Raw genomic sequence first — 55985 nt, forward strand, 5'->3', positions numbered from 1 at the left:
GGGGGGCGGCCCTCCCCGGACTCCCGGACCCCGGATTCCCGGATCGGGACCCCCGGCTCCCTCCCCGCCCCTTCCCGAAAGACCTGCGGTCGGCTTCGGGGGCTCCGCCCCCGGGCCCCGGCCGTTGTCCGGCTGAAGCGCCGTCGTGGCTGGTCGCGCAGTTCCCCGCGCCCCTGACGGCGCCGGAAACCCCATCGGAGGGGACCTGGCCTCAGTATTCCGGACAAAGGCGCGCATGGTCCCATCCACAGGAGTACGGGCCGACTACGCGCAGGGTCCCGCCAGTTCGAGCGACCCGGCGGGACCCTGTCCCTGGTTGGCCCTGTACGCACAGGGCACGTCTCGTCAGCGCGTCGTGTAGCCGCCGTTGAGGAAGATCGTCTGGCCGTTGGCCCACCAGCCGTCGGTGAGCAGGTGGCGGACCCAGGGAACGATGTCCTCGATCTTCGTCAGATCCCCGTTCATCGCCGAGGACCGGTGGTACGCGATGGAACCCTCGTCCTCGGCCGGGTAGAAGAACGGCGTGTCCATCGGTCCGGGCGCGATGTTGTTGACCGACACGTTCCGGCCGAACAGCTCCTTCGAAAGGGCCCGCGTGAAGTGCTCGACCGGTGCCTTGCTGCCCGCGTACGAGGAGTACAGGCCGGTGTAGGCGGCGAGCAGCGAGGTCAGCACGGTGATGATCTTGCCGCCGTCCTCGATGCGCCGGGCGGCCTCGCGCATCACGAAGAACGCGGCCTTGGAGTTGACCGCGAACATCCGGTCGTACTCCTCCTCCGTGATCTCCGTGAACGGCTTCTTCAGGACCATCCCTGCGGTGTTGACGCTGAAGTCGAGCTTCCCGTACCTCCGTACGACCTCGTCGAAGACCCGCTCCACCTCGGGGACGCGGGTGAGGTCGGCCTGGACGGTGAAGGCCTGGCCGGGGCCCGCGTTGATCTGGTCGGCGACGTCCTCGGCCTTGGCGCGCGAGGAGTCGCTGTTGTAGTGGACCGCGACGAGTGCGCCCTCCGCGCCGAGCGTGGTGCTGATGAGCCCGCCGAGATTGCGGGACGCGCCGCCGACGAAGGCGACCTTGCCGTCGAGTGTCCTGTCCGGGGTGCTGACCATGACGGGCCCTCCTGAGCGATTCCTGACGTGTCACGTCACGGCTGCTCCGGGACGCCGGGCATCCGCGACGCCCCCAGCCTCGCCCCGCGGACCCGCCCCGATCTTGAACGTTCCGCTCAGCTCTGGAACGAACCACTCGTTCGTACGCGGTGGTCGAAATGGTCGAGTTGTTCGAGCTGGTCGAGTCGTTCGAGCTGGTCCGCCAGGTCGGCGAGGTCGGCGGCGTGCAGGTCGAAGCCGTCCGAGGAGGTGGGCGGGTCGCCGACGGGGCGGGCGACGTATGCGGTGCGCAGGCCGAGCTTCTGCGCCCCGCGCAGATCCCAGGCGTGGGCGGCGACCATGAGCAGCCGCTCGGGCGGCAGTCCGGCGACGGTGACGGCCAGTCGGTAGACCGCAGGGTCCGGCTTGTACGTGCGGGCTTCCTCGGCGGACAGCGCCTGGTGCCAGCGCAGTCCCGCGTGGGCGTTGAGTCCGAGGAGCGCCGTCCGGCTCGCGTTGGAGAGTCCGATCAGCGGGAACCGTTCGGCGAGCCGGGCGAGCCCTGCCGCGGTGTCGGGCCACGGCGGCAACCGGCGAGCTGACAGGGCGAGGGCCGCCACCGCGGCCGGGTCGTCGACTCCGGTGGCCTCGGCGACCAGCCGGGCGGCTTCCAGGTCGAGGGCGTCGCTCGGGGCGTAGGGCCGGACGCCGTCGGCCATGCGGCGTTGCTCGTGGTCGATGTGCTGCTGCCACAGCGCCAACAGCTCCTCGACCCTGGACTCGTCGAGCGCGGGGTCGAGTTCACGCACGCCGGCCCGGATGCCGGCGGGTTCGTCGACGAGCGTGCCGAGCACGTCGAACACCACGGCGTCGATCTCTGGCTTTGACATGGGAGAGGTCTCCTGGACGAAGCAGGGGCGTAGGAGCGGCACCTGTCCGAACGCACCTGGACGGGCTCAGGATTCCCGAACCGCGTTGCCTGATCCGGGTAGTTGGGGAAGCCAGGGCCTGTTCGGGAACCCGGGACCCGGAGGAGACGCCCTAGGCGGAACCGTCGCGCAGCATGCGCGGCGTGGCCCCCTCGTACCGGCGCATCGTGCGCGTCAGATGGCTCTGGTCGGCGAAGCCGGACTCGGTCGCGATGTCCGCGATCGGCCGGTCCGTACGCGTCAGTTGGCGGCGCGCGTGGTCGAGGCGGCGCAGCGTCACGTACCGGTGCGGGGACTCGCCCGTCGACTCGCGGAACGCCCGCGTGAAGTGGGACTCGCTGACCCCGGCCACCGCGGCGAGCTCCGCGAGCGTGACCTTCCCGGCGAGGTTGGCGTGGACGAAGTCGACGACCTCGGCGAGCCGCCGCGGCGAAAGCCCGCCCGCCCGCGCCCCGGGCGCACGCCCCTGCCCGGCCAGGCGCAGCACCACCGCGGCCGCCGCCTGCACGAGCGACTGCGCGTACAGGGTGTCGGCCGGTCCGGGGCTGCCGTACTCGTCGACCAGGCGCTCCAGGAGCAGCCGCAGCAGCGGATCCGTGAAGTGGAAGTGCGGCGCCAGCTCCACGGGGCCGCTCGCCCCGCCCTCGACGGCCAGCTTCTCCAGCCACACCGGGTCGATGCCGAGCAGCATCAGCTCCACGTCGTCCCGCCAGCGCGGGCGCGCGGCCCAGCCCGCCGGGTTGATCAGCGCCTCCCCGGCGTGGAACCGCTCCCGCCGCGCGGTGCCGTCCGCCGACCAGCGCAGATCCGCCGGGCGTCCGGTGTGCACGACCAGTACGTGTACGGGCGGGCCCACGGGCGCGGGCGTCACGTCGGACGTTCCGGCCGCCCGCTCCACCGCGCGCTCGGCCACCGCGTGCCCGAGGTCGCCGCCGCTGCTGTGCAGACACCGCAGATGGGGCTTGATGTGCGAAACGCTCACCGGTCCAGTATCCGCCCGCCCCCTGCCGCCCCGAAACCGGAACGGAGAACCGCGCCTCATCAGCAGGGAACCGTGAACCTGAAGACGGCTTCAGGTGCCTTCAGGAGGGCTTCAGCTTCATTGCGCGACATTGGTGCCCGTCAACAGGGAACGACAGGGGAGGAACCTCATGAAGCGCAAGATCGTCATCGCCACCGTCGTAGCAGCGGCCCTCGTGGGCGGCGGCTCCGCGCTCGCCTTCGCCGGCGGCGACGACGAGGCCGGGCGTTCCGAGGCCCGTGCGGAGCAGAGCAGCTCCCAGGTCACGCTGCAGGACGACGACCGGGACGACGACCGTGACGACCGCCGCGACGACGACCGCCGCGACGACGACCGCGACGAAGCCCGCCCCGCCGACGCGAAGCTCACCGCCGCCCAGGCCGTCGAGGCCGCGCTCAAGCACCAGGCGGGCACCGCGGTCTCCGCCGAACTCGACGAAGAGGACGGAGACGACAGCGACGGCAACGGAAGCGACGGCAAGAACGAGCGCCTCGCCTGGGAGGTCGACATCCTCGGCCAGGGCGACGCCTGGCACACCGTCCACCTCGACGCCGTCACCGGCAAGATCCTCGGCACGGAGACCGAGAACGAGCGCGACGACGCCCGCGAGGCCCGTACGGCCCTGAAGGGCGCGACCGCCGACGCCGCGCAGGCCGCGAAGAACGCCGCGGCGAAGGGATTCGTCACCTCGATCGACCTGGACGACGACGGCCGCCCCGGCCACACCTCCGAGGGCTGGGAGATCGAGACCGCCGACGCCGCGGGCAAGGACAGCGACTGGAACGTCGACGTACGCACCGGCAAGCTCACCGCCGACCACGACGACCGCCACGACCACGACGACAACGACGGTGACGACAACGGCCGCGACGACAACGGCCGCGACGACGACTGACCGTTCAGCCCCCAGTACCAGAAGAGGAGTTGTGCGGGAACAAAGCGGAAGAGTTCCGTGAGAATGACGGCACATCCGGTACGGGGCTCACTCGACTGGGCCTATAGTCGGTCGCATGGCCCAGAAGGTAATTACGACATACGTGGACGACCTGACCGGCGAAGAGTCGGAGCAAATCGCCACGCACAGCATTCTCGTCGACGGTGCGGGTGTGGAAATCGACCTCACCGACGAGAACTACGAGAAGCTGCTCGAACTGCTCAACCCCTATCTGCACGCGGACGGCGCCCGCAGAATCCGCGGCGGCTCCAAGCCGAAGGGGAAGCGCAAGCCGGCCGGCGGAAAGTCCGACGACTCGTCGGCGATCAGGGCCTGGGCAAGGGAGAACGGGTACGAGGTGAGCGAGCGCGGCCGCGTCCCCGCCGCGGTCCGCGAAGCCTACGAATCCGCCCGCTGAACCAACCGATTTCAAGGGAGTGCCGCCACCAGTGGCGGCACTCCTTTTCGTATGCGCGGACGAGCCGCGCACCCGTTCGCATACCCGTGGGAAAGCCGGAGTTCACCAACTCCAGGACCCCCGAAGCCATTCGGGAATCACCCAAGGCCGCACACCCGGTAATGAACCGGTCGAGTCGCCCGCGCTTCAGTCGAGTTCGATACGCGAAGGGCTCTGCGCCGCATCCCGCACCCGCGCCTCGGCCACGGCCCGTACGACGCATTCGTACTCGTGATACGGAAGCGTCATCGTGAGTCCGAAGAGGATGCCCCACGCCACGTCGGATTCCTCCAACGTGCCGGGAATGTCGGTGCGGTAGAGCTCGCGGCCGAGATGCGCGGTGGGGAGTTCCCGGGGTGCGGGCGACTCGGCGTACCGGTCAAGGGCGCGGCCCGCGCAGTCGAGGAACGTCCCGTAGCGGGCCTCGCCCAAGATCTCTTCCAGCTGGCGCAGTTGTGCGTGGGCCGCGCGGATCCGCAGGGGCCAGCGGCGGCTGGGGCCGAAGCGCTCTTCGAGCACGGTGGTGAGCGTGATCTGCTGAAAGAGCGTGTCGAGAAGGTCGTTGCTCATGATCCGCATGTTCCGGGGCGTGATCGGGAACGCGGCGAGGCGCACCGCTCCGAGCGTCCGACGACACCCGATTGGCATGACACGCCTGCTGCCGGCATGTCACGCCCGCCGCCGGCGTGACACGGCCGCCGCGACCGACAGGCAGCGGCGGCGGCGCAGTTGTGCGGCGCGAGGCGGCTCAGGCGGGCAGCGCGCCCTCGACGGCGACGATCAACTCCTGGGCGTCCGGCTCCGTCTGGGGCGAGAAGCGCGCAACGACCCGGCCCTCCGGGGCGATCAGGAACTTCTCGAAGTTCCAGCGGATGTCCCCGCTGTGCCCCTCGGCGTCGGCCGTGCCCACGAGGTCCGCGTAGAGCGGGTGCCGGCCGGGGCCGTTGACGTCGGTCTTCTCGGTCAGCGGGAACGTCACGCCGTACGTCGCCGAGCAGAACGTGGCGATCTCCTCGGCGCTGCCCGGCTCCTGGCCCATGAACTGGTTGCAGGGCACGCCGAGGACGGTGAACCCGCGCGGCCCGTACTGCTCCTGGAGCTTCTCCAGGCCCGCGTACTGCGGCGTGAGGCCGCACTTGGAGGCGACGTTGACGACCAGGACGGCCTTGCCGCGGTACTGCGCGAGGTTCGCGGGGCCGCCCTGCAGGGCGTCGATCTCCACGTCGTGGATGGACATGCTGCTCCTTGTGTCCTGTGCGGTATCGGATCAGTGGCTGTGCTCGCCGATTGTCCCTCGCGCGGTGGCGGCCGCGACGACCGCCGCCGGGACTGAGAGATCTCCGACGGCGGCCGCGGGACGCCGGGCGCGCGGCGCTCCCCGCCGCGGCCCCCGGCGCGCGCCGTCCTCGCCGGCGGCGGGGTGCGCGGGAGTTCACCCCATGCGGAACGTGCCGGCGGGACGGGCCGGAGCCGCGGCCGATGTCGGCATGGCACGGATCCGGCAGCCGGGCCCAGTTCTGGGCTGCTGCGGATCGTAGGCCCGAGGCGGCGGCCGTGCCCAGCACCCGCACGTCCTGCCTGGCCGGGCGGCGTGGGCGCGGCGGCGGGCGGCGCAGGGCGGGGCGGTGCAGGGCGGTGCACGGGCCCCGTACCGCAGGGGGACGGGCGGTGGAGACGAGTCGAACGAAGTTCGTTACCGGGGGTAGGCCGAGCGGATCGCTTGTTATACGGTCTGTCTAACAAGCGGGTGGCGCGATCCTGTCGCCCGTGGCACCGAGGCGTCCGCGCGCGCCGGCGGACCGCGCCAGGGACGGCGCGCGGCCCCGCACCGGCACGCCGGAGCGCCGCCCGTGCGCCCCGTACCCCCACGTACCGAGCACACGTACCGCGCAACCGGAAGCAGCACTCGGCAAGCACCCCAGCACCCCCTCAGCACCCTGCAAAGCACCACACCCGACACGCTCGACGCGAGGAGCCGCAGCATGGCTGGCAGCATCATCGGTTCACCGGCACACACCGGATCGCCGTCGCAAGGAACGTCGCAAGGACCGTCGTCCCCCGACTCCGACGTCGCGCAGCGCCTCCTCGACTCCTCGGCGACGCTGTCGTACGACCCGGCCACCGAGGTCGACTGGGAGACGCCGCTCGACAAGGACTTCCACGGCGCGAGCCCGGAGTGGAGCACCCTCTACGGCACCGCGTACTGGCGGGAGTTGAGCGAGGAGCTGCGCAAGGAGCTGACCCGGCAGGAGGCCGCGTCCGTCGCGAGCACCGGCATCTGGTTCGAGATGATCCTGCAGCAGATGATGCTGCGCGACATGTACGCCAAGGACCCCACCGACGCACGCTTCCAGTGGGCCCTGACCGAGATCGCCGACGAGTGCCGGCACTCCATCATGTTCGCCCGCGGCGCGAAGAAGCTCGGCGCGCCCGCGTACCGGCCGAAGCGGGCCGTCGTCGAACTGGGCCGCGCCTTCAAGACGATCGCGTTCGGCGAGGCCGCGTACGCCGCGATCCTCGTCGCCGAAGAGGTCCTCGACGTGATGCAGCGCGACTGGATGCGCGACGAACGCGTCGTGCCGTTCGTGCGCACCATCAACAACATCCATGTCGTCGAGGAGTCCCGGCACATGAAGTTCGCCCGCGACGAGACGCGCAGGCGCCTCGCCGAGGCCGGACCCGTGCGCCGCCAGATCAACGCCCTGGTCATCGCCATCGCCTCGTACATCATCGTCAGCAGCATGGTGAACGACGACGTCTACCGGCACGCCGGGCTCGACCGGGAGCGGGCCGTCAAGGAGGCCAGGGCCAACGAGCACCACAAGTCGATGATGCGGGCGAGCTGTTCGGGCCTCATGGAGTTCCTCGCCTCCTGCCGCCTGCTCACCAAGCCGGCCCTGGCCTTCTACAAGCGCGCCAACCTCGTCTGAGCCGACCGGCCGCCCTCCCGAGATGAACGACGCGTACCACCGAGCAGACCTGAGCGGATTCGAGCTGACCAGATGACCTACGCCATCACCCAGACCTGCTGCAGCGACGCCACCTGCGTCGCCGTGTGCCCGGTCAACTGCATCCACCCCACCCCGGAGGAGCGGGCCTTCGGCAGCACCGAGATGCTGCACATCGACCCGAAGGCCTGCATCGACTGCGGCGCCTGCGCCGACGCCTGCCCGGTGGACGCGATCTTCCCGGTGGACAGCCTGTTCCCGTCCCAGCGGGAGTACGCGCGGATCAACGCCGCGTACTACGAGGAGCGCGAGCCCGAACCGGCCGTCGACGGGCCGAACTTCCACGCCTGGGGCGAGCCGACGTTCGAGCGCAGCCTGCCCTCCGACTTCGGGCCGATCCGCGTCGCCGTCGTCGGCACCGGGCCCGCCGGGATGTACGCGGCCGAGGATCTGCTCCTGCACACCAACGCCGAGGTCACCCTGATCGACCGGCTGCCCGTCGCGGGCGGGCTCGTGCGGTACGGGGTGGCGCCTGACCACCCGCGCACCAAGAAGGTCTCGGAGACGTTCGCCCGGTTCCACGACCACCCGCGGGTCCGGATGGCGCTCGGCATCGAGGTGGGCCGCGAGGTCACCACCGAGGAGATCGCCGCCCACCACGACGCCGTGATCTACGCGGTGGGCGCCTCCGCAGACCGTCAACTCGGCATCCCCGGCGAGGAGTTGACCGGAAGTATCGCCGCGGCCGCGTTCGTCGCCTGGTACAACGGCCACCCCGACACCGCCCCGGACGCCGTCGACCTGAACGCCGAGCGTGTGGTCGTCGTCGGCAACGGCAACGTCGCCCTCGACGTCGCCCGTATCCTCGTCGCCGACCCGGACGAGCTCGCCCGCACCGACATCGCCGACCACGCACTCGCCGCGCTGCGCACGAGCAAGGTCCGCGAGGTCGTGCTCCTCGGGCGGCGCGGCCCCGAGCACGCCGCGTACACCAAGTCGGAACTGCTCGCCCTCAAGCACCTGCCCGGCGTGGAGTTGGTCGTCGACGACGAGGACCCGCGCACCGCGGCGGCTGTCGACGCGGCCGTCGACGCGGCCGGGTCGCAGGGCAAGGCCGCTCTGCTCGCCGACGTCCGCCGCCGCACCACCGACTGGTCGGCCGCACCCGCCGCCGGACGCCGGATCGTCCTCCGCTTCCACTCGGAGCCGGTCGAGGCGACGGGCGAGACCGAGGTGCGGGGCGTACGCGTCTCCCAACAGGCCGACGGGGAACGGGAGATCGCGGCAGGGATGCTGCTGCGCGCCGTCGGCTACCGGGGCGTCGCCGTACCGGGGCTGCCCTTCGACGAGACCACCGGCGCCGTTCCGCACGAGCGCGGACGCGTGCGGGGGATGCCGGGGGCGTACGTCGTCGGCTGGATCAAGCGCGGCCCGTCCGGCGGGATCGGCGCCAACCGGACCTGCGCGGCCGAGACCGTCGGCACGCTGCTCGCCGACGCCGTGGCCGCCGCGCTGCCCGCGCCGAGCGGCACGCCCAAGGCGTTCCAGCGCCTCGCGCGCAGCCGCAACCGCCGCCTCGTGGACGCGCGCGGGCAGGCGGCGATCGACCGCGCGGAGATCGCCCGCGGCCGCCCCGACGGGCGCCCACGGGCGAAGCTGACGACGGTCGCGGAGCTGGTGTCGGCGGCGCGTGGCAGTCGGTGGTCGCTGACCCGATGAGGCGAGCCCGCCTCGCGTAGGGGCAGCCCGGGGGCAATGTGACGGCGCACCGTGACATCACATCTGCAGCCCCATCCCCACCGGCCGCCGGCGGTCTCCCGACTCGACGGACGTCCAGAAGGACACGAGGGCGGCGGCCGTCTCCGCGGGGAACTCCACCTGGGGCGAATGGCTGCCGCCGGCGATCACGGTGCGGCGCGCGCCGAGCCGCGTCGCCATCGCGTCCTGCCACGTCACCGGCCAGGCGTAGTCCTCACTCCCGGAGACCACGTGCACGGGCAGACCTGCGGCGGCCAGCGCGTCCACGCGATCGGGTTCGACGAGAAGCTGGCGGCCTGCGGCCAGGAGTTGCCGCGGGTCCGTCCCGAACCAGCGCCGCCGCAGGAACTCCTCGACGTCCTGCGGGAGTTCGCCGTACCGCTCGATGCGGTGCAGCTCCTGCCACACCGTTTCCATGCCGACCGCGGGCAGTGCGCCGAGCAGGTGCTGAAGGCGGACCTGCTGCTCGGGGCAGACCGCTGCCGGGCCGGATGCGAGCAACGTCAACGAGGCCCAGGGGCAGGGCGCGGGCGCGACGTCCAGTACGGCGGCCCGGCCGATGAGGCCGCCGAGGGAGTGGCCGAGCAGATGGACGGCCGGGTGCGGTGCGCCGGCCGTGAGCGCAAGGGTCTGAGCCATCACATCGGCGGCCAACTCCCGCTGGGCGTACGCCGATTCGCTGCCGGGCCCGTCGCTCTCGTACTGCCCTCTCCCGTCCACCGCGACGGCCCGGAACCCGGCGGAGGCCAGCGGGGCGAGCAGCGGCAGGAAGTCCTCCTTGCTGCCGATGAAACCGGGCATCAGCAGCACGGTTCCCTGTTCCGAAGTGCCGGGCAGGGGGCGCGCGTCCAGGACCGCGAACGTGCCGCGAGCTGTGTTCAGGCTGTGCGCACGGCAGTTGGGCGCAAGGGCCAGGCTTGGGGGGCGACTCATGCGCGGAGCGTACGACGCGCGGGCCACCGCCCCCAACCGGCGTCAACACCGCCCTGGCCCGCCCCTCGAACGCGCTACCCGATCAGGCCGCGGTCGTCAGGGTGCGACCGAGCTTGCGCACGTCGCCGAGGTACGCGACGACGGCCGGCTCCCGCTGCCAGCGTTGCAGCGAACGGGAGTACAGGCGGAGGTAGTCGACGCCGCGCGCGGACTGCAGGCGGGTGAACAGGCCCAGGGACTCGCGTCCGAGGCGCAGGCTCTGGTCGAGGTCGCCGCGCTGGGCGTGCGCGGAGGCGAGCATCGAAAGCCGGATCCCGCGGGAGCGGGCGAACGCGTCGCCGGGCATGGCACCTTGGGCCTGCCAGGCGAAGACCGCCCTGGGGTTGCCGAGGTCCCGGAAGAGCTCGACCGCGTCGGTGACGATGCGCTGCCGGTTGAAGAACTCGATCCACGCCAGGTCGGAGCCGCGGCCCCCACCGTCCTCGGCCTGCTCCTGCAAGTGCTCGGACCGGGCGAGGCAGCCGGACGCGGACCGGGCGTCACCGGAGCGGGCGTGCGCCCGAGCTTCGATGAGCTTGGCGAAGCCGCGCACCCGCGGGTCGGCGTCGGGGACCCGCTCGTACGCCCCCTGCGCCATGTCGATCGCCTGGGAGGCGAAGCCGCGCATCAGGGCCTGCATCGCCATGGTGGTGAGGATGTACGCCCCCAGGCCCTCGTCGCCGGCGGCGCGGGCGAGCCGGAGGGCCTGGATGTAGTGGCGCTGGGCGGCCTGGTGCTCTCCCGCGTCGAACGCGGTCCAGCCCGCCAGCCGCGCCATCTGAGAGGTCACCGAGAAGAGTTCACGCCCGATGGCGTCGGTGTAGCGGCCGCGCAGCAACGGCGAGACACGCTCGTCGAGATACGCGGTGATCGAACGCGACTTGGTGGCCGCACCGCCGAAACGGGAGTCCCAGCGGCGGGCCGAATCGGCGACCTCCCGCAACTCCTCGATGTGCGCCCTCCCGACGGGGAGGCGGCCGCCCGGCGCGAGCACGGGCTCGGCGGCCATCGCCCCGGCCGCCGGGAGGCCGCCTGACGCCGGCTCGGCCGGGCTGACCAGCCAGCGGGTGACGGGTTCGGAGAACGCCGAGGCCGCGAAGGGCGTGGCGGCCAGAAAGTTCCGTCGGTTCAAGGTGCTCCAATACGTAGTCATCTCGCTGAGCGCCTGCGGCTGTTCACGGGGGAAGCGCAGTCCGGCGTCCAGGTCCTCTCCGCCGGCGTTTCCCGACCGTCGGAGCCGGCCACAACCTTCCATGCCGATGTCCGCGAGCCCGACCGGCCTGCCGAGGCGTTCGGCGAGAACCACACAAATGAGGTCGGGCACCGGCCAGCGTGGACGCATGCCCCGGCGGCACCAGTTGGCGACCGACGTGTGCGTGTAGTCGCTGTGGACGCCACGCTCGGTGCACAACTGGTTGAGGCGATGGGCGAAGCCCTTGCGGCTGATGCCGCATTCCCCGATGAGGGCCTCCAGCCGGAGGTTCTCCGGCCGGGCGCCCCTCTTGGCTTCGGCCCCCGTGAGCGGTGTGGACATGCGGGCCACCTCCTCCGCGGTTCCCGCGGGCGCTGCGGCCCTCGGCTCCAACTCAAGTGTAGGGCCGGGGAGTTGACGTGAGCCCGCCCCGCAATTCGTGAGCCTCCCTGTGAGCCCTGTGCCTGGTTCGGCCGGCTTGCTCTTCTGATGACAGAGCAGAACCGGAAGGAGGAACGGATCATGGCTGAACCGGAATTCGAGTGCGGAGGCCGCCCTCGCGAGGGCCGTGCCACGGTCGGGCGGGCCAGGAGGGGAGCCTCGTCGCGGCCACGCTGCTTCCCTCGCCGGACCGTGGCGCTGGTGGCGGCGTTCACACCCGTGGTGGAGCAACTCCCGGTGCCCTGGTACGTGATCGTCGGAATCCTGGCGGGCCTCGGCGCCCTCTGCGGACGCTGCGGGTGCGGGTCAACAGGCCAGGAGGCCGACTGCTTCACGGAACCCGCCCGGCCCCGCAGTTCAACCACGTTGCCGCGCACGGAAAGCCCCCGATAAAGTCATCGACGTGACTGCCGGGTCGGCCATGTGCCACAGACGAGTCGGGTTCCCGGCCCCGGCTTGAGCGCGAGGCGGGCACGAGCCCCGCCCCCATCCTCCGCGTCCCTCGTTTCCCGTACGTAATTCCCGTATGTACGGGAATCCCCCGTCCAGTCCCAGCACTACGCCTTCCTCGTCCCCGAGGAGCAGTTCGACGGCATGATCGCCCGCCTCGAAACCGTCGGCGTCACCTACTACGCCGATCCGGGCCACACCCAACCCGCCCAGATCAACCGCCTGTTCGGCGGCCGCGGCGCCTACTTCGACGACCCCGACGGCCACAACATGGAGATCATGACGCGGCCTTGCGTGCGGCCGTAGGGGGCGGTTCGGCGGGGGCGAATGAGCGGCGGGCCTGGTTTCAGCCCGCCAAGATCCCCGCGACAACCTCCCGCACAGCCCCCGGCTGCGGCCGCGCGCCTGTCCGGTCCGCAAAGAGCAAATGCCCCGTACCGACGACGGCCGGCGCCAGCATCCGCACATCGGCGCCGGCCGTCAGCCGGCCGAGGTCGCGTTCGGCGGCGAGGTAGGCCGCGAACATCGTCGTGGCCTCGGTGAGGAGGGGGACGCCCGTCGGCGTGGTCCGGCGCAGCCGTGCCCGCAGGGCGTCGCGTGACGTGACGAGCCCGACCATCGCCACGGCCACCGAGCCGAACAGCTCCGCCAGTTCCTCGGCGACGTTGTCGACCACCGTGCCCGTCCCTGCCGCCGCGCACAGCGCCTCGGACCGCGCCTCCAGGCGGCGGACGCGGTCGAGGACGAGGTCGGCGAGGAACGCGTCGAAGTCCTCGAAGTGGCGGTGCAGGACGCCCTTCGCGCACCCCGCCTCCGTGGTGACGGCCCGGCTGGTCAGAGCGTTGGGCCCGTCCCGCAGCAGTACCCGCTCCGCCGCGTCGAAGAGCTGCTCGCGTACGTCGCGGATGGCGACCCCTGTCGGCACCGTGGAGACCTCTTTCGCTGCTCGGTCTGAGTGAACCCTGGGCGAGCCCTTGGTGAGTGGGCATGTGCCCACTACAGTGGGCGCATGCCCACTGTACCCTCGGGTCCCTCTGCTCGCCCGGCCTGCGAATCCGCCCAACTCCGGCAGGCCGCCCGCTCGTTCGGCATGGACGCCGCCCGCTACGACCGCAGCAGACCCCGCTATCCGCAGGCTCTCGTCGACCGCCTCGCGGGTACGACGGCGCGTGACGCTCCCGGCGGTGACGGCCCGCGCGTGCTCGACGTCGGCTGCGGCACCGGCATCGTCGCCCGCCAGCTCACCGACGCCGGCTGCCGCGTCCTCGGCGTCGATGTGGACGCGCGTATGGCCGAGCTCGCGCGCGCGGCGGGTGTCGAGGTCGAGGTGGCCGCCTTCGAGTCCTGGGACCCGGCGGGCCGCCGCTTCGACGCCGTGGTCTCCGGGCAGACCTGGCACTGGCTGGACCCCGCCGCGGCCGCGGCCGTCGCCGCCCGCGCGCTCCTGCCGGGCGGTCGGCTCGCCGTGTTCTGGAACGTCCCCGAGCTGCCGCCTGAGGTGACCCGCGCCCTGGGCGCCGCCTATCGGCGCGTGGCCCCCGACGCCCCGTTCCGCCTCGGCGACGCCACGGCCCGCGCGGTGGACGGGTACCAGCACCTCCTCGACGCCGCCGCCGAAGGCATCCGCGCCGGCGGCGACTTCACCGCCCCCGAGGAGTGGCGGCACGACTGGGAGCACACGTACACCCGCGACGCCTGGCTGGACCAGATGCCCACCCACGGCACCCTCACCCGGCTCGCGCCCGAGCAGGTGCGGGAGGTCCTCGACGAGGTCGGCGCCGCCGTCGACGCGCTCGGCGGCTCGTTCACGGTGCCGTACGCGACCCTCACCGTGACCGCAACTCGCCGCGCCTGACGGCCAGTTGGGGGTGACGGGCTAGAGCTGGCGCAAGTAGTCCCGCAGGGTGCGCGCGACCTGGGCCATCAGCGCCTCCGCGCCCGGCTGGGCCTGCGCGGGCACCCGGGACTCCGTGAGCACCGCGACCGCGAAGGCCTGACCGTCGGAGTGCTCCACCACGCCGATCTCGTGCCGCAGATTGAGCAGCGTTGCCGTCTTCGACGACCAGGTCGTCGCATCGGAGGCGAAGTCCGGGGAGAGCCGCTGCCGCAGCACGTTGTGCGCGAGCAGCTCCCGCAGCCGCGCCGCCGACTCGGCCGGGATCCGCGACGGCCGCCACAGGGCCTGCAGCAGGTCCACGTACGCGCGTGCGCTGCCGTTGCTGGCGTGCGTGATGTCGAGCTGCGGCACTCGATGGCTGCTCCCGCCCGTGCCCGAGTCGATCGCGAGGGCGTGCGCGAGATGCGCCTGCGCGGCGTCGAACCGCTCGGCCGGAGTGTCGGCGAGCTCGCGCATGCTGTGCCGTACGGTGATGCCGCTGATCCCGAACTCGCCCAGGAGTCCGGCCACTTGGTCCGGCGGTGTGAGGTCGAAAAGTGCCTCGGCGGCCGCGCTGTCGCTGAGACACGTACTGAGGTACAGGAGGTCGTCGACCGCGATCCGCACGGGATGCCGGAAGCGGCTGATGCCCGTGGGGCCCGGCGTCGTGACGCGCCCCGGCCGGACGCCGAGGGGCGTCGAGCCGTCGAGTTCGCCGCGCCGGATGCGTTCCACCGTGGCCAACGCGAGCGCCACCTTGACGAGGGACGACGACGGCAGCGGCGTGTCCGGCTCGATCCCCAGCTCCGCGCCCGTATCCAGATCGCGTACGAGCATGCGGGCGCGCAGACCGCCCTCGTCGAGCAACTCCCGCATCTCGCGCAGGAGTTTCTCGGGGCTGTTCATGAGGTGACCTCGTACGTCGGTGCCGATTCGGGGCGTCCGCCGACAGGAGTGAGGGAGGGCGTGGCGGCGGTGAGGCAGCGGGCTATCGCGTCGCCCAACTGCTCCTGCATCTGCTGCGGCCGCTCATCCGCGGCGGCCGTGAGGGCGAAGCCGCGTACCAGGCTCGCCTCGCCCAACGGCCGCCAGCGCAGGCCGAGTTCGGCGGCCTGGGCGGGTGAACAGACCAACAGGTCGCGCGAGCACAGGACTTCAGCGGCGGCCGTCGGCAGGTCCGCGCCCACGGCGAGCTGCGCGGGCCGCAGGCCGACCGCGTCGCGCAGCCGGGTCAGCGGATCGCGGATGTGCGGCACGTCGTCCTCCGGCTGCACCCACACCCGGCGGGCCGGACCGGCACCCGTACGCCCCACACGCAGCGTCTCCAGATACACGCGCCGCACCCCGGGGTCCGCGGCCGCGGCCACGCCGAGCGGCACCGACCAGGTGGCGTCCCGCTCCGGCACGGCGAGCAGCGCGGCCCGCACCTGCTGGGCGTGGAGCAGGTCGCTGCGCTCGGCGGGACCGGCGACGCGCAGGTCGAGCGTGACGCCGTGCCCGCGCGCCTCGGCCACCAGACGGGCCAGATTGGCGGCGGGGCAGATTCCGGGCACCGCGAGCCGCCACGGTTTGCGGCGCGCCGCCTCCGCCTCGTGCAGCAGCACATCGGCCGCCTGCACGAGGCGGCGCGCGGCGGGCAGCATGTCCCGGCCGAACGGCGTGAGCAGCGCGCGCCGCGCCGTCCGCTCGAACAGCCGCTCCCCGAAGTGCTCTTCGAGCGCCGCCACCCGTCGGCTGGCCACCGGCTGCGAAAGGCGCGCGGCCGCCGCGCCCACGGTGAAACTTCCGCACTCGCTCACGGCGATGAACGCCCGGCACGCCCCCACGAGATCCACGGACCGGACCCTATGCGAGATCGGCATGGAATCGCACGGGAACGTATTGGACCGCATGGCAGGGCGCCGGTGAGAGTCACCCCATGACCCCTTCACCTTCACCGCACACTCGTTTACGGCACACCATGCACCGCGCGGCCCTCGCACTCGCCGCGCTCGTCCTCGTACCCCTCACGGCCTGCGGCGGCCAGGACGAGACGCCGAAGAAGGGCGGAGCGACACCGGCCTCGGCGGCCGGGAAGGCCACCCCTAAGGCGACCGACAAGACCGGCAACCCTCAACAGGCCGCCGCAGCAAAGAAGTTCAAGCAGCTGGAGCGCAGGTACGACGCCCGCGTCGGTGTCTACGCGATCGACACCGGAACCGGCCGCGAGGTCGCGTACAACGACCGCGAACGCTTCTCGTACGCCTCCACGTTCAAGGCCCTCGCCGCGGGCGCGGTGCTGCGCAAGCACGACGACCGGGGCATGGAGCGCCTGGTCCGCTATGAGAAGAGCGACCTGGTCGACGCGTCCCCCGTCACCGAGAAGCACGTCGAGACCGGCATGACCCTGCGCGAACTCTGCGACGCGGCCGTCCGCTACAGCGACAACACCGCCGCCAACCTGCTCCTCGAAGACCTGGGCGGCCCCAAGGGGCTCGACGGCCTCCTTGAGGAGCTCGGCGACGACGTGACGCGGATGGAGCGCGACGAGCCGGGCCTCAGCGTCTGGGACCCGGACAGCGACCGCGACACCACCAGCCCCCGCGCCTTCGCCGAGGACCTGCGCGCCTATGTGCTCGGCGACGCCCTCGGCAAGCGTGACCGCGCCCAGCTGACGAAGTGGCTGCGCACCAACGTCACCGGGGCCGAGCTCATCCCTGCCGGCCTGCCCGAGGGCTGGGTCGTCGGCGACAAGAGCGGCATGGGCAGCAACTACGGCATCCGCAACGACATCGCGGTGGTGTGGCGCCCGGACGAGGCCCCGCTCGTCGTCGCCGTCCTGACCAACCGGACCGAGGAAGCCGCCGAGCACGAGAACGCCCTGGTCGCCGACGCGGCCGCGGTGGTCGCGGGCGCGCTGAAGTAGGCAGCTACTCGGAGTACGCGCAGGTCAGTTCCGCGCGCACGGTCTTCCCCGCGCCCTCCCCGTCCCGTACGACGGAGAGGCTGCGCGACAGGGCCTGTACGAGGGTGATGCCGCGGCCGCCCTCCGCGGTGGGGGAGGGCGGCGCGAGCTGCGGGCGGCCGGGGCCGTGGTCGTGCACCTCGACGACCAGGCGGTCCCGGCTGTCGAGGGAGAGGCGGAGCCGGCAGGAGCCCTCGCCGTACCGCGTCGCGTTGGTGACCAGCTCCGACACCACGAGGACGGCGCTGCCCGGATCGGCACCGTACGGCGGTCGGCCGGGCCCGCGGGCGGCGAGGAACAGGCGGGTCAACTGCCGTGCTCTGTGGGCGGAGTTGGGCTGCTGCGGCAGGTGGTACTCGACGCGTGCGGTGCGGCGCCGGTTGCGCCCTGGGGCGCGCATGTCGGTCACTCCCTCTCGGTGGGTCGGCCGCGCACGTCACGAGCCGTCGAGGGCGTCCGCGCCGTGACGGCGGCGTTCGGACGGTCTGTCGTCTCTCCTTCCCGCTCTCCTTCCCGCGGCGGCGGACCCCGAACCGGCCTCGACTGGCGGAATCAGCCGCCGGTCGCGTTTGGTTCCGGGCGGTCCGGCGGGACGGTGTGGAGGAGGCGCTGAAGGGATGGGCTCATGGCTGGAGTACAACGGCGAACCGTGCTCGCCGCGCTCGGCGGTACGGTCGCGGTGGGCGGCACGACGGGCGCGCAGGCGCCCACGGCGACCGCAGCGCACCCGACGACGGAGACCACGGCACAGGCGTCCACGGGGCCCGCAGCCCGAGGCGCGGCGGGCCCGTCCCGGCGAGCGGGCGCGGCGCGCCGCACCCGGCCTGTCGACGACCGGATCGACGCCCTCCTCGCACGGATGACGGTCGAGGAGAAACTGGGCCAACTCCAGCAGCTCTCCTGGGCGTTCGCCACCGGGCCGGGGAATCCGGACAACAAAAAGGTCGAGAACGCGGCCCGCGCCGGACGCCTCGGCTCGGTCCTCAACATGTTCGGGGCCGAGGAGAGCAACCGGCTGCAGCGCATCGCCGTCGAGGAGTCCCGGCTCGGCATTCCGCTCCTCTTCGGGCTCGACGTGATCCACGGCTGCCTGACCACGTTCCCCGTCCCGCTCGCCCAGGCCGCGAGCTTCGACCCGGCGGTGGCCGAGCGGGACGGCGAGGTGTCGGCGCAGGAGGCCCGCTCCAACGGCGTGCACTGGACGTTCTCGCCGATGATGGACGTGACGCACGAGCCGCGCTGGGGCCGGATCGCCGAGAGCTGCGGCGAAGACCCGTACCTCACCGCCCGGTTCGCCGCCGCCAAGGTCCGTGGCTACCAGGGCGAGGACCTCTCCGCGCCCGACCGCGTCGCCGCCTGCGCCAAGCACTTCGCCGCGTACGGGGGAGCCGAGGGCGGCCGCGACTACAACACCGTGGACGTGTCCGAGTCCCGCCTCCGCAACCTCTATCTGCCGCCGTTCCGGGCCGCGTTGGACGCCGGGGCGGCCACCGTGATGGCCGCGTTCAACACCGTCAGCGGCGTACCGGCGCACGGCAACGGCCACCTCCTCACCGAGATCCTCAAGGAGGAGTGGGAGTTCGACGGGGTGGTGGTGAGCGACTGGAACGGCGTGCAGGAGCTGATCGCCCACGGCTTCGCCGCCGACCCCGCGGACGCCGCCCGACTCGCCCTGGACGCGGGCCTCGACCTGGAGATGGTCAGCACCACCCTCGCCGACCACGGCAAGCAGCTCCTCAAGGAGTGCCGCATCCCGCAGGAGCGCCTCGACGACGCGGTGACCCGTGTCCTCCTCCTCAAGTCGGCCCTCGGCCTCTTCGACCGGCCGTACGTGAAGGAGGCGGCGGCCGTCGCCGCGCCCACCAAGCAGACGCGCGCGGCCGCACGCGCGGCGGCCGCCCGCTCGATGGTGCTCCTGAAGAACGACAAGGGCACGCTGCCCCTCGACAAGGCGGCCGCGAGCATCGCCGTCGTCGGCCCCTTCGCCGACTCCGCCGACCTGCTCGGCACCTGGACGTTCCCCCTGGCACAGGAGAAGTTCCGCTCGGGGAAGGTGCTCGACGCGGTCCGTGAAGCGGCGGGCGGAGCCGAGGTGACGTACGCGCGGGGTGTCGATCCGGCGGGCGAGGACACCTCGGGCATCGGCGAGGCCGTCGCGGCGGCGGAGGCGGCCGAGGTCACGATCGTCGTCGTCGGAGAGCCGCCGGCGATCAGCGGCGAGGCCGCCGTGCGCAGCGAACTCGGCCTGCCCGGCGGCCAGGAGAAGCTGATCGAGGCGATCGCGGAGACCGGCAGGCCGTTCGTCGTCGTCCTCGTCAACGGCCGCCCCCTGACCATCGGCGACTGGCTGGACGAGGCGCCCGCCGTCCTCGAAGCCTGGCACCCCGGAATCGAGGCGGGGCACGCGATCGCCGACGTGCTCTTCGGCACCGTCGGCCCCGGCGGCAAGCTGCCCGTATCGTTCCCGCGCAGCGTCGGCCAGCTCCCCGTGCACTACAACCACGAGAGCACGGGCCGCCCGTACGCGGCGGACAACAAGTACACCTCCAAGTACCTGGACCTCCCGCCCGGCCCGCAGTTCCCCTTCGGCCACGGCCTGGGCTACACCACCTTCGCGGTCGGCGGGCCCCGCCTCAGCACGACGAGGATCGACGCGGACGCGCTGCACCGGGGCGACACCGTCGAGGTCGCCGTGGCCGTCCGCAACACCGGCAAGCGCACCGGGGACGAGGTCGTGCAGCTCTACGTCCACGACCTCGCGGCGAGCATCGCCCAACCCGTCCGCCGCCTACGGGGGTTCCGCCGCGTCACCCTCGAACCGGGCGAGAGCCGGACCGTCCGCTTCCGCCTCGGCGCGGAGGACCTGGGCTTCTGGACCAACGACCCCAAGGGCGAACTGCGCGTGGAACCGGGCCCGATCGATGTGTATGCGGGCAACACCTCGACGACGAAGGCGAAGGCGACGCTGACGATCGGCTAGCAGGGCGCGGCAGGGCGCGCCGGGTGTGGTCGGAGCACATACCCAGGCGTGTCCGTATGGGGGGTGTCAGAGGCTCATGTGATGTTGAGGGCATGGCACTTGACGCGACAGGCGGAGCAGGCGGAGCAGACGGAGCAGGCGGAGCGGGCGCGGGCCGACGCCGCGTGGAGCACGCGCGCGTGGCGGCGGACGGGCAGGAGGAGGGCGAGTCCGAGCTCGGGTCGGGCACGGGCCTGACCGTGGCGACCGCCGCGTTCCTCTTCCTCGTCCTGCGGCTCTTCGCGGTCTCGCACTACGACTGGCACACCGCCTTCGCCGTCCTGCACACCATCGACCTCAACGACAGCGTCGGCATCGTCCTGGGCACGGTGATGGCCGACTCGCTCGCCGCGACGGTGTTCCTCGCCCTGCTCGTCCCGGTCGCCGTGCTCCGCCTCGTCGTCGCGTACCGAAAGTCGAGCGAGCCCCAACAGGGCGTCCTGGAAAGACACTTGCACCACAGGCACGACCTGGCGGGGTTCGTGCTCCTGGTCATCGCCCTGGTCGCCGTCGGCGTGTACGTGGTCTCGTTCCACGCCTGGTGGCTGCCCCCGGTCGTGGCGGCCGTCTGCGCGCTGTACCTGGGCATCGGGTACGGGCTGCGCGCGGGCGGCAGGCTGCGTCGCGCGGCGCTGTGGTCGACGCGCCACCTCGGCGCGCTGATCGTCCTCGCCCTGCTCCTCGGCGCCGCGACGGTGCGTACGCCCTGGGTGCCGTTGGAGCGCATCGAGCTGCGCGGCGGGGAGGTGCTGCGGGGGTACGTGATGCAGGCCGAGCCCGGATTCCTCAAGGTGCTCACCGCGCGGGACCGGGAGTTCCTCATCCTGTCGGACGGTTCGGTCGCCTCGCGGGAGGAGGTGCCGGGCGGGCACTGAGGCCCATCTGCCCGCCCCCGCACGGCAGTTCAGCGCATCCGGGCCGGCCGTGGATCGACCGGCGTGAGCACCCCGAGGCGGTCCTCGACTGCCTGGGCCGCGTCCAGGCACAGGTCCTCGCGGAACGCCCGGCCCACGATCTGGACCCCGGCGGGCACCCCGTCGACGAGCCCGGTCGGCACGGCCACGCCCGGCACACCGACGAAACTGGTCGCGGTGCACATCCGCATGCCCAGGGCCACCCGGTCCCGGCCCGCGGCGTCCCGCGACTCCAGGCCCGGCTCGACCGGCGGCTCGGTGAAGACGGGCCCGAGCAGCAGCGGGTACGCGTCGAGGAACTCGGCCCAACTGCGCCGGATGTTCAGCCATGTGCCCATCAGCTTCATCAACTCGGGGACGCTCGCGGGCTCGGTCCGGTCCATCGCCAGCTGGATGTAGCGGTCGCCGCCCTCGCCGAGCAGGGTCCGCACCACCGGCCAGGCGGCCGAGAACTCGGTCAGCGTGATCCGCCCGTACGCGTCCAGCGCCTCGTCGAGACGCGGCGCGTCCTGCACCTCGCGGACGTCGTACCCGGCGTCGCGCAGCGCGTCCGCCGCGCGCTCCACGGCCGCCCGGATCGCCGGGTGCACACCCTGCCCGCCCGGGTCGGCGACCACCGCCACCTTCACGGGGCCGGGCAGCGCCGGGCCGTACGCGGGCACCGGCAGTGCCCGGGGATCGCGCGGGTCGGCCCCGGCCAACACCTCGTACGCGCCGCGCAGATCCCGCACGCTGCGCGCGAGGGGGCCGTCGACGACGAGGTTCTGCGAGGCCGGGCCCGGATCGTCCGGGCCGGCCATCCGGTGGTCGGCGGGGAAGCGGCCCGACGTCGGCTTGAGCCCGGCCACCCCGCAGAACTGGGCGGGGATGCGGATCGAGCCGCCGGAGTCGTTGCCGAGGCCGAGGGCCGCCATGCCGGTGGCGACGGCCACGCCGTCCCCGCCGCTCGTGCCGCCCGGAGTGACCTCCGGGTCCCACGGGTTGCGGGTCTCGCCGAACAGCTCGCTGCGCGGGTGCATGCCCGCGAGGATCAGCGTCGGCATGTTGCTGTGCCCGATCGGGACGGCGCCCGCCGCGCGCAGCCGGGCCACCGGGGGAGCGTCGGCCTGTGCGACCAGGTCGCGGAAGCGCGGCGTCCCGTACGTCGTGGGCACGCCCTCGATCGCCGTCGTCTCCTTGACCGTGAACGGCACGCCCGCCAGGGGCCCGAGCTCCTCGCCCGCCGCCCGGCGCCGGTCGAGCTCCGCGGCGGACTCGCGGGCCCGCTCGGCCAGGAGCTGGGTCACGGCGTTCACCTGCGGGTCGGCCTCGGCGATGCGCTCCAGGTGGCTGTCGACCAGCTCGACGGCCGAGATCCGCCCGTCCCGTACGGCCGCGGCCTGTTCGGTGGCGGTCATGCGCCAGAGGGGATCGCGTGCCGGGAGTGGGGGTGTGTGCATGACGGCCCTTCCAGTTCTTTCCGATGCGCCTGCTCCGGCGTTCCGATGCGCTTGCATCGGAACGGGATGAACAGTAACCGATGAACCGATGCGCCTGCATCGAATAAACTCGGCGGAAGTCGAAGCCGAAGTCGAAGCCGAAGTCGCAGCCGACCGAAGCAGGAGCGAGAGGACGCGTATGCCCAAGCAGGTGGACCACGAGGGGCGACGCCGGCAGATCGCCGAGGCCGTCTGCCTGCTCGCGGACGAACGCGGCCTGGAGGGCGTCACGTTGCGCGACGTCGCCGAGCGGGCGCAGGTCTCCATGGGGGCCGTGCAGCGCTGCTTCCGCACGAAGGAGGAGATGCTCACCTTCACCCTCGGGCACGTCGGCGAGCGCGTCACCGAACGCGTGGGGGCCCGGCTGCGCAGCAGCCCCGCGCAGTCGGCGGGCACCGCACTCGGCCACGCGGCCACCGAGGTCGCGCTGCTGCGCCCCGAGCACCGCACCGAGGCGCGCGTGTGGCTCGCGTTCGTCGCGCAGGCCGCCGTCAGCGAGACGCTCGCGGCGACGCTGCGCGCCAACTACGCTGCTCTGCAGGACCTGTTCAGCCGGCTCATCGCGGAGGCGTCCGGGCGGCGCCACGCGTCCGCGGGCCCGCCCCCGGACGCGGAGCTCGCCGCCCGCACCCTGCTTGCCCTGACGGACGGCCTCACCGCGCACGTCCTGATCGGCCACCTCACGCCGAGCCAGGCCCACGGAGTCCTGCACGACCACCTCGAAAGAATGATCGGCCCCGACCGATGAGTTCTGCCGGGGGCCGCAGTCATAGATCCGAGAACAGCGAACCGAGACCCGAGGCAGCGAGGAACCTGAAGATGCGCACCCTGATCAGCACCGCTTTCGTCTCCCTCGACGGCGTCGTGGAGGCGCCCGGCGGCGAGCCCGGCTACCGCAACTCCGGCTGGACCTTCAAGGACATGGAGTTCCTGCCGGAGGCGTACGAGATCAAGGGCCGGGAGGAGAAGGAGGCCTCCGCGCTCCTATTCGGCCGCACGAGCTACGAGGCGTTCAGCCCGGTGTGGCCCGACATGGAGGAGTTCGCGGACTACAAGCCGATGCCGAAGTACGTCGTCTCCACCACCCTCACCGAGGGCGACCTGGTGACGAACTGGGGCGAGACGACGATCCTGCGTTCGCTCGACGACGTCGCGGCCCTGAAGGAGACCGAGGGCGGCCCGATCCTCATGCACGGCAGCGCCACCCTGAACCGGGCCCTCTCCGACGCCGGACTCATCGACCGCTACCACCTGCTCGTGTTCCCGCTGCTGCTCGGCGCGGGCAAGCGGCTCTTCAGCGAGACCGACAAGGACGCGCAGAAGCTGAAGCTCCTCGAGCACGAGGCGTACGCCAACGGCATCCAGCTGAACGTCTTCGATGTCGTGCGCTGACGGCTGACGGCTGACGGCTGAGAGCTGACGGCCGACCAGCTGCCCCGTCACCCCCGGGTCACACGCCGACCGATCCGTCGATGCGTTCGCGGATCAGGTCGGCGTGGCCGTTGTGGCGGGCGTACTCCTCGATCATGTGGATGATCACCCAGCGCAGCGAGACCGTGCCCCGCCAGGCGTCGTGCCCCTCCACATCGAGATGCGGCGCCTCGGCCGCCAGTGCCTGTGCGAAGGCCACCTCGGAGTGCCAGGCCGACCAGGACGCGGCGACGGCCTCCGGCCCGGACTCCGCCCCGTCGAAGTCCCCCTCGGGAACCTCCGGGGACGAGAAGCGCAGCTCGACGTCCTGCCCGGCGAGCACGGCGCGGAACCAGCGGCGCTCCACATCGGCCAGGTGCCGTACGAGGCCGAGCAGCGAGAGCGAGGACGGCGGCACCGACCGCTGGACCAACTCGGGCCCCAATCCTGCGCACTTGAGCTGCAGGGTGGCGCGCTGCGCGTCGAGCACCGACGTGAGCAGGGCCCGCTCGTCACCCGTCGACGGGCCGCCGAACCGGCCCTCGCTGTCGGCTCCGGCGGCCAGCTCGACGCGCCGCTCGGGAATCCTCATCCGCTCAGCCCAGGGCCCGTACGGCCGTGAGCGCACGGTCCGCGTGGGCGCTCATGCGGAACTCGCTGCGGACCACCTCGACGACGCGGCGCTGCACGTCGATCACGAACGTGGCCCGCTTCGTCGGAAGCAGGGCCAAACCGCGCGCCACCCCGAAACGTTCGCGCACGACGCCCTCCGGGTCCGAGAGCAGCGGGAAGCCGAGCGAGTGCCTGTCGGCGAACTCCTGCTGCCGCGCCACCCCGTCCGAGCTGATGCCGACCGGCTGCGCGCCCGCGCCCGCGAACTCGGCGGCCAGGTCGCGGAAGTGGCAGGCCTCCGCAGTGCAGCCGGGCGTCAGGGCGGCCGGGTAGAAGAACAGCACCACCGGGCCCGCGGCGAGCAGGCCCGAGAGCGAGGTGGGCTGCCCCTGCTCGTCCGGAAGCGTGAAGTCCTCGACCACAGCGCCGACTTCGAGCCGCTGCCCGCGCCGGCCGCCCGCCTGCTCGCTCTGCCCGCTCATACGGCGGCCTCCGTGGACCGGGCCACGCTGCGCGCCCACAGGATCAGCGACGCCTGCATCGGCACGCGCGCGTACGCGGCGTTTCGCAGCGGCGCGGGGCGCTTGCGCCAGTCCACCGCCATCTGCACGTTGGCGGGCGGCACCCCGGCGCCGGCCAGGAGACCGGCGAGCAGCAAGGGGGAGCGTGGCGTCCGGGATGTCCTCCCGGTGGCGGGAGTTGGGGGCGTACGCACAGGGGCCTCCGCGGCAGGGGATGACGGCGGGGCGGGAAGTGTGCCGCCGCGCCGCGATGTTACTGGAGCGTATCGGCGTGGCCGCTGCCAGGGAACCCCGGACTGCCACGAGAGAGCCGACCTGCCCGCGCGCCCCCGGGCTCCCCGCTGATCGCCCGTGCCCCCGTGCACAGCCCCTGCAGCAGGTCGCCGCCCGAGCTGTGACCGACGGCGAGCAGGGCGTTCAGCGGGGGCGCGAGGTCGGCGCCGGTGGCCGCGGCGCGGAGGACCCGGGCCGCCTGGTCGATGCAGTGGCCGTCGGCCGCGTGCCGCAGCAGGGCCGCCGAGACCAGGGAGGTGTACGAGGAGGCGCGCGCGGCCAGAGCCGTCAACTCGGCTGCCCAGGACGGGGGTTGAGGGGCCGCGTGGGCGGCGAGGAGCAGGCCGCAGAGGAAGTCGTCCCCGGACGGGGTGAGGCCGGGGCCGAGGCCGAGGAGAGCCGTTGCCGCCTCGCGCAGGACATGCGCGGGAGCGCCCGCCAGCGCCCGCGCGGTCCGCGCCGCCGCAGGCCGCACCTCCGCCGGGAGCGGGCGCGGCGGCGCGAGGCGGGCGAGCGCGGCGAGGGCCGGGCCCGGTGGGGTGTCCTGGGCGCGGGGCGGTGCCCAGGACACCTCGGCCGTCAGGCACAGCGGCCCCACGGCGAGCCGGCCGCCGCCCACCCGGCCGCTGCGGCCGACGCCGAGCCCCGCGAAGGGCTCCGCGCCCGCGCCCGCAGGCAGGACGACGGCGGCCGGCACCCGCACCGCGTCGTACGCCACGAGCGCCAGCGGCGCGCTGCTGCCCCGCACGAGCAGATACAGCGCGCCGCGCGTCGCGGCCACCACGCGGGCGGGACGAGGCGGCCCCAGCACATCGGCGGCGGCGAGGGAGGATGCCGCGCAGTGCGGAGCCGCTGGGCTCACGCCGGGACGCCCCCGGCCGGAACCAGCTCCTCCCCGGCCGGGACCGGGAACGCCTCAAGTGCCTTGCGGAAGCACTCCAGCGGTGCGTGCGTGAGGCCCGCGCCGATCTGGCCGATGCCCGGCTCGCGGTGCGAGATGCCGGTCGTGACGATCGGGACGATGCCCGTGTCCAGGACGGCCCGTACGTCGATGCCGACCGGGGCACCGATCCCGCCGAGCATCGGCAGGCGGTACGCCTCGTGCCGGGTCAGCGTGATGCGGGCCATGTCCCGGGTGATGCGCAGCGCCTCCTCCACGGTGCCGCCGACGAACCCGGTGATCGCGGGGGCCGCCGCGAGCGCGAAGCCGCCGAGCCCGTACGTCTCCGCGATCGCGCTGTCGCCGATGTCCGGGTTGGCGTCGTCGGGCCCGTACCCGGCGAAGTACATGCCGCGGATGTGGGTCGCGGGCGCGGTGAACCAGGCGTCGCCGAGACCGCCGACGCGGATGCCGACCTCGACGCCGTTGCGCGCGAAGGCCGTCACGAGCGTCGAGTCCGGCACGCCGGCGGCCGCGGACGTGGCGAGTTTGGCCGCCGCCATCGAGAAGTTGAGGAACCAGTAGTGGTTGTCGGCCAGGAAGTCGATGACCTCGGGGCCGTCCGCCGTACGGGACAGGGGCGCGGCCAGCTCGCGGAGCAGCAGCATGGACGCGGCCGTGTTGCGGCTGTGGCACTCGTCGCCCATCTGCAGCGCCTGGGCGGTGACCGTGCGCAGGTCGACCCCGTCCGGCAGGGCCTTCAACGCCTCGCGCAGGGCGGGCGCCAGCGTCCCGCCCATCCAGCGCAGGCGGTCCATCACGTCGTCGCCGAGCGCCCCGTACCGCAGACAGCGGCCCGCGCCCTCGTTGAGATTGGAGTAGGAGCGGCGGCCGGTGGCCGGGTCCTCGACGACGAGGAGCGGCATCGACGGCGAGGTGATGCCGCCCATCGGGCCGACCGCGTCGTGGTGGTGGCACGGCTCGAAGTCGATCGCACCCGAGTCCGCCAGGCGTTCGGCGGCCTCCGGGGTGTCCGCCCAGCCTTCGAGCAGCGCCGCCCCGATGACGCCCGCCCGCATCGGCCCGCACATCCGCTCCCAGGTGATGGGCGGCCCGGCGTGCAGGAGCAGCCGCCGGCCGCTCACCCGGTCGTCCAGGACGGGCAGGGCCTCCCGCGCGGGCAGCACGTCCCGCCACACCGGGCGGACGGCGAGGAGCCGGGACACCGCCTCCGCGTTGGCGGCCTCCACGCGCGCGTGCGCCGTGAGTTGGGCCAGCTTCCACGCGAGCTCCGGGTCGCCCGAGGCGGGCGGCCGCCAGTCGAGCGCCGTGACGTCGGCGCCCGCGGTCCTGGGCACCTCGGCGAAATCGGGCACGCCGACGGCGGCGATGTGGGCGGGCGCCGCACCGAGCAGCGCTTCGACCGTGACTGTGCTCATGCGTGTCCTCCCGCGGGGGTCAGATCGGCTGCGGCACGCGCGCGTGGTGCACGATTCGGCAAAAGTGCCACGGCGTGCCGGGCGGCGTCCGTGCTGTTCGGCGCGAGCAGCGCGCCCGCCCGCCGCAGCCGCTCCCGCTGCTCGGCGGCGCCCTGCGGATCGCGGTCCGTGCCCACCGTGAACGCCACCACGTGCGGCCGCTCCCGGTCCTGCACCTGCTCCAGTTCGGCGGCGAGCGGCCCGGCCGGGTCCGCGCCCGCGCCGTGCCCAAGGACCACGTCCAGGACCACCACGGCGGTCCGCGGGTCCCGCAGCGCGGCCCGCAGGTGCGCGGCGCGCACGGTCGGGTCGATCATCGGGTGCGGGCGGCCCGCCGTGTACGCGTCGTCGCCCAGGTCGAGGATCAAGTGCCGGTCGGGCAGCACGATCTCGGTTCCCGAGCCGTCGGTCTCGGTGACCGCCGACGGCAGCAGCTGCCGCGCCTCGTACGCGAACGTGCCGCCCGCATAGAGCGCCCGCAGCAAGTGCCCGCCGGGGGAGGGGAGTTCAGGCGTCTCGAACGGCTCGGGCACGGACCCGCCGAGCAGCCGCACCGCGGTGTACGCCGCGTCGCGCAGCGTGCCGACCACGGTGAGCCGGCCCGAGGAGTACGGCCGGGTCCCGTCGAGGAAGCAGGCGACCACCGGCTTCGCCGAACGGCGGGCGCGCTCCAGGACCCGCTCGGCGACCGCCGGCGCGGGCGGCTTCGACACGAGCAGGATCAGCGCGCAGCCCGGGTCGGCGTCGAGCAGCTCGAACGCGTCGAGCGTCGTGACCCCGCCGACCTCCGCGCTCAGGTCGCGGCCACCCGTGCCGATCATCTGCCGTACGCCCTCGCCGCAGGCGTCCAGGAGGCACGACACCTGCTGAAGTCCCGTGCCGGAAGCGCCGATCAGGCCCGTACGGCCCCGTCGCAGCGTGTTGGTGAAGCCGAGCGGCACCCCGTCGATGAGGGCCGTGCCGCAGTCCGGGCCCATGGCGAGCAGGCCGCGCGCGTGCGCCTCGCGCTTGATCGCGACCTCCTGCGCGAGCGGGACGTTGTCGCTGAACACGAAGGCGTGCATGCCGCAGCGCAGCGCCTTCAGCGCCTCCGCGCCCGCGTACGGCCCGGGTGTGGAGATCAGCGCGAGTGCGGCGGCCGGGTCCGCTTCGGTGAGGGCGCGCGGCGCCGGCTCGTCGGGGGAGACCCCGCCGTCCGAGCCGCCGCTGTCGGGCTGTTCGAGGAGGCCGCGCACCCCGTCGAGGGCGCTCGCGAGGGCCGCGGGCTCGCCGCGCAGCGCCACGATCAGGTCGTTGGGGCCGGCTTCGCGGCCGTCGTCGGTGAGCAGTCCCGCGTCGGCGAGCTGCCGCAGATTGGCCGCGGTCGCCATGACCAGACTGGCGACGTCGACGCCGGGCAGCTCGGAGAGTTGCCGCGCCGCGCGCATCAGGGCGACCGAGTCCGCGTAGGTGTCGCGGCGCACGGAGTTGAGGACGGAAGGTTCGGAACCGGATCCGACAGCGGACCGGGGGCCGGTTTCGTCAGGGGTTCGCTCCATGCCCCGACCGTACGGTCCGGCCACGCGGCGGTCTTCGGCGAACGGTGCCAGTGCGCACCCGTCGATCACCGGCAGCGCCTGACAGTGACCAGGGGTGCGCGGACGGCGAGCATCTGATGAACACCCGTGTCACCGCGCGGAGTCGACGGCCGTGCCCGTCCCGGCACGACCGTCGCGCCCGCTCATGACGCACACGGACCAGCACTCCGTGTCCCGTACGAGAGCACCGCTCTCCGCGCCTCCGGCCCCGCACACCGCCGGCACCCCCATCCCGTCGCAGACGAACCCCAAGAGGTGTCCGCGTATGTCGATGCATCACGGCAATCCCTCCGCGTCAGAGTCCGCAGAGTCCGCAGAGTCCAACTCCCCTCCCATACCGGCAGGTTCCGACGACAACGACGCCCGTACGCGGGCCCGGCGCGCCGCCGAGGCGACCGAGGACTTCGCCGCCGACCGGCTGCCGCCCGACGAGTCCCGCTCCACGCTCTCCATCACCCTGGTCCGGATGGGCTTCACGGTGTCGGCGACCGATCTGCTCTACGGCATGTCGCTCGGCCTGTTCTTCCCGTTCTGGACGGCGCTCGCCATCGCCCTCGGCTCCTCGCTCGTCGTCAGCGTCGTGTCGATCCTGTGCGGCCTGATGGGGCAGCGCGAGCGCATCACCACCGCCCTCGGCCTGAAGGTCGCCTTCGGCCGCAACGGCAGCCGACTCCCGTCCTTCGTGATCGCGCTGCTCTCCGCCGGCTTCGTCGGCTACAGCACGGGCATCACGGCGGGCGTCCTGCCCGGCGGCGACGACCCGTGGCTCGGCCTCGTGTACTGCGTGGTCCTCAGCACGATCTACACCGCCCTCTCCATCGTCGGCTTCGGCAAGGGCCTGACCTGGGTCGGCCGGATCAGCGTGCCGCTCATGCTGGCCACCGTGATCGTGGCCGTGGTCGCCGCCGTCGAGCACGCGGGCGGGCTCGGCCGGATCGTCGGCGCCGAACCCGCCCGCGCGGGCGAGGCGACGGTGCTCGCGATGTTCGCCCTCGGGGTGAACAAGTGGATGACCGGCGCGACGGTCACCCCCGACATCACCCGCTTCGGCAAGTCCACGTCGACGGTGTACACCACGACTCTCGCCGAGTTCATGGTCGGCAACTTCGGCTTCAACCTGCTCGGCATCCTGCTCGGACTCGGCGTCGGCATGGGCGACATGGGCGCCGCCTTCAGCGCGGTCGGCGTCGGCGCGCTCGCCGCCTTCGCGATCTTCGTGCAGGGCTTCCCGCACGAGGTCAACAACATGTACGCGGCGAGCCTCGCCGGGCGCACCGCCATCGACGTGCCCCGCATCGCCGTCAACGTCGTCGCCGGCCTCCTGGCGTGCGGCCTCGCCTACTACGGCCTGACGGCGGGCATCCTCGACGCGTTCCTGACGTACCTCGGCTACCTCGGCTACGCGATCCCGCTGATCCCCGGCATCCTCATCGCCGACTACTTCCTGCTCCGGCGCGGCCGCTACGACCTCTCGGAGGCCGCCGTCGCCGCCGTCAACTGGCGTGCCGTGTGGGCGTTCACGGCCGGGCTCGCCGTCAACCTGGTCCTCGGCTTCGGCTTCGGCGACGCCCTGTGGCACGCCCTGCCGCTCACCGGGGCGATCTTCTACGTGCTGTTCTCACTGCCCCAGCTGCGCGCCGCGGCCGCGGCCCGTACGGCCGACCGCGCCCGTACGGCGGAGGGGGTCAGCGCGCCCGTGCGCTGAGCAAGCGGTGGGCGTGCACGGCGAGTTCGGTCTGCAGCCGGCGCATCGGATCCTTGTCCGGTGCGCCGGTGAGCCGTTCGATCTGCTTCAGCCGGTAGCGCAGCGTGTTGTAGTGGATGTGCAGCTCGTCGGCGGTCTCCACGCCGTTGCGGTCGCGCCGCAGATAGACCGCGAGGCTGTGCACCAGTGACCCGTCGTGCTCGGCGTCGTACGCGAGCAGCGGCCCGAGCGCGTCGTCGACCAGGCCGCGCAGCTCGTCCGTGGGCAGCTGGTCGAGCAGCCGGTAGACCCCGCTCTCCGCGTGCAGCCGGATGAACGAGCCCTCCAGGCCGTCCAGTTCACGGCCGAGCGCCAGAGTCGACAGGGCCTCGCTGTGGCTGAGGTGCAGCTCGGCGAAGTCCTCCCGCACCGTGCCCGCGGCCAACGCGACCGTGTGCGCGGGGCACGCGGCGAGCACCGCGCGCTGCAGGGCCCGGCAGGCCACCCCGAGCGAACGGCCCGGCTCCACGAGGAGGGTGAGGCCGCCGGGCGTGCCCCAGGCGGGCGTGTGCGAGCCGAGCGCGGTCCGCGCCGCCGACAACAGCCGCTCCTCCTGCACCCGTACGTCCCCGGCGCCCGTACCGCCGCTGACCTCGACGACCACGGCGGCGCGCGGCCGCTCCAGGTCCCAGCCGAGCGCCGCGGCCCGCCGGGTGGACTCGGCGCGGTCACGCGGCGGGTGCGACACGAGCTCGGTGAGGAGCAACGTGCGGTAGCGGCGCTCCCGTTCGGCCAGCACCCGCTCCTGCACGGCGAGCATCGCGGCCAGGCTCGCCACGTGCTCGACGGCGAGCACCTGCTCCTCGTCCACCGCGTGGCCCGCGGGCGCCCACAGGGCGACCTCGCCGCCGGAGCGGCTGCCCACGGCGATCGGCCGCGCCAGGGTCGGCGCGGCCCCCTCGGGCGGTGGGCCCGCCGCCGCGAGCACCGTGCCGTCCGCGGACCGTACGGCCACGGCGGCGCCGGTCTCCTGGGCGAGCGCGTCGACCAGGTCGCGGTAGCCGCCGCCGTGCAGCACGGCCTGCGAGAGCCGGTTGCGCAGCGCCTGGGAGCGCTCCAGGCTGAGCGCCTGCCGGTTCAGGACCGTGCCGATGACCTCGGACAGGATGTCGTTCAGCATCACCTCGCCCGGCAACTCCACGATCGGGAAGCCGAGTTCGTCCGCGCACCGCAGCATCGCCGCCGGCAGCCTCGGCAGGTACGGGCCCACCTTCACGCCGAGCGCGGCGAGCCCGCGGCCGGCCAGCTCGGGCACGAGCGCGGTCAGCGCCCGCTCGTCGTCGCGGACCGCGTAGGCGGTGGTGAGCAGGAACTCGCCGCCGCGCATCCAGCGGATGATGTCCGGCACTTCCATGATGTTGGCGACCCGGATCGCCCGCCGCGCCCCGGCCCGCCCCGCGACGAGCCGCGCGCCGCTGAGGGCGGGCAACTCCAGGGCGCGGGCGACGGTCAGGGTCGCGCCGGTGTCCGTGGTGTCCGTGGTGTCCGTGGCGTCGTCCGTGGCGTCCTCGGCGGGCGCGCCGGAGGCGCGCCCGACTGTGCGCTGGTCGGGCACGGACCGGTATGCGGTGTTCGCTGCTGCTCGGGCCACCCCGCCCACTATGGGCGGGTCCAGGATGGCTGTAAACGCTGTTGGCAGAATGTTGTATACGATTTTTGCGCGGCCCTGCGGCTCAACTTCTCCCGCGCAGGGGTGGGTTCAAGCGCCCCGAGCACCGGGCCGACTCGGCCCTGCGGGCGGACCGCAAGCCTCGCGGGCGGCGCGCGCCGCTCGCCGCCCGCGCCACGTCCCGCGCCCCGGCCCGCCGAACACTGTCAGCAGGCGTCAACGCACCCTCGCACACACTGGCACCGCCTGCCCATGACCCCCAGGGCCGGCCTTCCTATCGTCCTGGCATGCCTCCACGACCTGCGCTTTCCGCAACCTCAGCGCCGCGCACGCCGTCCGCGGCCCCGCTCACCGTCCTCGCCGTAGGCGGCAACGCACTGCTGCGAGAGGGCCGACCCGCCACCTTCGCCGAGCAGTACGACGCGGCCAGGCGGCTCGCCGCTCCGGTGGCCGCCCTGGTCCGCGCCGGGCACCGCGTCGTCGTCACGCACGGCAACGGTCCGCAGGTCGGCCTGATCAAGCGACGGGCCGACCTCGCCGCCGAGATCGACCCCCAACTGCCCTCCCCGCACCTGGACATGTGCGTCGCCGACTCGCAAGGAGGGCTCGGCTGCATCCTGACCCGCGCTCTGTCCACCGCACTCCCGGCCGCGGCCCCGCCGCCGGTCGCCGTGCTCACGCACACCGTCGTCGACACCGACGACCCGGCGTTCGCCCGGCCCACCAAACCCATCGGCGCCCACCTCTCGCGCGCCGAGGCCGAGCGGCTCGCCGACCGGCACGGCTGGGTCGTCGGGGACGACGCGGGGCGCGGCTGGCGTCGCCTCGTGCCCTCGCCCGCCCCTGTACGCATCGTCGAACAGGACGCCGTGGCCGCCCTGTTGTCCGCGGGCCATGTGGTCGTCGCGGGCGGGGGCGGCGGCATCCCCGTGACCGTAGGACCCGGCGGCGTCCTGCAGGGCGTGGAGGCCGTCGTCGACAAGGACGCCACCTCCGCGCTGCTCGCCACCGGCATCGGCGCCGACGAGCTGATCGTCACGACCGGCGTGGACCGCATCTCCCTGGACTGGGGCACGCCCCGCGCCCGCGAACTGCGCCGCCTCGACCTGGTCCAGGCCCGCCGCCACCTCGCGGACGGCCAGTTCCCCGAGGGCAGCATGGGCCCCAAGGTGCGTGCCGCCCTCGACTTCCTCGCGGCGGGCGGCAGCAGCGTCCTCGTCACCTCGCCCGAGGCGCTCGGCCGGGCCCTGCGTGGCCACTCCGGCACCCGCATCGTGCCGGGACCCACCGCCAACTCCGTTCCGCAGTACGGCACTTCGGGCCCCGCCGTGCGCGTCCCGGTACGGAACACACCGGCCGCCGACGCGTAACACACCCGAAGCGGGATCCGCACATGCTCGACCCGTGCGGCCCGGCCCGAATCGTCCGGACCGAGCTGACCGAACCGCGCCGACCCAACAGGCGAGCCGGACCGAGCCAGACCCGACCGAGCCAGGCCCGACCGAGCCAGGCCCGACCGAGTCGCCCCCGCCCCTCCCAACCCGCACCGCCCCCCACGTACAGCCCGAGCCGCACCGCACCCGCACCCGTACCCGACCCGTGGCCCGCGCCCGCAGGGGCGCGCCCCGACCCGAAGGACACGTATGCCTCACAGTGCCGCTCCCTCCGTGGCCACCGCGCAGGCCCGTTCGTATGCGCCCGGCGCCGGCGAACTCCCCGTCGACGGCCGGCACCACCTGCGCACCAGCGCCGAAACAGCCCGCTGGGGCGAGTTGCCGAACGCCGCGAGCAAGCCGGTGCTCACCGTGGCCGACGGGGACACGGTCACCTTCGACCTGGTCTCGCACGAGGGCATCCTGCCCGACCAGGGCCGCGACCCGGTCGCGTTCTTCGGCGACCACGGGGTGCCCGCGGGCGACGTGCTCGCCGACGCCCGCGAGATCGCCGAGTCCGACCTGGCGTGCGACGAGACGGAACGGCTGGGCCCGCACATCGTCACCGGGCCGGTCGCGGTGCGCGGGGCCAGGCCCGGCGACCTGCTGCGCGTCGAGACGCTCTCCCTGTACCGCCGCACCCACTACGGCATCATCTCCAACCGCCACAACCGCGGCGCCCTGCCTGGCGAACTCCCCGAGCCTGACACCGAGTTGACCGACCCGGACCTGCGCCGCATGCCGATCGGCACCGTCACCGCCTTCTGTACCGTCGAACGGCAGCCGGACGGCTCCGAGTTCGGACTCCTCCGGTACGGGGACGCACACCGGGCCCGCTTCCCGCTCAACCCCTTCGTCGGGATCATGGGCGTCGCGAGTGCCGAGGACACGCCCGTCAACTCCATCCCGCCCGGCAGCCACGGCGGCAACCTCGACGTGAAGCACCTCGACACCGGCTCGTCCCTCTACCTTCCCGTGCAGGTCGAAGACGCCGGGTTCCACGCCGGCGACCCGCACTTCGCGCAGGGCAACGGCGAGGTCGCGCTCACCGCCCTGGAGGCCCCGCTCCGCGCCACCGTCCGCCTCTCGCTCGTACGGGGCGAGGCGGCGCGGCGCGTCACGGGCCTGCTCGGCGAGCCGTTCGCCGAGACCCGTACGCACTGGATCGCCCTCGGCCTCGACGCGGACCTCGACGAGGCGCTGCGCCAGTGCGTACGGTCCGCGCTCGCGTTCCTCACCAGCCGCACCGGCATGGACCGTGCCACCGCGTACGCCTATCTCAGCGCGGCGGCCGACTTCGAGGTGTCGCAGGTCGTGGACAGTGTGAAGGGCGTCCACGCGATGATCCGCAAGGCGGACTTCCCCGGCGTCCTCTGAACCTCCGCCGGCCGGACCCGCCCGTACGCGGCCCCCGGCTCCGCGAGCCCGCACCCGCAGCGCCGTACACGCACCCCTCTCTCCGCACTCTTCGACACGAGCAGGCAAGGAGACCCACCGTGACCGCTCTGCTGCTGCGCAACGCGCGCCTGGAGGCCGCGCCCGACCCCACGGACGTGCTCGTCCGGGACGGCCGCATCCACGCGATCGGCCCCCGGCCGGACGACCGGCTCGACGCCCAACTGCCCGACGGGGCCGAGGAGTTCGACTGTGCGGGCCGCGTGGTCCTGCCCGGGTTCGTCGAGTCCCATCTGCACCCGGACAAGGCGCTCCTCGACCTCACCCACCCGCATCCCGCCGGCACGCTCGCCGACGCCATCCGCGTCACCGCCGAACTGAAGGCGGGCTTCACCCACGACGAGGTGCGCGCCCGCGCCGAGCAGGTGCTGCGCATGTGCGTCACGCAGGGCACCACGACCCTGCGCGCCCACCCCGACGTCGACCCGGTCGCGGGCCTCACCGGACTCGACGTGATGCTCGAACTCCGGGACACCTGGGCCGAGTTGATCGACCTGCAGGTGGTCGCTTTCCCACAGGAGGGCATCCTCAAGGCGCCCGGCACGATCGAGCTCCTGCACCGGGCGCTCGCCGCAGGCGCGGACGCGGTCGGCGGCTGCACCTACGGCGAGCTGTCCCCCGACCTCTGCCGCCGGCACGTCGAGATCGTCCTCGACCTGGCCGTCGAGTACGGCGTACCGGCCGATCTGCACGCCGACTTCGCGGACGACGGCGCCGATCCGCGGTTCGCGCTCGCCGAGTTCATCGCCGAGCAGACCGCGGCGCGCGGCCTCGGCGGCCGGGTCGCCCTCGGCCACGCCACCTCCCTCGGCGGCCGCCCGCCCGGGGAGCGGCGCGCGGCCCTGAAGGCGCTCGCCGAGGCCGGTGTGGCCGTGGTGCCGCTGCCCGCCACCGACCTGTTCCTCGGCGGCCGCGGCGACACCACCGCCGTACGCCGAGGCCTCGCCCCAGTACGCGAACTCTGGGACGCGGGCGTCCTCACCGCCTGCTCCAGCAACAACATCCGCAACGCCTTCACCCCGTACGGCACCGGAGACGTCCTCGACACCGCCCTCCTCCTCGCCCGCCTCGGCCACCTCGCGGGCCCGGCCGACCTGCGCCGGGTGCTGCGCATGGTGACGTACGACGCGGCCCGCGTGGTGGGCCTGCCGGAGGCGGACTACGGCACGCACGTGGGCGCCGTGGCGGACCTGGTGGTCGTCGACACGGAGGACGTCGACGGGGTCCTCATCGAGCGGCCGGTGCGCACGGCCGTCATCAAGTCCGGGCGGATCGTGGCCCGTTCGTCCCGTACGACCGAGCTGACGGCCGCCCCGGCCGTGGGCGTGGAGGTGCTCTGACACATGACCGGAAACACCGGAAACACCGGAAACGCTGGAAAACCCGGAAGCACCGGAAGCACCGGAAGCACCGGAAGCACCGGAAGCACCGGAAAGGCCGGGAAATGGATCCGCCCGGCGGCCAACCCGGCCGTGCGCGAGCGCATCCCGCACGAGATCGTCGCCTCCGTGCTCGCGGCGACCACCGCGTTCGTCGGCGGCACCGCACTCCATCTGCCGCCGTGGGCGATCTTCATCTCCTGGGCGGGTGTCTTCCTGCTCGGCGGCCCCACCCTGTTCCACGCCAAGCGGCTGTGGTGCGCGATGCCGGTGGGCTCCAGTTACGCGCTGCTCATCGTCCTCGCGGAGACCAACGCGGGCACGGCCTTCGGCGACAGCCAACTCGCCCGCAACGCGTTCGGGGCGCTGTGCATCCTGGTGCTCAACTCGGCGCTCATGTACACCGGCCGCATCCCGCTGTTCTCCCTGGTCCCGGGGATGTTCTTCGGCTTCGCCAGCTACTTCGCCACGTACTTCGGCGGTTTCGGCTACGACCCGGGAAACCCGTGGGCCGCCTGGATCTGCGTCATCGCGATGAACGCGCTCGGACCCGTCTACGCCTGGCTCTCGATGGCCCTCACGTTCTCGGTGCCGAGGGAGGCCGAGGCGGGCGCGAGCGACGGCGCGAGTGACACGGACAGTGGTGACACGGACGAGCCGCGAGTGCCGGAGCAGCCCCGCCGTCGAGGCGCGGCGCGGACCGGCCTCCGTCGACGGGAAGCACCGCGCCGTTGACTAACGCCGGGGGAGTCCGAGGCCACGTGTTCGCGCGTAGCTGCGGGCCGAGGTGTCAGGGGCGCGGCCAGGGGCGGCCGTCGATGCGCTCGATGTCGGTGTTGAACCGCTTGAGGTGCTCGGCGAACGAGGTGATGTCGTCCTCCGTCCAGTCGGCCATGATCGCCCCGAGGCTCTCGACGATGCCCTCGCGCTCCTGGTCGAGCCGCTGCTCGCCCTCGGCCGTGATGCGGAACTTGCGGGCGGCGCCGCCTTCGGGGTCGGGTATGCGCTCCACGAGACCGGACCGCACGGCCGCGGCCGTCTGCCGGTTGAGGGTCGAGGCGTCGAGCCCGAAGGCCTCGCAGAGCTGCCCGATCGACATCGGCCCCTGCATCCGGATCCGGCTCAACAGGATGTACGCGCTGCGGTCGAGGGTGCTGCCCCGGCTGCGGCCCTTCGACTTGTGCAGGTGCAGATAGCGGCCGAGGAGCATCTGCTCGTACTCCACCTGGCGCGTGGCGCCGGCACTGTCCATGGGGGCGTCGATCTCCTTGCTGCGATCCGGGGGGGGGACAGGGGGGGCGTGTGGCACGGCGTCCCTGTGCGCGCCATGTCTACCACGGTCCGTGCAGGTCAAGAACGGAATGGACCGGGCAGGCGCCCTGCGCGGTACGCATCCGCCCCTCGCCCGGAACGCGTACGGACTCTCCTTGCACAAGCCGCCAACGGGTCCTGGCAGCACGGGACTTGAAGGAGACCCCCTGTGCGCCGCGCCCTCACACGCTGTACCCGCCGTCCACGGCCAGGCTCTGACCGGTGATGAACCCGGCCCGGTCCGAGGCGAGGAACGCCACAGCCTCCGCGATGTCCTGCGCGCGGCCGAAGCGCCGCAACGGGATGTTGCGCCGCGTCACCGCCAGCGCCTCCTCGTCCAGCTCCCCGCTGTCGATGAGGCGGGCCGCGATGCCGTCGGTGAGCATGCCGGGGCCGACGCAGTTGACCCGCACCCCGTACCGGCCCTCCTCCGCGGCGAGGGCGCGCGCGACCGCCTCCACCGCGCCCTTCGTCCCGGTGGAGAGCCCGTCGCGCACCGGGAAGCGACTGGTGGCCGCCGTCGTCACCGCGACCAGACTGCCGCCGCTCGCCCGCAGCGCCGGCAGCGCGGGGTGGACGAGCTGGTAGAACGCCGCCGCGTCCGCGTGCAGCTGCTCCCGGTAGCGGGCCGGCGGAACCTGGCTGAGGTGGACCATGGGCACGTGCGGCCCGGCCGCGTACACCAACGTATGCAGGCCGCCGTGCGCCTCGGCCGCCCCGGTGACCGCGCTCGCGGCGGCCGCCTCGTCGGTCAAGTCGGCCCGTAGCGCGTGCACTTGACGCCCCTCGGCGCTCAGCTCGGAGACGAGCCGGTGCGCGGCGACCTCGCTGCTGCGGTACGTGAACACCACCTCGCTGCCGCGCCGCGCCAAGGTGCGCACGATCGCCGCCCCGATGCCTCCGGTGCCGCCCGCGACCAGGGCGACGCCCTTGCGGTCGGAGAAATCCTCGACGTTCATCGGACGCTCATCGGCGGTGCCGCCTTTCCTGGTGCCGGGGCCGGGGCGTGCGCGCCCGTCCTGCTGAGGCCCCAAGAATGCGCGAAGGCGGTCACGGCAACAAGAGTGAGATCCCGTCAGAAGTGCTCGTCAGAAGTGCTCGTCAGAAGTGCTCGTCAGCAGGGAAGTCGGCGTCGTGAAGGTGGGGTGGGCGGGTGTCAGGACGCGTCGGCCGCTGCCGCCGGCGCCGGCGCCGGAACCGCATCAGCTGCGGGAAGCCCTCGGGGGCCTCCCCGCCCGGAACCGACGGATCTCGGCCAGGCGAGCCTCGACGAACGCCCGGTCGTGCGCGCCCCATGAACGAGGCCGGCAGGGCCGGCCCTTCGACGCCGACGCGCCTTCCCCGGTCCGTCCCCGACTCGTACGCCCCTGACCAGGCCCGTTGCGTACGGCGTTGCGGGCGTGGCCGTGGCGAGCGAGGGTCGAGGGGGAGGGGGCCGGTACAGCCTGCGTACGAGGAGGAGGAACCTCATGCCCATCGCCACCGTCAACCCCGCCACGGGAGAGACGCTGAAGACGTTCGAGGCGCTCACCCCCGAGGAGGTGGAACGACGGCTCGCCACGGCCGAGGCGGCGTACCGCAAGCACCGCCTCACCTCCTTCGCCGACCGCGGCAAGCTCATGGAGCGCGCGGCCGACCTCCTGGAGGCGGACATCGACGACGTGGCGCGCACCATGACCCTGGAGATGGGCAAACCCCTCAAGGCGGCGCGCGCGGAGGCCGCGAAGTGCGTGAAGGCGATGCGCTGGTACGCGGCGCACGCCGAGTCCCTGCTCGCCGACGAGAAGCCCGAGGCGCGAGACGTCGAGGACTCGGGCGCCGTCCGCGCCGTAGTCCGCTACCGTCCCATCGGCCCGGTCCTCGCCGTGATGCCGTGGAACTTCCCGCTCTGGCAGGTCGTACGGTTCGCCGCGCCGGCCCTGATGGCGGGCAACGTCGGCCTGCTCAAGCACGCGTCGAACGTCCCGCAGACCGCCCTCTACCTGGAGGAGCTGTTCCGGCGCGCCGGCTACTTCGAGGGCTGCTTCCAGACGCTCCTGATCGGCTCGGGCGCCGTCGAGGGCGTGCTGCGCGACCCGCGCGTGGCCGCCGCGACCCTGACCGGCAGCGAACCCGCCGGCCGCGCCGTCGCCTCGGTCGCCGGTGACGAGGTCAAGAAGACGGTCCTCGAACTGGGCGGCAGCGACCCGTACTTGGTGCTCCCCAGCGCCGACGTCGAGAAGGCCGCGGCAACCGCGGTCACCGCGCGCGTGCAGAACAACGGCCAGTCCTGCATCGCCGCGAAGCGGTTCATCGTGCACGCCGACGTCCACGACGCGTTCCGCGACCGATTCGTCGCCGGTATGCGGGAGTTGACCGTGGGCGATCCGATGTCCGAGGACACCGACGTCGGCCCGCTCTCCTCCGAACAGGGCCGCAAGGACCTGGAGGCGCTCGTCGACGACGCGGTGGCCAAGGGCGCGACCGTCCTCTGCGGCGGCGGCCGCCCGGAACGGCTTGACGGCGGCTGGTTCTACACCCCGACCGTCCTGGCCGGCATCACCGAGGACATGCGCATCCACCGTGAGGAGGCCTTCGGCCCGGTCGCCACCCTCTACCGCGTGGACAGCCTCGACGAGGCCGTCGCCCTCGCCAACGACACGCCGTTCGGCCTGAGTTCCAACGTCTGGACGCGCGACGAGGACGACATCGCCCGCTGCGTCCGCGACATCCAGGCGGGCGGCGTCTTCGTCAACGGCATGACCGCCTCCCACCCCGGCCTCCCCTTCGGCGGCGCCAAACGCTCCGGCTACGGCCGGGAACTGGCGGAGGAGGGCATCCGAGAGTTCTGCAACGTGACGACGGTCTGGTACGGGGCTTAGGTGGAGGGGCCGAATTCACGTGCCCCTTTAGGGGCGCGGGGAACTGCGCGATCAGCCACGACGACGGGCAAGCCGAAGAACAAGCGCCGCAGGCTTACGGGAAGGGGCGAGTAGGGGAAAGACCGGCGAGCCCGGCCCACGGCCCTACGGCGTACGAACCGCTTCACGCTCCCCGAGGCCCACCTCGGACCGCGGCAGCAGCAGCGGCATGGCCAGGACCGTACGACATCGCAAAGCGCCGGACGAGCTGGAGATCCAGCCCGTCCGGCGCTTGCGGACGAGCCCGCAGGGACGGACGGCGCCACCGCCAACCGCGCGGGACGTGCTACGTCAGGACCTCAGGACCCTCAGACCAGCTCGCCGTCGCGGGCCACGACCTGGCCGCCCTTCACGACGAGGTCACGCTGCGGCATGTCCACCACGACCTGCGGCGCGCCCTCGCCCTTGACGAGGACGAAGTCGGCGGGCGAGCCGGCCTTCAGGTCGGTGCGGTCCAGCTGCATGACGTCCGAGCCGCCGTGCGCCGCCACGTCGTACACGTGGTTCAGCTCGTCGTCCAGGCGGACGTCGGTGACCCAGCCGAGGATGTGCGCGCGGTGCAGCATGTCGGCGTTGCCGAACGGGCTCCACGAGTCGCGCACACCGTCCGAGCCGAGGCCGACGCGCACGCCGTGCTCCTGCAGCTTGCCGACGGGCAGCACCAGCGACTCGTTCGGGGCCACCGTCGTCAGGGAGATGTCCAGGTCGCTCAGGTCCGCGGCCATCTTGCCGAGGTCGGCGTCCGACAGGCCCGGCAGGCAGAAGACATGGCTGACGTTGACCTTGCCGCGCAGGCCGAGCGCGCGCGTGCGCTCGATGATCGCCTGCATCACCTTCAGGCCCTTGTCGTCCCGGTCGTGCAGGTGGATGTCGACGCCGATGCCGTGCCGGTCGGCCAGACCGAAGATCAGGTCGAGCTGCTCGTCCATCGCGTTGTCGAAGCTGATCGGGTCGATGCCGCCGACGAAGTCGATCTGCCCGCCGCGCGCCGCCTCCTCGAGCAGCTCGGCCGTACCGGGCGTACGCACCACACCGTGCTGCGGGAACGCCACGATCTCCACGTCAAGGGCGTGCGCCAGCTTCCTGCGGGCCTCGGCCACACCCTCCACACCGGCCAGGTCGTACGCGGGCGCCACGTCCACGTGGGCGCGCATCGCGCGGGTGCCACGGGTCACGGCGTGCGCCATCAGGCCGTAGGAGCGCTCGCCGACCGTGCGCTTCTGCGACTTGAACAGCTCGACGTCCTGCTCGCAGTACTCGGCGATGCTGCTCGCCGGCTTGCGCGAGACCCAGTCGCCGCCCCACGACGTCTTGTCCGGGTGGATGTGCGCGTCCACCAGGGACGGCAGCGCGACCCGCCCGCCGCCGTCGACGACGCGCGCACCGCCCGGAGCCGGACCGTCCGTGATCTTGCCGTCGACGACGACCAGGTCCACGGGCTTGGCCGTGCCGAACGGGCGGACGTTGCGGAACACGACGGCCCTGGACGGACGGTCGTCGTGACGCCCACGCGAAGCGGCGGAGGAGGAACCGGCCGAGAACGCGGTGGCGGTACCGGCCAGAGCGGCGGCACCGGCGATCATGCCGCGGCGGGACAGGGGCGTCATGGAAGTCTCCTTCGGGAGCTACGAGGACATACGGGAACGGCGGGGCGGGCGGCGGACCTTGGTTCGTGCCGGGGCCACCCGCCCACGCCAGGAAGGAAGGTCAGAGCGCGACGCCCGAACGCACCACGCGCTTGGGCGTCTTCAGGACGCGCACGTCGGCCAACGGGTCGCCGTCCACGAGCACCACGTCGCCGGCGAAGCCGCGGGCCAGGCGACCGGCCTTGCCCTCCAGGCCGAGGAGCTTCGCGGCGCCGGTGGTGGCGGTGCGGATCGCGTCGAGCGCGGGCAGACCGGCCTCGCGCATGAGCTCCACCTCGCGGCCGATCGGCTTGATCTTGCCGCCGGACGAGTCGGTGCCCGCGGCGAGCGGCACGCCCATCTTGTGCGCGGCGAGCGCCCGCTCCTTGGCGGCCGCCAGGAACGTGCGGCCGCGCTCGGCGAGGATCGGGTCGGGGGAGTCGACCATGCCGGCCATCGCGGAGAGGGTCGGCGTGAAGTACGTGCCGCGGCGCTTCATCTCCTGCAGCGTGTGCTCGCCGATGAACGCGCCGTGCTCGATGGAGCGCACGCCCGCCATGACCGCGTCGTGGCAGCCCTTCTCGGCGTAGCTGTGGCACAGCACGCCCTTGCCGCCACGGCGCGCGGCGTCGACGACCGCGGACAGCTGCTCGCGGTCGTACACCTGGACCTGCGGGTCCTGCTCCGGCAGACCGGCGCGCTCGTTGACGCGGGTCTTGATGACGTCGGCGCCACGGGCCAGGTTGATCTCGACGACGCGGCGCAGCGCCTCGTGCGAGCGCACGCCGTCCTTCAGCTTGGCCAGCGGGGTGAGGTCGGGGTCGGCCAGGATCGTGTCGCCCAGGTCGGGCGAGACGAAGACGCCGGCGGCCTGCAGGCGCGGGGCCAGCTGCGGCACCTGCCGCGCCAACTCCCGTACGGCGATGTCCTGGTAGAAGTTGGTCGAGCCGGAGCGGGCGCTGGTGGCGCCCTGGCGGACGGCGTCGCGGGCCTCGGCCGCGGTGTTCAGGTGGACGTGCGCCTCGACGAGGCCCGGCAGGATCCAGCTGCCCTGCGCGTCCAGCTTCTCGATGCCGTCCGGGACCTGCGTACGGCTGCGGGCGCCGGCGGCGTGCACGATGCCGTCGACGATGACGACCACCGCGTCCTCGGTGACCTCGCCGGTCGCCGGGTCGAGCAGCGTGCCGCCCTCGATGACCAGGTCACCCGTCGTGGCCTGCCCGGCGCCGGAGGTCCGCTGCGCGCCGCTCTCGGCGGCAGCGGCGGTACGCGGAGCGGCGGCGGCGAGCGCGGCCGTGGTGCCGGCGAGCGCCGCGGCCCCCGCGAGGATGCCGCGTCGGGTCAGCTTGGAGGACGGGGGCGGGGTGTTCTCGACGCACATGGGGTGGCTCCAGGACGGTAGTGCGGACGGGCGTACGCGGGAGCGGAGGACCGCGTTTCCCATTTTGTATACCGACCAGGAGCCCGTGACAAGGAGCCGTGATCAAATTTGGGGTCGTATGGCGTCTGGTGTCGCTAATGTCCTTTAGTGAAATCGACCTTGGTATACCGGCCCCTGGTGCCGGGCCGAGGCCGGCCCGCCTGACGCCCGACTGACGTCCGCCTGACGCCCGACTGGCGTTCGCCTCGGGTCGGCTCGCCCCGCGCCGGGGGTTCCTCAGCGCGCGTCCGCGCTGCGGCTCTCGTTCTCGTCGTCGAAGAGCGACCGCAGCGCCACGGCCCGGCTGTCCCGGACGTGCAGGAGCGTGCTGGCCGCCGCGGTCTCCTCGTCGCCCTCGGCGATGTGCCGGAAGATCGCGTGGTGCTGGGCCCGCATGTGGTCCGGTTCGGAGCGCATCCCGAAGAGCAGCTGCAGCTGCCAGCTGAGCTGCTCCATCATCCGCTCCAGGAGCGGATTGTCGGCGAGGGCGACGATGCCCTCGTGGAACGCGGTGTGCGCGGCCACCTCACGCGCCCCGTCGTCGGACCGCGAGGCCGTGTCCGCGTGCTCCAGGGTGCTGCGCAGCCGCGTCAGCCCGGCCGCTTCCTTCGGCGCGTGCTCGGCCACCCGCCGCGCCGCGAGCCGCGAGGCCTGTACGGCGAGGGGCTCCCACACCTCGTAGAGGTGCTGGACGTCGCCGCGCTCCAGGCGCCGCACCCGCACTCCGCTGTGCGGCAGCAGTTCGAGCAGGCCCTCGGCGACCAGCGCGCGCAGCGCCTCCCGCACGGGCACGCGGGACATCTGCAGCTCCTCGGCGATCTCCCGCTCGACCAGCCGTGACCCCAGCGCGTACCGCCGGTCGACGATGCGCTCACGGACCGCCTCGCGCGCCTGGGCGCTCAACGACATCCGCTCCGTACCACCCGCACTGCTCGCCACGTGCCCGTCCTCTGTTCGCCTGCCGTCCCGCAGTGGAGGATACGGCGCTGCGGCCCGCAGTCCCGTTCCGCGTCACCCGGGATCGGCCGCGGGGGCCGGCGCGGGCGTCGGTATCGGGCTGGGGCGCAGCGCGGCGCGCGTCACGTCGGCGGCCAGCTCCACGACGTCCGGGCCGTACGCCTCCGGGTTCACGACCTTCAGGAGCAGGCAGAACGGGCCGTCGCCGTACTTCCGCGTCAGCCGGGTGTGGTTGCGCGCGAGGTAGCGCACCGCCGCGTGGTTGGTGTTGGAGTGCTGCCCGGAGGCGAGGAAAACGGGGCGGGCGTCCGGCGCGGACCGGCCTCCGGTGAGCCGGGCGAGCAGGACGTGCTCGCTGACGCCGCGCTCCCAGCGGTAGGCCTGCCCGCCCACCCGTATCGCACCCCGGTCGGGGCCCGGCTCGGCGCTCGTGTCGACCTCGACGCCGGGCAGCAGCGTGCGCAGATGCGCCGCCATCCGCTGGTTGGACACGGGGCCGCCGATGCAGAACTCCGTACGCTCGCCGAAGCCCTGCTGCATTGCGTCGTGCGCGACGATCTGCGCCTTGGCCCCGCAATCCTTGATCAACGCGTACAGCTCGAGGAGCGCGAACACGTCCCGCCGCGCCACCGTCCAACTCCCGCTGCCCGCCGACTCGTTCACGACGAGCAGGCACTCGGCGTTCTCCGGCAGCCCGAAGAACCGCTGCTTGCGCCGGAGTCTGCGCCGCCACAGGTACGTACGCGCGAACCAGCCGATCGCCGTGGCGACCCCGGTGGCGATCACGCCGAGGACGATGTTGCGTACGTCGTCGTTCATGCGTACGACACTATCGGCCGCCACTGACAACGCGCCCCGGGCGGACGCGTACGGGCAAAGGGAGCCGCGGGCAAGGAAGTTGAGGGCGCGCGCCGGGGCTGGGGGCGGGCGAGTTGCGGCCTGGCCGCCTGGCCGCCCGGCCGCCCGGACCCCGCGCGCCGCCGCTCACTCGCGGAGCGCCGACTCCGCTGCGGCCAGGGCCTGTTCCGCGTAGCCGCGCCCGAACAGCACGGCGTGCACGAGCAGTGGGAACAGCTGATGCAGGCCGATCCGCTCCCGGTGCCCGGCGGCGAGCGGCGCGACCTCCGCGTAGCCGTCGAGGATCCGGTCGAGCTGCGGGCAGCCGAAGAGGTGCAGCATCGCCAGGTCGGTCTCGCGGTGCCCGCCGTGCGCGGCCGGGTCGATCAGCCAGGCCTCGCCGTCCGAGTCCCACAGCACGTTGCCGCTCCACAGGTCGCCGTGCAGCCGCGCCGCCGGATCGGCGGGGCCCGCGAGTCGAGGCAGCCGCTCGCAGACCCGCTCCACCACGCGTGCCTCGCCGGGCTGCAGAGTCCCGGCGTCGACCGCGCGCCGCAGATACGGCGCCACGCGCTGCTCCGCGTACCAGGCGGGCCAGTCGCCGCCCGTGACGTTGCGCATCGGAGCCGAGCCGATCCACGCGTCCACGGGCCCGCCCGGCGGCGGCGCGCCGAACGCCTCCGCGCCCGAGGCGTGCAGCGCGGCCAGGGCACGCCCGAAACGCATCGCTCCCGCCGCGCTCGCACGCCCCGTCGGCACGCGGTCGAGCACAAGCCAGTCCGCGTCGTACCCGTGCACCGCAGGGACGCGGACGCTTCCCGCATCCGCGAGCCAGGCGAGCCCCGCCGCCTCGGCGGCCACGGCCCCCGGTCCCGAGGCACGCTTCACGATCACGGACTGCCCGCCGTCCAGGGCGACTTCGGCCAGCGCGGCCGACAGCGGCCGCACCCCGGCCACGGAACGCCCGGTGAGCCGCGCGGCGACGACGCCCGGCGACTCGACACGGCTGGGACGGCTGGGACTGCTCTGATCGCTGTGACGGCTGTCGTACATGGACATGCGGCAGTTGTACGCCGACACGGCCCCGCCGTCAGCACACCCCCCCAGTCATGCCCTCAACCACCCTTCGGCGCCAGGTCTTTCGGACCCGCCCGAAACACCTGGCATCCTGCGAAACCCTGCCGGGACACTCGGCCTTGCTAGGGCCTGATCCAAACGACAGGCCCTAGGCCCGTGCGGCCGCAAGCAGCGTGAAGCAACATGAATCGGGGGACTCATGGCGAACGCGGCACTCGTCCACAGGGCGGCCGTCCACTCCACTCCGGGCGCGCAGCACACAGCCGGAGCCGGACGGACGGCGAGAGGCACGCACGGCCGACGCGCGGCGCACCGGGACCCGCACCTCTGACGGGGCGGAGGCGGCGGGGCCCGCGCCACGCGCCGCACCGGGGCCGGTCAGGGTCGGCCCCGGCGCCGGGGGCGGCTCCCGGCACGGCTGGGGGGCCGTGCCGGGGCGCGGCCTGCCGGGTGCGCTGCCGAGCGGTGGGGGAGTGCGCAGCGGGGCGCGCGCGTCGAATCGGGCCGGCGGCCGGAACGGTCCCGCCGCGACCGGGTCAGTCCCGCAGGGCCGCGGCGAGCACGGTCTGCGCGGCCTCGCGTGCGTGCCGTGCGGCGTCCGTGTCGCCGGTGAAGGTGGCCAACGCCATCGCGCCGTCGAACAGCACCGCCAACTGCGCGCCCACCGCGTCCGGATGCCGTACCTCGGTCCGCGCCACGAGCCCCGTCACCAGCTCGCGCAGGCTCTGCTTGTGGGCCTGCACGGCGCTCACCACGACGGGTGCGGCAGCGCCCGCCTCGCCGAACGCGCCCGCGAACACGCAGCCGTGGAAGCCGGGTTGGCGGAACCAGTCGTCCAGGAAGTCGAAGACGGAGAGGACCCGCTCCACCGGGTCGTCGGACTTCTCGGCCCGGTCGGCGAGGGCGGAGCGCGCGATCACGTCGCGCCGCTCCAGGCAGGCGGCGAGCAGCGCGTCCTTGGACGGGAACATGCCGTAGAGCTTCTTCAGCGGCACCCCGGCCTCGGACCGGATGCGCTGCATCGTCACCGCGTGCACGCCGTACGTGAAGAAGAGCTCGTCGGCGACCGCCACGACATGGGCGAGCGGTTCGTCATCCACCAGGCTGTCCATGTGCTGCAGAGCCCTTCCGGAACGTGGGTTCCACGCCCCGGAGCGGAGCGAGAACCACCATTCTCGCCCGTCCGGAAGGGCCCTGTCCATGGGGTGTGAGCAGGTCGGCGCAGGGCGTGCGGGCGGTCGCCCGGAGTGGCCCGAATGCGCCGGTACTGCCCCTTGCGCCCCGTTCGACATCTTGAGAACCATGGTTTCTCGTCACTACAGTCGCGACAGGAGAACGGCCGTTCTCCCGATGTGCGGGGCGCATCGGGGCGAAGGGCCGCTCGAGAACTTCGGGGGACTTCGGGGGAAGTCGTGCTGCGAATGCACTTCAGCGCCGGTGACCTGGCGCGCACCAGGATCGCGGACGGGCCGGACCCGCTCTGGGAGACCGTCCTGAGCATGCAACAACTCCATGAGCAGCGGCCGGAACCGCTGCTCGACGCCTGGCGGCGCAGAGCCTGCAGCCGCGGCCGGTCCGCGTCGCGGATCCTCGCGCCGCTGATGCCGAAGCGCGGCTACTTCCCGGACTTCCTCACGCCCGCGGCGGCCGCCGGCGGCCTTGAGGAGGGCATCGACGCCGTACTGAGCACCCCGCGCCGGCAGCTGCGCGGCGAGGTCGGGATGCTCGCGGACGCCAACTCCCTGCCGTCCTGGGCCCGTTCACTCGCCGACGGCGACACGGACACGCTGCAGCGGCTCGGCACGGCACTGCGCCAGTACCACGCGTCCGTGCTCGGCCCCGCCTGGCCGGACATCGCCGCCCGCGTCGCGCGCGACCGGCTGCACCGCACGGGAACGCAGGTCCGCGGCGACACGGACGCGATGCTGCGCACCTTCGCCCCGATGCTCAGCTGGCAGCCGCCCGTGCTGTGCGCCGACTACCCGGTGGACCGCGACATGTACCTGGAAGGCCGCGGACTCCTCCTCGTGCCCTCGTACTTCTGCCGCCGCACGCCCGTCGCGCTGCTCAACGAGACGCTGCTGCCCGTCCTCGTCTACCCGGCCAGGGCGCCGCGGCCCGAGCAGCAGCTCTCGCCCTGCGGGAGGCTCGCGCCGCTCCTCGGGCACACCCGCGCCGCCGTCCTGCAGACCCTCCAAGAGCCGTGTACCACCAGCGAGTTGGCGCAGTACGCGGGGGTCTCGCTCTCCTCGGCCAGCGAACACGCCGCCGTGCTGCGCGGAGCGGGCCTGATCGTCAGCACCAGAGAACGCCACCGTGTGCGCCACACCCTGACGCCCCTGGGCATGGACCTGCTCACCGGGCCCGGCTGAGGCGCGCGGCCGTCAGAGCGCGGGGTGCGTGAGGGCGCGCGCCACGGGGACGTCGTAGCGGCGTGCGTGGGCGAGGCTCTGCCGCACCTCGCGCAGTGAGCGCGGCCGGTGGCCGGGGCCGCCGCAGCAACTCTTGTGGAAGCCCACCCCCGCGTTCAGGAGCACCGTGAGCGTCCGCCAGGCCGCGCGGTCCCGCCGCGGCGGCGCTGCGAAGGCCGACCCGGCGTGCAGCATCGGCCCGGCGCAGCGCGGACAACTCCGTTGCCTGGCCCGGTCGTAGGGCTGCTTGAACGAGACACGGCACGGCAGGCAGACGTAGTGCGTCTTGCCGCTGGGCGGCCGCTCGCGGGCAGGGCCGGGCTGGGTGGTGGCGGGGGACATGGCGTCACGGTAACCGCCCGGCAGCGGCGGGCGCGACGGGATTTCACGGCCGCCCGCAGAAGCCGGCGCCCCCGCGTCTCACTCCGCGGCATGCGCGGGTGCGGCGGGCCGCCCGCCCGGGTGCCGGTGGCGCCAGAACCAGAACACTCCGCTCGACAGCAGCGCCCACCCGGCGAGCACCAGGAAAGGGAACGCATGCTGGTGCCCGCCGAAGTACACCGCCGTGTGCTGCGCGTTCACCGACGCGCCCGGCGGCAGCCACTGCCCGATGTGCCCGAGCAGCGACGGCAGCAGCGGCCAGGAGACCGCACCGCCCGACGACGGGTTGCCGAGGAGCACCATCAGCCCCCAGGTCGGCAGCATCGCCCAGCGCCCGAAGAGGGTGTTGAACATGGTGAACACCATCCCCGAGGCGAACAGCGTCAGCGCGAGGATCAGCCACGACTCCACGAACGGCAGGTCGACCGCCCCCAGCCACCAGTCCACCACCGCCGCGATGGAGAACCCGCCGAGCAGCGCGTACGCCACCGTGTACGCGATGCGCTCCAGCGGATTGAGGCTCCGCGCGTGCACGGACAGCTGGATCGCCCCGACGAAGCCGATGATCACGGCCGCGAGCGAGATGTAGAAGATCGCCAGGCCGCGCGGGTCGCCCGGCTGCATCGGCTTGACGTCCCGCACCGTGACCGGAATCCGCAGCTTCTCGCCCACCGACTCGCCCGCCTCGGCGAGCAGTTGGGCCACCGAGGCCCCCGAGGCCCCGGACACGGAGAGGGTCACGCGGTCCTGCCCGTGCACGTCCAGGATCGCGAACGCCCGCTGCTCGTCCACCGACTCCTTCGCCTCCGCGTAGGTGTCGTACGGCTTCAGGGCGAGCGTCGCGTCCAGGGCCTTCTCCATGCCGTCCACGAAGGCCCGCCCGCGCTCCGAGTCGTGCGCGCCGACCACGGCGGCGGGCACATGCCGGGGCGTCGGGTCGGCCATCGAGTACGTGTAGCTGCCCGCGAACAGCCCGGCGGCCGCGGCGAGGATGAACACGAGGACCGTCGCGGGCAGGAACGGCGACTCCTTGAACGCCTCCCACCGCTCCCGGCGTGAGGGCGGCCGGCCGTGCGCTCCGTGCGGAGGATGGGGGCGCTGCGCGTCGCTCGGCTCGTCCATGACCTCACGTTAAGCAGCCCCGCGCGAACGCCCCTACCGGTGAGGGCCCGTACGGGGAGCGCGGCCGGAAGGCGACCTCAGGGCAGCAGTCGCGTACGGAACAGGTCGAGCACCCCGTCGAGGGCCGCGCGCGTCGGCTGCCCTGGCTCGTCGATCAGGTGCTCCGTGAGCACGGCGTGCGGGGCCTGCACGCCGTCCGGGTTGGCGTCGGCGTCGTCCAGCTCGACGGCCACGAACGCGTTGCCGAGCTCGCGGCGGAGGAACGCGAACCGCTCGTCGGGCACGAAGCGGTCGCCGCGGAACCGCAGTCCGTGCACCTGGAGCCCCTCGCGTGCACAGCGGTCCTTGACCTTGGCGAGGTCGGCGGGGGAGATGTCGATCCCGGCGGCGCGGCGACCGCCCACCGGAAGCGGCAGTGACGGCTGCGAGAGGACCGGTGCGAGCATCCGCTCGTCGACCGCCATGGCCAGGGCGAACCCGCCGGTGAAGCACATCCCCACCGCGCCCACGCCGGGCCCGCCGCACCGCTCGTGCTCGTACGCGGCGAGAGCCCGCAGCCAGTCCACGACCGGGGAGCTGCGGCCGACCGCGAACGCCGTGAACTCCCGGCTCACGCAGACCCGCAGGATGCTCGACGCCAGATACGCCCCGGCCTTCAGCTTGCCGTGCGCGTCCGGGTGCGGGTCCCGCCCCGGCGTGCCGAAGAGGACGGGCAGCACCGCCGTGCACCCGATCGCGGCCACGCGCTCGGCGAAGGCGAGGACCTTGGGTGTGATGCCGGGGATCTCGGCGATGACGACGACGGCCGGACCACTGCCGCGCCGCAGCACGCCATGGGTGGCCCCGCCGTGCGTGAACGAGCCCCGCTCGAACCCCGACAGGTCGTGGTCGGCCATCGTGGCGCCTCCCCATCTTCCTTGCAGACAACGGCAGTTGGGCCCGCGCGAGCGCGGACGGCATTGAGCATGCCACCCGGCCGACGCACACCGCGCGGCGCCCCGGCCCGTCTTCTTCGGGCTCCGTCGGGGTACGGCCGAACTGGCCCGCCGCGACGCCCCGTTCACCGCATCAGGAGGCCCGTCGCGCCCTCACGGGCCCTCAGGGGCGCGCGCACGCATGCGAAGTGCCGAAAGCCCCGCAACGACACAGGTGAACTGTGGGCCCGATCCGCTCGGCCATGCGGAGCAGTTGCCCGGCGGACCCAGCCCGCCCGGCCTAGAACCGATGCAGAGTCACATTTCCCATTCCCTCTCGCAGGGAGAAAGGGCGGTGCGCGTCGTGTCGTCGCGTCTGTCTTTCGCCGCAGGCCTCGCCTGCTCCGCGGTCCTGGCCGGTCAGTTACTGGCCTCCTCGCCGGCCCTCGCTCAGGAGGGCCCGCCCGGAAGCGCCCCGGAGAAGCCCTGCAACGCCACGTCCGGCGCCTACCAGTGGCAGCTGGAGAAGAAGCTCGGGCTGCCGCGCGACGGCGTCCAGAGCACCGAGGACTGCATCGCCATCCGCAACCTCCAGAAGCGCCTCGGCATCAAGCCCGCCGACGGCAAGGCGACGCTGAAGACGTACCGGATGCTCCTCGTCCACGAGGTCAGGAAGAACCCCAACGCCGACGGCAAGTGCCCGGTCCGCACGTACCGCGTCACCTGTGTGGACCTGAACCGGCAGATCCTGTGGGTGCAGAAGAGCAAGAAGGTCGTCTTCGCGCCCGTCCCGATCCGCAGCGGCAAGGACGGCTACGAGACCCGGCGCGGCTGGCACAAGATCTACCTGAAGCGCGCCCGGCACTTCTCGACGCTCTACGACAACGCCCCCATGCCGCACTCGCAGTTCTTCAACGGCGGACAGGCCTTCCACGGCACCTACAACGACCTGTTCAAGTCGGGCTCGCACGGCTGCGTCAACATGTACGCGGCCGACGCGAAGCGGCTGTTCGACCTCCTCAAGGTCGGCGACCGCGTGTACGTCTGGGGCACCAAGCCCGGCACCGGCAAGCGCAACGGCACCTACACGGACGACGTGCTGATCGCCCAGGGCTTCGGCTCGTTCGGCATCGCCCAGGACCCGGCGGCCGACCGGCCGCCGACGGCCGCGGAGCTGGACGCGGCCCTGCGGGAATGACCGCGCACGACAGCTGAACAACACAAAAGGCGGGCGGGGCGGCTGATCAGCCGCCCCGCCCGCCCCGTTCAGGGGATCAGGCGTCAGCCCTTCTTCTTCCCGTTCTCCTCCGGGATCACGAAGCGGACCCAGCGGTGGTTGTCATTGACGTCGATGTTGTCCTTGCAGCGCGGCTTCGGCATCTTGTAGCCGTCGGGAACGTCCGTCACGCAGACCTCGTACTGGCCGTTCGCCAGGTTCGGGAACGTGCAGCTGCCGTTCTCGCCACCGGTGCACGACGGGGCGGCGACGCGCGCGCCGTCCTCCCGCAGCTCGAAGGCGACGCCGCCGAGGCGGTCGCCGTTCTCGTCGACCGCGACGTTGGTGATCGCGCCCTCATCGGCCGTGCCCGCCTTACAGGTGGCCGAGGCGATGACGACGTCACCGGCGAGATGGGTCGGCGAGGCCACCTTGATGTGCATCGCGTTGACGGTCAGGGAGCCGTCGGGGTTCGTGATCTGCTCGTTGAGCACGACGGAGCCCAGACCGCCGGGCAGGGTCACGTCCGTGTTCGGGGCCGGGTTGGCCGGGAACGTCACGTCGCCGATGCTGAGCGGGGTGGTGGCCGCACCGTTCGTGACGGTCGCCGAGCCGGTCGGGTCCGAGCCGGGCTTGGCGTCACAGGTCGCGGTGACGGCGTCGGCCCCGACGGTGGCAGCGTCCAGGTTCAGACTGGCCTGGGCCGTCCGCGCCGTCGACTGAGTGACGCCAGTGGTGGAGTCGCCGGTCGCCGTGGTGCTGAGGGCGTTGACGGAGCCCATGCCCCCGAGCGCGAGCGTGGCCAGGTCGGCCGACGGCGGGCCGCCGGGGTACGCGGACTTGGCGGTCTCGGGGATGTCGACCACTGTGCCGAGCGTCGCCGCGGCGCCGTAGGCCGAGCTCTCGCCCGCGGCGGCGTGCGCCGTGCCGGCTGTCGTGGCGACGAGGGATGCGGCGAAGGCGACGCCGAGTGCGGCCCGACCGACACCCATCTTGACTGAGGCCATGAGTTTCCCTTCATGAAGAGCAGGAGAGCGCGGGCTGTCCCGGGCCGGTTCGGCGACGGGGTGGACTCGCGCATTCCTGAACGTCGGACACGGCGTCCGACGTCGGCCACTGCTACCCGCTCGAAGGGGATTGTCTATCCGGTATGCGGTCAAATGGTGTTGTTATTCACCTCACTGGCGATATCGGACTCGGCATCGGCTCACGCGTCCGCTATTGCCGGTCGTGAGCGCAGCAGGCCGGACCGGTGCACCGCCTCCCGCAGGAGTGACCCGACGGAACCCGGACATCGCCCGAACTCCCCGGATCGGGTGGGGAGTTCGGGCGGCGGTTCAGACCGTGTCGGCCCGGTGCGTCGGCCGGCCGTCCAGGACCGTGAGGAGCACCGGCAGTTCCGGCAGGTCCGTGGCGGCGGTGGTCAGCGGGCTCTCCGCGAACACCGTGAGGTCGGCGCGGTGGCCGACGGCGAGCTGCCCGGCCCGGTCCTCCTCGCCCGCCGCGTACGCCGCGTTGACCGTCATGGCGCGCAGCGACTCCAGGGCGGTGAGGGCCTGTTCGGGTCCGTGCGGCGGCTGCGTCAGGTCGCGGCTCGGGCGGCGGTGCCGGGCGCCCGCCATCACCTGCAGCGGCGGGTACGGGGCGATCGGCCAGTCCGAGCCGAGCACCACCGTGGCCCCCGAGTCCCACAGGTCGCGGCAGCGCCAGGCGCGCGCCGCCCGTTCCTCGCCGAGCCGCCGCGACCAGTTGTCGGTGTGGTCGGCCCGCGTGAAGTCGCAGCAGTGCGTGGGCTGCATCGACGCGACGACGCCGAGCTCGGCGAAGCGCCGCAGGGTGTCGTCCGGCACGGTCTCGATGTGCTCGACCCGATGCCGTACGCCACTGGCCGGGCCGCCGCCCGCGAGCGCCACCGCGTCGAGGGTGTGCCGCACGGCGGCGTCGCCGATGGCGTGGGTGGCGGTGGGCACGCCGGCCCGGTGCAGCTCGGCGATGACGCGGGTGTACGCCTCGGGCTCGGGCCAGAAGGCGAGCGTCGACTCGCCGTGGCAGTCCGGGTGCTCCAGCCAGGCCGTGCCGTTGTCGATGGTGCCGTCCATGAACAGCTTCACGCCGTCCACCTGCCACAGCGCACCGCCGAGGCCCTGCTGCTCGATGAGGGCGCGCAGCCCGTACGGGCTCACGCCCGGCTGGCACCAGGGGGAGACCCGCAGCCGCAGCGGGAGTTCGCCCGCGACCTCTAGCTGGCTGTAGAACGCCAGGCTGTCGCCGGCCGCGTCCATCGCGTGTCCGCCGGTCAGGCCCGAGGCGGCCATCTCCCGCAGGACGGCGGCGAGTCGGGCCCGCCGCTTCGCCCGCGTGGGCTGTGGCGCGGCGCGCTCGACCAGCTCGCACGCCGCGTCCTCCAGGAGCAGTCCGGTGGGGCGGCCGGACGCGTCGCAGACGACCTCGGCGGCCTGGTCGAAGGTGCGCGGGCCGTGGACGCCCGCGAGTTCCAGGGCGCGCGGGCTCGCCAGCATCGAGTGGGCGTCGAAGAGCTGGAGCAGCGCGGGCACCCCGTCGAGCACGGGGCCGAGCGCGGCCGACTCCACGGGCCGGTCCCCGAACACGTTCGGGTCGAGCCCCCAGCCGCGCAGCCACTCCCCGCGGCCGAGGTCCCGCACCGCGAGCGCGAGCGCCTCCCGTACGGCGTCGAGGTCGGTGCAGCCCGAGAGGTCGAGGCCCTGGGTCAGGTCCGCGCCGGAGACGGGGTGCAGGTGCCCGTCGACGAGGCCGGGCGTGACGACGGCGCCGCCCAGGTCGAGCACTTCGGTCGAGGCGTCGGCGAGCTCCCGGATCTCCCGGTCGTCGCCGAGCGCGGCGATCCGCCCGTCGGACACGGCGAGCGCGGTCTGCGGCAGCAGCCCACCGGTCAGCGGGTCGAGCAGGCGGGCGGAGAGCAGGACGAGGGGAGTGCGCACGAAAACTCCAGGTCGAGGCGCGGGGAAGCCGCGCGGTCAAGGGTAGGGGGGGATGTACGTA

Annotated in this window: 50 protein-coding genes and 1 pseudogene; 19 read left to right on the forward strand and 32 right to left on the reverse strand. The window is 73.0% G+C overall.

The annotated features are described in order from the left end of the window. Nucleotides 1-345 precede the first annotated feature (345 nt). The 3 genes from QIS96_RS14115 to QIS96_RS14125 all read right to left on the reverse strand — a co-directional run bounded on the left by QIS96_RS14115 (nucleotide 346) and on the right by QIS96_RS14125 (nucleotide 3000). Nucleotides 346-1110, reverse strand: coding sequence for an SDR family oxidoreductase (locus QIS96_RS14115; RefSeq protein WP_282542895.1), 765 nt, complete (start codon nucleotides 1108-1110; stop codon nucleotides 346-348). Between the two features lie 116 nt (nucleotides 1111-1226). Next, the gene (locus QIS96_RS14120) at nucleotides 1227-1979 is read right to left on the reverse strand and encodes a haloacid dehalogenase type II (RefSeq protein WP_282542896.1); all 753 of its coding nucleotides are present in this window, start codon (nucleotides 1977-1979) and stop codon (nucleotides 1227-1229) included. 151 nt (nucleotides 1980-2130) lie between these two features. Next, nucleotides 2131-3000: a helix-turn-helix domain-containing protein gene (locus QIS96_RS14125; protein ID WP_282542897.1), complete on the reverse strand. Its 870-nt coding sequence runs from the start codon at nucleotides 2998-3000 to the stop codon at nucleotides 2131-2133. Nucleotides 3001-3169: 169 nt separating this feature from the next. Here QIS96_RS14125 and QIS96_RS14130 point away from each other — a divergent pair, with 169 nt between their 5' ends. Together QIS96_RS14130 and QIS96_RS14135 are read left to right on the forward strand one after the other, a co-directional pair. Then, complete coding sequence (locus QIS96_RS14130; protein WP_282542898.1) at nucleotides 3170-3934, forward strand: PepSY domain-containing protein; 765 nt, start codon at nucleotides 3170-3172, stop codon at nucleotides 3932-3934. A 115-nt stretch (nucleotides 3935-4049) separates the two neighbouring features. Further along, entirely contained in the window at nucleotides 4050-4391 is a 342-nt protein-coding gene (locus QIS96_RS14135) for a histone-like nucleoid-structuring protein Lsr2 (RefSeq protein WP_282542899.1), read from the forward strand. 186 nt (nucleotides 4392-4577) lie between these two features. Here QIS96_RS14135 and QIS96_RS14140 read toward each other — a convergent pair whose 3' ends face one another. Next, nucleotides 4578-5000 carry a hypothetical protein gene (locus QIS96_RS14140; protein WP_282542900.1) on the reverse strand — a complete coding sequence of 141 codons (423 nt, stop codon included), beginning with the start codon at nucleotides 4998-5000 and terminating at the stop codon, nucleotides 4578-4580. Between the two features lie 178 nt (nucleotides 5001-5178). Then, nucleotides 5179-5667, reverse strand: a complete 489-nt coding sequence (locus QIS96_RS14145; RefSeq protein ID WP_282542901.1) for a glutathione peroxidase — start codon at nucleotides 5665-5667, stop codon at nucleotides 5179-5181. Between the two features lie 745 nt (nucleotides 5668-6412). On the opposite strand from QIS96_RS14145, the gene QIS96_RS14150 reads away from it, so the two are divergent. Together QIS96_RS14150 and QIS96_RS14155 are read left to right on the forward strand one after the other, a co-directional pair. Continuing rightward, entirely contained in the window at nucleotides 6413-7360 is a 948-nt protein-coding gene (locus tag QIS96_RS14150) for an AurF N-oxygenase family protein (protein ID WP_282542902.1), read from the forward strand. 72 nt (nucleotides 7361-7432) lie between these two features. After that, entirely contained in the window at nucleotides 7433-9097 is a 1665-nt protein-coding gene (locus QIS96_RS14155) for an FAD-dependent oxidoreductase (RefSeq protein WP_282542903.1), read from the forward strand. Between the two features lie 57 nt (nucleotides 9098-9154). Here the strand turns inward: QIS96_RS14155 and QIS96_RS14160 are convergent, their stop codons facing one another. Both QIS96_RS14160 and QIS96_RS14165 read right to left on the reverse strand, forming a co-directional pair. Then, nucleotides 9155-10069, reverse strand: coding sequence for an alpha/beta fold hydrolase (locus QIS96_RS14160; RefSeq protein ID WP_282542904.1), 915 nt, complete (start codon nucleotides 10067-10069; stop codon nucleotides 9155-9157). 82 nt (nucleotides 10070-10151) lie between these two features. Next, nucleotides 10152-11642: a sporulation protein gene (locus QIS96_RS14165; protein WP_282542905.1), complete on the reverse strand. Its 1491-nt coding sequence runs from the start codon at nucleotides 11640-11642 to the stop codon at nucleotides 10152-10154. Between the two features lie 630 nt (nucleotides 11643-12272). Between QIS96_RS14165 and QIS96_RS14170 the strand changes: the two are divergent. Further along, a pseudogene (locus QIS96_RS14170) lies at nucleotides 12273-12497 on the forward strand (VOC family protein); the annotation flags it as partial. 40 nt (nucleotides 12498-12537) lie between these two features. On the opposite strand, the gene QIS96_RS14175 reads toward QIS96_RS14170, so the two are convergent. Continuing rightward, a complete protein-coding gene (locus QIS96_RS14175; protein WP_282542906.1) occupies nucleotides 12538-13116 on the reverse strand; it encodes a TetR/AcrR family transcriptional regulator in 579 nt (192 codons plus the stop codon). An 84-nt stretch (nucleotides 13117-13200) separates the two neighbouring features. Here QIS96_RS14175 and QIS96_RS14180 point away from each other — a divergent pair, with 84 nt between their 5' ends. Next, nucleotides 13201-14046: a class I SAM-dependent methyltransferase gene (locus tag QIS96_RS14180; protein ID WP_282542907.1), complete on the forward strand. Its 846-nt coding sequence runs from the start codon at nucleotides 13201-13203 to the stop codon at nucleotides 14044-14046. A gap of 21 nt (nucleotides 14047-14067) precedes the next feature. Here the strand turns inward: QIS96_RS14180 and QIS96_RS14185 are convergent, their stop codons facing one another. Beyond that, a complete protein-coding gene (locus QIS96_RS14185) occupies nucleotides 14068-14973 on the reverse strand; it encodes a serine hydrolase (RefSeq protein WP_282542908.1) in 906 nt (301 codons plus the stop codon). Beyond that, the gene (locus QIS96_RS14190) at nucleotides 14970-15902 is read right to left on the reverse strand and encodes a LysR family transcriptional regulator (RefSeq protein ID WP_282542909.1); all 933 of its coding nucleotides are present in this window, start codon (nucleotides 15900-15902) and stop codon (nucleotides 14970-14972) included. The genes QIS96_RS14185 and QIS96_RS14190 overlap by 4 nt, the downstream gene beginning before the upstream one ends. Before the next feature lie 83 nt (nucleotides 15903-15985). Here QIS96_RS14190 and bla point away from each other — a divergent pair, with 83 nt between their 5' ends. Further along, nucleotides 15986-16972 carry a class A beta-lactamase gene (bla, locus tag QIS96_RS14195; protein ID WP_282542910.1) on the forward strand — a complete coding sequence of 329 codons (987 nt, stop codon included), beginning with the start codon at nucleotides 15986-15988 and terminating at the stop codon, nucleotides 16970-16972. Between the two features lie 4 nt (nucleotides 16973-16976). Here the strand turns inward: bla and QIS96_RS14200 are convergent, their stop codons facing one another. Beyond that, nucleotides 16977-17411, reverse strand: coding sequence for an ATP-binding protein (locus tag QIS96_RS14200; RefSeq protein WP_282542911.1), 435 nt, complete (start codon nucleotides 17409-17411; stop codon nucleotides 16977-16979). Nucleotides 17412-17636: 225 nt separating this feature from the next. Here QIS96_RS14200 and bglX point away from each other — a divergent pair, with 225 nt between their 5' ends. Beyond that, entirely contained in the window at nucleotides 17637-19991 is a 2355-nt protein-coding gene (gene bglX, locus QIS96_RS14205; protein ID WP_282542912.1) for a beta-glucosidase BglX, read from the forward strand. Between the two features lie 92 nt (nucleotides 19992-20083). Continuing rightward, nucleotides 20084-20905, forward strand: coding sequence for a hypothetical protein (locus QIS96_RS14210; RefSeq protein WP_282542913.1), 822 nt, complete (start codon nucleotides 20084-20086; stop codon nucleotides 20903-20905). A 29-nt stretch (nucleotides 20906-20934) separates the two neighbouring features. On the opposite strand, the gene QIS96_RS14215 is transcribed toward QIS96_RS14210, so the two are convergent. After that, entirely contained in the window at nucleotides 20935-22383 is a 1449-nt protein-coding gene (locus QIS96_RS14215; RefSeq protein WP_282542914.1) for an amidase, read from the reverse strand. Between the two features lie 178 nt (nucleotides 22384-22561). Here QIS96_RS14215 and QIS96_RS14220 point away from each other — a divergent pair, with 178 nt between their 5' ends. Together QIS96_RS14220 and QIS96_RS14225 are read left to right on the forward strand one after the other, a co-directional pair. Further along, nucleotides 22562-23170: a TetR/AcrR family transcriptional regulator gene (locus tag QIS96_RS14220; protein WP_282542915.1), complete on the forward strand. Its 609-nt coding sequence runs from the start codon at nucleotides 22562-22564 to the stop codon at nucleotides 23168-23170. 71 nt (nucleotides 23171-23241) lie between these two features. Next, a complete protein-coding gene (locus QIS96_RS14225; RefSeq protein ID WP_282542916.1) occupies nucleotides 23242-23814 on the forward strand; it encodes a dihydrofolate reductase family protein in 573 nt (190 codons plus the stop codon). A 58-nt stretch (nucleotides 23815-23872) separates the two neighbouring features. On the opposite strand, the gene QIS96_RS14230 is transcribed toward QIS96_RS14225, so the two are convergent. From QIS96_RS14230 to fdrA, 6 genes are all read right to left on the reverse strand, one after another. Continuing rightward, nucleotides 23873-24424, reverse strand: a complete 552-nt coding sequence (locus QIS96_RS14230; protein ID WP_282542917.1) for a DinB family protein — start codon at nucleotides 24422-24424, stop codon at nucleotides 23873-23875. A 4-nt stretch (nucleotides 24425-24428) separates the two neighbouring features. Then, the gene (locus tag QIS96_RS14235) at nucleotides 24429-24926 is read right to left on the reverse strand and encodes a peroxiredoxin (protein WP_282542918.1); all 498 of its coding nucleotides are present in this window, start codon (nucleotides 24924-24926) and stop codon (nucleotides 24429-24431) included. Next, entirely contained in the window at nucleotides 24923-25102 is a 180-nt protein-coding gene (locus QIS96_RS14240; RefSeq protein WP_282543051.1) for a DoxX family protein, read from the reverse strand. Before QIS96_RS14240 ends, QIS96_RS14235 begins: the two co-directional genes overlap by 4 nt. A gap of 116 nt (nucleotides 25103-25218) precedes the next feature. Beyond that, nucleotides 25219-26100, reverse strand: coding sequence for a DUF2877 domain-containing protein (locus tag QIS96_RS14245; protein ID WP_282542919.1), 882 nt, complete (start codon nucleotides 26098-26100; stop codon nucleotides 25219-25221). Further along, nucleotides 26097-27557, reverse strand: coding sequence for a YlbE family protein (locus QIS96_RS14250; protein WP_282542920.1), 1461 nt, complete (start codon nucleotides 27555-27557; stop codon nucleotides 26097-26099). Before QIS96_RS14250 ends, QIS96_RS14245 begins: the two co-directional genes overlap by 4 nt. Continuing rightward, nucleotides 27554-29134: an acyl-CoA synthetase FdrA gene (gene fdrA / locus QIS96_RS14255; protein ID WP_282542921.1), complete on the reverse strand. Its 1581-nt coding sequence runs from the start codon at nucleotides 29132-29134 to the stop codon at nucleotides 27554-27556. Before fdrA ends, QIS96_RS14250 begins: the two co-directional genes overlap by 4 nt. Nucleotides 29135-29438: 304 nt before the next feature. Between fdrA and QIS96_RS14260 the strand changes: the two genes are divergently transcribed. Continuing rightward, a complete protein-coding gene (locus QIS96_RS14260) occupies nucleotides 29439-30878 on the forward strand; it encodes a purine-cytosine permease family protein (RefSeq protein ID WP_282542922.1) in 1440 nt (479 codons plus the stop codon). Here QIS96_RS14260 and QIS96_RS14265 read toward each other — a convergent pair. Continuing rightward, nucleotides 30859-32508, reverse strand: coding sequence for a PucR family transcriptional regulator (locus QIS96_RS14265; protein WP_282542923.1), 1650 nt, complete (start codon nucleotides 32506-32508; stop codon nucleotides 30859-30861). The two genes, QIS96_RS14260 and QIS96_RS14265, sit on opposite strands and share 20 nt — an antisense overlap. Before the next feature lie 305 nt (nucleotides 32509-32813). Between QIS96_RS14265 and QIS96_RS14270 the strand changes: the two genes are divergently transcribed. The 4 genes from QIS96_RS14270 (at nucleotide 32814) to QIS96_RS14285 (ending at nucleotide 37528) form a co-directional block, all read left to right on the forward strand. Further along, on the forward strand, nucleotides 32814-33896 hold the full coding sequence (locus tag QIS96_RS14270) for a carbamate kinase (protein ID WP_282542924.1): 1083 nt from the start codon (nucleotides 32814-32816) through the stop codon (nucleotides 33894-33896). 273 nt (nucleotides 33897-34169) lie between these two features. After that, nucleotides 34170-35336 carry an acetamidase/formamidase family protein gene (locus QIS96_RS14275; RefSeq protein ID WP_282542925.1) on the forward strand — a complete coding sequence of 389 codons (1167 nt, stop codon included), beginning with the start codon at nucleotides 34170-34172 and terminating at the stop codon, nucleotides 35334-35336. 119 nt (nucleotides 35337-35455) lie between these two features. Beyond that, complete coding sequence (locus tag QIS96_RS14280) at nucleotides 35456-36754, forward strand: amidohydrolase family protein (protein ID WP_282542926.1); 1299 nt, start codon at nucleotides 35456-35458, stop codon at nucleotides 36752-36754. A 3-nt stretch (nucleotides 36755-36757) separates the two neighbouring features. Continuing rightward, nucleotides 36758-37528 carry a DUF1097 domain-containing protein gene (locus tag QIS96_RS14285; RefSeq protein ID WP_282542927.1) on the forward strand — a complete coding sequence of 257 codons (771 nt, stop codon included), beginning with the start codon at nucleotides 36758-36760 and terminating at the stop codon, nucleotides 37526-37528. A 55-nt stretch (nucleotides 37529-37583) separates the two neighbouring features. Here QIS96_RS14285 and QIS96_RS14290 read toward each other — a convergent pair whose 3' ends face one another. Further along, on the reverse strand, nucleotides 37584-38045 hold the full coding sequence (locus QIS96_RS14290; RefSeq protein WP_282542928.1) for a MarR family winged helix-turn-helix transcriptional regulator: 462 nt from the start codon (nucleotides 38043-38045) through the stop codon (nucleotides 37584-37586). A gap of 241 nt (nucleotides 38046-38286) precedes the next feature. Beyond that, nucleotides 38287-39063: an SDR family NAD(P)-dependent oxidoreductase gene (locus QIS96_RS14295; protein WP_282542929.1), complete on the reverse strand. Its 777-nt coding sequence runs from the start codon at nucleotides 39061-39063 to the stop codon at nucleotides 38287-38289. A 510-nt stretch (nucleotides 39064-39573) separates the two neighbouring features. Here QIS96_RS14295 and QIS96_RS14300 point away from each other — a divergent pair. Beyond that, the gene (locus QIS96_RS14300; protein WP_282542930.1) at nucleotides 39574-40965 is read left to right on the forward strand and encodes an NADP-dependent succinic semialdehyde dehydrogenase; all 1392 of its coding nucleotides are present in this window, start codon (nucleotides 39574-39576) and stop codon (nucleotides 40963-40965) included. Nucleotides 40966-41312: 347 nt separating this feature from the next. Here QIS96_RS14300 and QIS96_RS14305 read toward each other — a convergent pair whose 3' ends face one another. The 6 genes from QIS96_RS14305 to QIS96_RS14330 form a co-directional block, all read right to left on the reverse strand. Further along, nucleotides 41313-42611 carry an amidohydrolase gene (locus QIS96_RS14305; protein ID WP_282542931.1) on the reverse strand — a complete coding sequence of 433 codons (1299 nt, stop codon included), beginning with the start codon at nucleotides 42609-42611 and terminating at the stop codon, nucleotides 41313-41315. 100 nt (nucleotides 42612-42711) lie between these two features. Continuing rightward, entirely contained in the window at nucleotides 42712-44010 is a 1299-nt protein-coding gene (locus QIS96_RS14310) for an amidohydrolase family protein (protein WP_282542932.1), read from the reverse strand. A 276-nt stretch (nucleotides 44011-44286) separates the two neighbouring features. Beyond that, on the reverse strand, nucleotides 44287-44958 hold the full coding sequence (locus tag QIS96_RS14315) for a GntR family transcriptional regulator (protein WP_282543044.1): 672 nt from the start codon (nucleotides 44956-44958) through the stop codon (nucleotides 44287-44289). Nucleotides 44959-45060: 102 nt separating this feature from the next. Then, nucleotides 45061-45825 carry a hypothetical protein gene (locus QIS96_RS14320; RefSeq protein ID WP_282542933.1) on the reverse strand — a complete coding sequence of 255 codons (765 nt, stop codon included), beginning with the start codon at nucleotides 45823-45825 and terminating at the stop codon, nucleotides 45061-45063. Nucleotides 45826-45990: 165 nt separating this feature from the next. After that, nucleotides 45991-46902, reverse strand: a complete 912-nt coding sequence (locus QIS96_RS14325; protein ID WP_408907184.1) for a fructosamine kinase family protein — start codon at nucleotides 46900-46902, stop codon at nucleotides 45991-45993. 554 nt (nucleotides 46903-47456) lie between these two features. Continuing rightward, nucleotides 47457-48032: a TetR/AcrR family transcriptional regulator gene (locus tag QIS96_RS14330; RefSeq protein ID WP_282542934.1), complete on the reverse strand. Its 576-nt coding sequence runs from the start codon at nucleotides 48030-48032 to the stop codon at nucleotides 47457-47459. Nucleotides 48033-48341: 309 nt separating this feature from the next. Here QIS96_RS14330 and QIS96_RS14335 point away from each other — a divergent pair, with 309 nt between their 5' ends. After that, nucleotides 48342-49292, forward strand: a complete 951-nt coding sequence (locus QIS96_RS14335) for a winged helix-turn-helix domain-containing protein (protein ID WP_282543046.1) — start codon at nucleotides 48342-48344, stop codon at nucleotides 49290-49292. Nucleotides 49293-49304: 12 nt separating this feature from the next. Here QIS96_RS14335 and QIS96_RS14340 read toward each other — a convergent pair whose 3' ends face one another. From QIS96_RS14340 to QIS96_RS14350, 3 genes are all read right to left on the reverse strand, one after another. Continuing rightward, on the reverse strand, nucleotides 49305-49673 hold the full coding sequence (locus QIS96_RS14340) for a deoxyxylulose-5-phosphate synthase (RefSeq protein ID WP_282542935.1): 369 nt from the start codon (nucleotides 49671-49673) through the stop codon (nucleotides 49305-49307). A gap of 78 nt (nucleotides 49674-49751) precedes the next feature. Beyond that, entirely contained in the window at nucleotides 49752-50834 is a 1083-nt protein-coding gene (locus tag QIS96_RS14345; RefSeq protein ID WP_282542936.1) for an ABC-2 transporter permease, read from the reverse strand. 77 nt (nucleotides 50835-50911) lie between these two features. Then, entirely contained in the window at nucleotides 50912-51730 is an 819-nt protein-coding gene (locus QIS96_RS14350; RefSeq protein WP_282542937.1) for a dienelactone hydrolase family protein, read from the reverse strand. A gap of 373 nt (nucleotides 51731-52103) precedes the next feature. On the opposite strand from QIS96_RS14350, the gene QIS96_RS14355 reads away from it, so the two are divergent. Beyond that, on the forward strand, nucleotides 52104-52946 hold the full coding sequence (locus QIS96_RS14355; protein WP_282542938.1) for a L,D-transpeptidase: 843 nt from the start codon (nucleotides 52104-52106) through the stop codon (nucleotides 52944-52946). A gap of 83 nt (nucleotides 52947-53029) precedes the next feature. On the opposite strand, the gene QIS96_RS14360 is transcribed toward QIS96_RS14355, so the two are convergent. Further along, the gene (locus QIS96_RS14360; RefSeq protein ID WP_282542939.1) at nucleotides 53030-53971 is read right to left on the reverse strand and encodes a choice-of-anchor P family protein; all 942 of its coding nucleotides are present in this window, start codon (nucleotides 53969-53971) and stop codon (nucleotides 53030-53032) included. A 330-nt stretch (nucleotides 53972-54301) separates the two neighbouring features. Further along, nucleotides 54302-55924 (reverse strand): amidohydrolase, encoded by a 1623-nt coding sequence (locus QIS96_RS14365; RefSeq protein WP_282542940.1) that lies wholly within the window; start codon nucleotides 55922-55924, stop codon nucleotides 54302-54304. Nucleotides 55925-55985: the final 61 nt, after the last annotated feature.

This window comes from Streptomyces cavernicola, from assembly GCF_029968035.1.
Taxonomy (GTDB): Bacteria; Actinomycetota; Actinomycetes; order Streptomycetales; family Streptomycetaceae; genus Streptomyces; species Streptomyces cavernicola.

Excerpts from the sequence above, each read along its gene's own strand:
- QIS96_RS14115 (WP_282542895.1), bottom strand. The coding sequence starts at position 1,110 with ATGGTCAGCACCCCGGACAGGACACTCGACGGCAAGGTCGCCTTCGTC.
- QIS96_RS14120 (WP_282542896.1), bottom strand. The coding sequence starts at position 1,979 with ATGTCAAAGCCAGAGATCGACGCCGTGGTGTTCGACGTGCTCGGCACG.
- QIS96_RS14130 (WP_282542898.1), top strand. The coding sequence starts at position 3,170 with ATGAAGCGCAAGATCGTCATCGCCACCGTCGTAGCAGCGGCCCTCGTG.
- QIS96_RS14135 (WP_282542899.1), top strand. The coding sequence starts at position 4,050 with ATGGCCCAGAAGGTAATTACGACATACGTGGACGACCTGACCGGCGAA.
- QIS96_RS14140 (WP_282542900.1), bottom strand. The coding sequence starts at position 5,000 with ATGAGCAACGACCTTCTCGACACGCTCTTTCAGCAGATCACGCTCACC.
- QIS96_RS14145 (WP_282542901.1), bottom strand. The coding sequence starts at position 5,667 with ATGTCCATCCACGACGTGGAGATCGACGCCCTGCAGGGCGGCCCCGCG.
- QIS96_RS14150 (WP_282542902.1), top strand. The coding sequence starts at position 6,413 with ATGGCTGGCAGCATCATCGGTTCACCGGCACACACCGGATCGCCGTCG.
- QIS96_RS14155 (WP_282542903.1), top strand. The coding sequence starts at position 7,433 with ATGACCTACGCCATCACCCAGACCTGCTGCAGCGACGCCACCTGCGTC.
- QIS96_RS14160 (WP_282542904.1), bottom strand. The coding sequence starts at position 10,069 with ATGAGTCGCCCCCCAAGCCTGGCCCTTGCGCCCAACTGCCGTGCGCAC.
- QIS96_RS14165 (WP_282542905.1), bottom strand. The coding sequence starts at position 11,642 with ATGTCCACACCGCTCACGGGGGCCGAAGCCAAGAGGGGCGCCCGGCCG.
- QIS96_RS14180 (WP_282542907.1), top strand. The coding sequence starts at position 13,201 with ATGCCCACTGTACCCTCGGGTCCCTCTGCTCGCCCGGCCTGCGAATCC.
- QIS96_RS14185 (WP_282542908.1), bottom strand. The coding sequence starts at position 14,973 with ATGAACAGCCCCGAGAAACTCCTGCGCGAGATGCGGGAGTTGCTCGAC.
- bla (WP_282542910.1), top strand. The coding sequence starts at position 15,986 with ATGACCCCTTCACCTTCACCGCACACTCGTTTACGGCACACCATGCAC.
- QIS96_RS14200 (WP_282542911.1), bottom strand. The coding sequence starts at position 17,411 with ATGCGCGCCCCAGGGCGCAACCGGCGCCGCACCGCACGCGTCGAGTAC.
- bglX (WP_282542912.1), top strand. The coding sequence starts at position 17,637 with ATGGCTGGAGTACAACGGCGAACCGTGCTCGCCGCGCTCGGCGGTACG.
- QIS96_RS14210 (WP_282542913.1), top strand. The coding sequence starts at position 20,084 with ATGGCACTTGACGCGACAGGCGGAGCAGGCGGAGCAGACGGAGCAGGC.
- QIS96_RS14215 (WP_282542914.1), bottom strand. The coding sequence starts at position 22,383 with ATGCACACACCCCCACTCCCGGCACGCGATCCCCTCTGGCGCATGACC.
- QIS96_RS14220 (WP_282542915.1), top strand. The coding sequence starts at position 22,562 with ATGCCCAAGCAGGTGGACCACGAGGGGCGACGCCGGCAGATCGCCGAG.
- QIS96_RS14225 (WP_282542916.1), top strand. The coding sequence starts at position 23,242 with ATGCGCACCCTGATCAGCACCGCTTTCGTCTCCCTCGACGGCGTCGTG.
- QIS96_RS14230 (WP_282542917.1), bottom strand. The coding sequence starts at position 24,424 with ATGAGGATTCCCGAGCGGCGCGTCGAGCTGGCCGCCGGAGCCGACAGC.
- QIS96_RS14235 (WP_282542918.1), bottom strand. The coding sequence starts at position 24,926 with ATGAGCGGGCAGAGCGAGCAGGCGGGCGGCCGGCGCGGGCAGCGGCTC.
- QIS96_RS14250 (WP_282542920.1), bottom strand. The coding sequence starts at position 27,557 with ATGAGCACAGTCACGGTCGAAGCGCTGCTCGGTGCGGCGCCCGCCCAC.
- fdrA (WP_282542921.1), bottom strand. The coding sequence starts at position 29,134 with ATGGAGCGAACCCCTGACGAAACCGGCCCCCGGTCCGCTGTCGGATCC.
- QIS96_RS14260 (WP_282542922.1), top strand. The coding sequence starts at position 29,439 with ATGTCGATGCATCACGGCAATCCCTCCGCGTCAGAGTCCGCAGAGTCC.
- QIS96_RS14270 (WP_282542924.1), top strand. The coding sequence starts at position 32,814 with ATGCCTCCACGACCTGCGCTTTCCGCAACCTCAGCGCCGCGCACGCCG.
- QIS96_RS14275 (WP_282542925.1), top strand. The coding sequence starts at position 34,170 with ATGCCTCACAGTGCCGCTCCCTCCGTGGCCACCGCGCAGGCCCGTTCG.
- QIS96_RS14285 (WP_282542927.1), top strand. The coding sequence starts at position 36,758 with ATGACCGGAAACACCGGAAACACCGGAAACGCTGGAAAACCCGGAAGC.
- QIS96_RS14290 (WP_282542928.1), bottom strand. The coding sequence starts at position 38,045 with ATGGACAGTGCCGGCGCCACGCGCCAGGTGGAGTACGAGCAGATGCTC.
- QIS96_RS14295 (WP_282542929.1), bottom strand. The coding sequence starts at position 39,063 with ATGAACGTCGAGGATTTCTCCGACCGCAAGGGCGTCGCCCTGGTCGCG.
- QIS96_RS14300 (WP_282542930.1), top strand. The coding sequence starts at position 39,574 with ATGCCCATCGCCACCGTCAACCCCGCCACGGGAGAGACGCTGAAGACG.
- QIS96_RS14305 (WP_282542931.1), bottom strand. The coding sequence starts at position 42,611 with ATGACGCCCCTGTCCCGCCGCGGCATGATCGCCGGTGCCGCCGCTCTG.
- QIS96_RS14310 (WP_282542932.1), bottom strand. The coding sequence starts at position 44,010 with ATGTGCGTCGAGAACACCCCGCCCCCGTCCTCCAAGCTGACCCGACGC.
- QIS96_RS14315 (WP_282543044.1), bottom strand. The coding sequence starts at position 44,958 with ATGTCGTTGAGCGCCCAGGCGCGCGAGGCGGTCCGTGAGCGCATCGTC.
- QIS96_RS14320 (WP_282542933.1), bottom strand. The coding sequence starts at position 45,825 with ATGAACGACGACGTACGCAACATCGTCCTCGGCGTGATCGCCACCGGG.
- QIS96_RS14325 (WP_408907184.1), bottom strand. The coding sequence starts at position 46,902 with ATGTCCATGTACGACAGCCGTCACAGCGATCAGAGCAGTCCCAGCCGT.
- QIS96_RS14330 (WP_282542934.1), bottom strand. The coding sequence starts at position 48,032 with ATGGACAGCCTGGTGGATGACGAACCGCTCGCCCATGTCGTGGCGGTC.
- QIS96_RS14335 (WP_282543046.1), top strand. The coding sequence starts at position 48,342 with ATGCACTTCAGCGCCGGTGACCTGGCGCGCACCAGGATCGCGGACGGG.
- QIS96_RS14340 (WP_282542935.1), bottom strand. The coding sequence starts at position 49,673 with ATGTCCCCCGCCACCACCCAGCCCGGCCCTGCCCGCGAGCGGCCGCCC.
- QIS96_RS14345 (WP_282542936.1), bottom strand. The coding sequence starts at position 50,834 with ATGGACGAGCCGAGCGACGCGCAGCGCCCCCATCCTCCGCACGGAGCG.
- QIS96_RS14350 (WP_282542937.1), bottom strand. The coding sequence starts at position 51,730 with ATGGCCGACCACGACCTGTCGGGGTTCGAGCGGGGCTCGTTCACGCAC.
- QIS96_RS14360 (WP_282542939.1), bottom strand. The coding sequence starts at position 53,971 with ATGGCCTCAGTCAAGATGGGTGTCGGTCGGGCCGCACTCGGCGTCGCC.